This window comes from Halorutilus salinus (assembly GCF_026242195.1).
In the GTDB taxonomy this organism is placed as follows: Archaea; Halobacteriota; Halobacteria; order Halobacteriales; family Halorutilaceae; genus Halorutilus; species Halorutilus salinus.
Genome location: NZ_RKLV01000007.1, coordinates 1 through 54,371, shown reverse-complemented (window position 1 = coordinate 54,371; position 54,371 = coordinate 1). Strand labels below are relative to the sequence as shown.

Below are 54,371 nucleotides of genomic sequence, written 5' to 3'. Positions count from 1 at the left end.
TTACGAGTACCCGCCCGAACGTACCGATCCGTCGGAGCTTTCGTACGACGGCTTCGTCGACGAGATGGAGGACAGCGGCTCCGACCTCGTCCGTACGCTCGCGTCGGTTCTCGGCTTCGGAGGGACTTACGCCGAGGAACTCTGCGTCCGCGCGGGTGTCGAGAAGGAGCTCGGTATCGAAGACGCGGGGACGGAGGAGTACGAGGCGGTCTACGCCGAGGTAACCGACCTGTTCGACAGTCTCCAAAACGGCGACCTCGAACCGCGTGTCGTCTACGACGACGGCGCTCCCGTCGACGCGACGCCCCTACCCCTCGTCCGTTACGAGGAGAACGAGACGGAGGCGTACGAGACGTTCAACGAGGCGCTCGACGCCTACTTCGAGGCGCTCGAAGACCACGACGAGGACGAAGAAGGGGGCGACGAGGCTGTCGACAGACAGCGGCGTATAGTCGAACAGCAGGAGCGCGCGATCGAGGAACGTGAGGAGGAGGAGGAACGTCTGCGTGAGAAGGCGGAAGCTCTGTACGAAAGCTACGGCGTCGTCGACGAACTCCTCGGCGCTGTCGGCGACGCACGCGGTGACGGAGCTTCGTGGGACGAGGTGAGCGATACACTCGGAGAGGCGCGCGAGGAGGGCGTCGGTTCCGCGGAGATCGTGGAACGTATCGATCAGAACAACGACACCGTCTACGTCGAACTCGACGGCTACGAGATACCGCTTAGCCCGCGCGACGGCGTCGAGTCGAACGCGAGCGCGCTTTACGAGGAGGCGAAGGAGGTTGCGGAGAAACGCGAGGCGACGTACGAGGCTCTCGAAGACGCGCGCGAGGAGCTGGAACGTATGAAACGTGAGCGCGAGGAGGACGGTGGAGGGGAGGAAGAGACGACGACGCTCTCCGAACGCGGCGAGAACTGGTACGACCGTTTCCGGTGGTTCCGTACGTCCGACGGCTTCCTCGTAATCGGCGGGCGCGACGCCGATCAGAACGACGAGATCTACAAGAAGTACACCGACCCCGACGACGTGTTCTTCCATACGCAGGCACCCGGCGGTCCCGTCACGGTGCTCAAACGCACCGAACCCGACGAGCCTAAGGGCGATATAGAGGTTCCCGACCGTTCGCGCGAGGAGGCGGCGAGGTTCGCAGGTATCTACTCGTCGGTCTGGGATACGGGACAGGGCGCGGCGGAGGTCTACAGCGTACCCGCGTCGAACATATCCAAGACGCCCGAAAGCGGCGAGTACATAGAGAAAGGTAGCGTCGTCGTACGCGGCGAACGCACCTACTACACGGTAGAGATGGAGGCGTCGGTCGGTATGCGTCTCGACGACGAGGCGGGCGTCATCGGCGGTCCACCGTCCGCCGTAGAGCCACGGTGCGGTTTCTCAGTACGTCTCGAACCCGGCAGGTACTCACGTAACGACACCGCGAAACGCGTCTACCGGCGTTTCCGTGAGGAGCTTGACGAGAACGTCGTACGCCGGATCACGACCGTAGACGAGGTACGGCGTTTCCTCCCTTCCGGCGGTTCACGTATGATCGACTGACCGGACGTGTACATACCGACGTTCGAAGCTCCGTTCTTTGAGTGACACCGGCGGTACGTTTTTTACCGAGAACCACTAAGACGATCCCATGAGACGCGGAAGAGACACCGACGACGATGAGGAAGACAGCCCCCGTGGGGCGAGGAGCGTCAACCAGAACGCCGTCTACTTCGAGTGTGAGGTCTGCGGGCACCGTTTTCAGGACGAACCCAACAAGGACTTCCAGATGTGTCCACAGTGCGGCGAGGAAGACGACACGGTACGTATCTAACCGTCGTGGTTCGCCACGGTTTTAGCGGACGCGCCCCAAAACAGAACGAATGCGCATAGGCACAGCGGAGGCTCGTCGCGGCGGCGTAGCGAAGGGGTACATGGATCTCGTATCCTTCCCTACGGGCGGTACGGAGAAGGCTCCCGTAATGGTGGCGCGTGGCGACGAGGACGGACCAACGCTCTGGCTCACCGCGAACGTACACGGAAACGAGGTCGCGGGTATACCCGTCGTCCATAGAACCGTCACCGAGGAACTTGCCGAAAGGATACGCGGTACGGTCGTCGGTGTCGTGACGCTCAACCCCAGCGGTCTACGTAGCGCCGAAAGGACTTCGCATTACGACGCACGCGACCCCAACAGGCTGTTCCCTGACTTCCGCGGCGAGCGCGCGACCAAGTCGACGCAGGAGATTATCAACGGAAAGGTCTTTAGACATATCGACCGTACGGCGGACGCACTCATAGATCTCCACTGCTCCAACGTCGGTAGCGTGCCTTTCTCTATACTCGACCGTCTCCTCGTCGACGAGGAGGAGCGCGACGAGGACACGCGTTCGCTCGTCGAGAGACGTGACGCCCTCGCAGACGCCTTCGGCTTCGCACCCGTACACGGCTCAGGCGTCGAACGCACGGTCGAGGAGGAGCTACACAGGTCTCTTTCGGGCGCGTGTATGAACGCCGCACGTATACCCGCGTTCACCGCCGAACTCGGCTCCGACTACATCGTAGAGAGCGACGTAGTCGAGGGGGCGGTCGTCGGCGTCCGTAACATGATGCGCGAACTCGGTATGCTCGACGGTGAACACGAGAACGTGCCACACGTCGGCGAGGTACCCGACGGCTTCCCCGTCAGGCGTACGAGCCTCTGGTCGCCCGTCTCGGGTCTCCTGCGCCAACGCGTCGAACCCGGCGATGTCGTACGTGAGGGCGAGGCGGTCGCAGAGGTCACCGACTCGTTCGGAGAGACGAAGCACGTCGTCGAGGCGAACCGCGACGGCTGGGTAACCTCGTTCCAGCTCGGAATGGGCGTCGAAGAAGGCTCTCTCGTCTGTTACTACGCCGAACGCGCCGAGGACGACGCAGTAAACACGTACGGATGAGCCTAAACGACGACGCCGAGAGGTTTCTCGACGAAGCCGATAGCCTCACGGGTCTACCCAAACGCGAGCTTCAGAAACGCGTCTTCCGTCTCAAACGCGAACTCGGCGCGCGTTACGACTTCTCCGTCGAGGGGTTCGACGACGACTACGAGGCGCGTCTCGTACACCAAGACGGCGAAACCGAGGCGCGTTTCACCGTAGACAGAAGGCACGAGGAGACGGAGATAGACGTCTTCGTCCTTATCGACGGAGAGGCTGTCGTCAACGAGGTTAGGCGTCTCTGACACTCAGAACCACGATACGCCGCGTAAGCGAGCGGTGAACACGATCCTCGAAACGGTCGACGACCTCGAACCCCACGGAGCGCGCCGTTTCGTCGAGCCAGCCGTCGGAGACGGCGACGACACGCCCGGAGTCACGAACAACCCGACAAAGCTCACCGAGCACGCCGCGTGCGACCGACTCCGCCGAACCGCCCTCGACGTGCGACGCGCGACCGTAGGGCAGGTCAGTAACGGCGCAGTCGACCGAAGAGTCGTCGAGGGGTAACGAACGTCCGTCGCCGACGAAAAGCTCGCCCACACCGTCGCAGAACTCGCGCAGGTTCACGCGCGCGCCTTCGACCATCTCGCGCGACGCGTCGCCACCGACCGCGCGCCCACCGACGAGCGCGGACTCGACGAGGACGCCGCCCGTGCCGCACATAGGGTCAAGGAGCGTCGCGCCGTCGTAGCCCCCCGCGATGTTCGAGAGCGCGCGCGCGAGGGCGGGCGACATGCTCCCCGGCTTGAAGAAAGGCTTCTCGGTCGGCGCGCGCCCCTCGAAACCCTCCGTCTCACAGACCTCCAGACCCAAAAGGACACGCCCCTCGGAGACGACAACACGCACCACGTCGTCAGGGGAGTCGAGGTCGACGCGCGCCCTCTCAGCGAAGACACCGCCCACGCGCCGCTCCAACTCCGCCGAGGAGGGACCGTCGCCGTGGACGCGCGCGCGAACGGCGAAGCTACCGTCGAAGGAAACACCGAGTCCGCGCGCCGCCTCAACCGCCGCCCCGATCGTCTCCTCGACCGACCCTCCAGCCGACTCTCCGACCGCCCCCTCACCCGATCCCCCGACGCCCGCCCCCGATTCGCCGAGAAACCGTGAGACACGGTGCGATCCCGCGAGACGGCGCGTTACGTCGGGTTCACGGACGAGTGCATATCCGCGTCCCTCGTCGACGAGTTCGCCGACAGCGTCCGCCTCCGCAACCGCGAGCGCGTGGTTCGACCCCTTGAGTTCGAGGAGGTACACGCGACGAGATGACGACGAGGTTTAATGAACTTTTATATGCTCTTATATATACAGTTTAAGTAGATATGAGCGAGGCACAAGACCCCAAGGATACGATAGAGATAGAGAACGTCGTCGCGTCGACCGCGATCGGGCAGGAACTCGACCTCGAAAAGGTTACGTTGGACATGGAAGGCGCGGACTACGACCCGGAGCAGTTCCCCGGTCTCGTCTACCGTACGGAGGAGCCTAAGACCGCGGCTCTGATCTTCCGTTCGGGTAAGATCGTCTGTACGGGAGCGAAGAGTCCCGAGGACGTTGACAAGGGGCTGAAGATCGTCTTCGGTAAGCTCCGTGATCTGGGTATCGAGGTCGATGAGTCGCCCGAAATCAAGGTGCAGAACATCGTGGCGAGCGCCGACCTCGGCTACGACCTCAACCTCAACGCAATCGCTATCGGGCTGGGTCTCGAAAACATCGAGTACGAACCCGAACAGTTCCCCGGTCTCGTCTACAGGCTCGACGAGCCGGAGGTCGTCGTCCTTCTGTTCGGGAGCGGGAAGCTCGTCGTCACGGGTGGCGAGCGTCCCGAGGATGCGGACGAGGCGGTGGATAAGATAGTCGCACAGCTCAAGGATCTCGACCTCCTCGGCTGATGGGTGTAGGGAGCGGTATCGAACACCGGTGGTCGGGGTACCTCGGAAGGTACGTGCAGGTGGGTGTGGCGTCGAACAGCGCCGTCAGCGTCGCGTTTGTCGACGAACCCGACGCGGAGAGCGTGGAACGTGCGCAGGGTGAGGGTAGCGACGCCCTCCGCGCCGTCTTCGCGTACCTCGACGGCGAGGGTGCGACGCCCGACGTTCCGTACGCGCTCACGGTTTCAGGGGTGGAACGTAGGGCGCTCGAAAGGACGCGTGACGTACCTTACGGAACGACGACGACGTACGCCGAGTTCGGTTCGAGTATCGGTGAGGGCGGTGATGAGGAAGGTGTGGCGCGCGTACGTGAGGCGCTCCACGGTAACCCGGTGCCTATCGTCCTACCTTCGCACCGTATCGTTGCGGAGGACGGCATCGGCGGCTTTGTAGGACCGCGCGAGGTGAAGAGGAAGCTACTCGAACTGGAGGGTGTGTGAGTCCCGACAAAGGTGGGGGCGGTGTAGTCCCCGAAAGGGCAGTTATTATGCTCGCCGTCGTATGGGCGGGTCTCAAGATACTCGCGGTCGTGACCGGTGAAACCGCGTTCCGGCGGCTTGCCGACCAGATCATCCTGCCTATCGCGGTCGTCTTCGTCGTGCTCTGGTACTTCGGCTACATCGAAGGGTAAGCTTTTGTCGGACGCGACCAACCCGTCCGTATGTCGCTCGACGACTCGGCGCTCGTCCGTCTCATACTGATACTCGTAGCTATCTGGCTTGCGCTCAACGTCCTCGGCGAGGTGCTGAACCTACTCGCAAACTCGGTTATCGCCGCCGGTGTCGCTCTCGTCCTCATACTGTGGTATCTCGACTACCTGTAGGGGTTCGGCTTGGTTTACGTCCTTCTTCCGTCCACCGTACCACGCTTACTAACTGAACGTTTATTCAGCACCCTTTTAACACCGGAATACCGACGCAAGGACGAGGAAACAGATGTCAGGAACGACGAACACGTCCGTGTCATCTTCGACGGAGAAGGGGGACGGTGAAGGCAAGACCGCCGCGATACTGATAGAAGGGCTGAAGCTGACGTACAGCGACGGTACCGAAGCCGTGAAGGACGTGACGATGGAGGTACCTCAGGGCGAGTTCTTCGGGTTTTTAGGACCCAACGGAGCGGGAAAGACGACCACGATAAAGGTCTTGGTCACATTACTACAGCCGACGGGTGGGCGCGTCGAGGTTAACGGCTTCGACGTTAAGAGCAAGGCGCAGGAGGTGCGCGAGTCGATAGGCTACATGCCACAGGAGACAAGCGTTGACGAGGAACTGACGGCGCGCGAGAACATCAGGTTCGCGTGTAGGGCGTACGGCGTTCCGAGGGAGCGGCGCGCGGAACGTATCGATGAACTCCTCGAACTCGTTGACCTCGCGGATGTCGGGGATAAGAAGTCCGGGGGTTTCTCGGGTGGCATGAAGAAACGTCTCGACGCCGCGATGGCGCTCGTCCACAGACCGTCGCTTGTCTTCCTCGACGAACCGACGACGGGTCTCGACCCTAAGGCACGTAACGAACTCTGGGACTACTTCGAACGTATCAACGAAAGGGGTACGACGGTACTCCTAACGACACAGTACCTCGAAGAGGCTGACCATCTGTGTGAAAGGCTCGCCGTCATCCGTGACGGGGGTATCGTGGCACGCGGTTCGCCGTCCAAACTCAAACGGCGTGTCGGCGTTGAGTTTCTCGATGTGGATGTCGAGGGTGGACGGGACACGGCGCGGGAAGCGGCTGAGGTTCTGCGCGGTGAAGGTATCTTCGGAGGCGATGCGTCGGTCGAGGTAACCGACAGAGGGCTTAGCATCACAGCGAACGACGCGAGATCGCGCGGAAGCCGTCTCATGGTTGCGTTGGACGACGCGGGTATACAGGTGACCGGCTTCGATGTTCGTGAGCCTACGCTCGACGATGTCTTCCTCGCCGTTACCGACGACGAAACCGACGTCTCCGGCGGGGAGGACGCGGGAAGCCGACAGGGTGGTTCTGAGTGACGCCGGGGGCGGAGAGCGGCACCGACGGCGTCCGTCTGTCCCGGAACACGTTCGCGGGTGACTTCTGGGCGAACTTCAAGCGGTGGACGGTGAAGTCGACACGTAACCCCTTCTTCCTGTTCCTTTCGCTCATACAGCCTATCATCTTCCTCGTTCTCTTTACACAGGTCTTCGGTGGTGTCGCAACCGGTGCTATAAACAGCGGCGAGGCGTCGGTTAGCTACACGACCTACCTCGTCCCTGCGATAGCGATGCAGGTCGCGCTCGCCGCCGCGGCTTCGTCGGGTATCGGTCTCGTGAACGATATGGAGGAAGGCATGTTCGAAAAGGTGCTCGTTTCGCCTATGAACCGAACCGCCGTCTTCCTCGGAAAGACAGCCTCGGAGCTGTTGTTGATCCTCATACAGATAGGTATCATACTCGTCCTCGGTACGGTCTTAGGCGGCGAGATAGCCACGGGCTTCGCGGGCGCTATCGGTATCATGGCGGTCGGTTTCCTTTTCTCCGTATGGTTCGTCTCACTCTCGAACATACTCGCCGTCGTAAGCCGCGACCAAGAGACGACGGCTCTCGGTGCCAACATAATTCAGTTCCCTCTGCTCTTCATCTCGACGGCTTTCCTCCCCCTCGACGCACTCCCCGGATGGATACAGACCGTGGCTGGCTTCAACCCCGTCACGTACGGCGTCGATGCCGCAAGGGCGCTCGTCCTAGGAAGGGACGTGATGACGGTTATCGAACTCAACGCATTCGGTGGTATCTGGGACACCCTCGTCCCCGCCGTCTCCGTGCTACTCGTTCTCGACGTTGTCGTAGGCGGTGTCGCTGTCTACGTCCTCAAGAGCGCGACGAGTTCCTCCGTGAGGTGAGAGATGAACACGGGGTTTCGACAGCCCGACGGAAAGCGAGGGGGTGAGGCTGACGGTATGTCCTAGTAGTCGTCGGCGTCGAGGTCGCGTAGCCTTCTCACGCCGTCGACCTCGTCGACGACCTTCTCGACCTCGTCGGGTACGAGCGCGCGCCAGTCGCCGCCGTCGCGCATACGTTCACGTATCACGCGTCCGGAGAACCTGTCGCGCTCGAAAAGGACGCATTCGCGTACTTCGACGTCGTCCTCCTCGAACAGACGGACGATAAGAGGGTTGTTTGAGTAGACCGTCTCGAACGGCGGACACATAGAACGGACGTGTGTCGTCCAGACGGCGTTCCTGTTGAGATCCTCGACGGGGATGGCGTAGACGGTCTCGTCGCGGTCTTCGAGAGCCTTCGTGATCATACTGACGCGTTCGCCCGCCGTGAACGGGTTACGGAGCGTGTGCGACTTCTGTGCGCTACCCACGGCGACGACGACCTCGTCAACGTCGTCCATGATGTCGTCGACGACGCGTTCGTGCCCCTTGTGGAACGGCTGGAAACGTCCGACGTACAGTCCGCGCATGCGCAGGGTTCGGCGTCGCGCGGATTAAGCTTGGCGCTCGCGGACGGTGATCTACGGGAAAAAGAAGTTAAGCCACGAACCGTAGTTCCACGTATGGACAGACGCGGCTTCGTAACGGCGTTCGCAGTCGCGGTGTCGGGATGTCTCGGAGACGACGGACGGAACCGAACGGCGAACCGGACGGGGGACGCGACGGAGAACCGGAGCAACGACGGTGCGGACGACGGAGGTATGACGCGCCAAGAGGCGGTCGGAGGACTCCTGAGAGGAAGCTTCGTCCGTCTCGAAGCCGGATGGACGGTCTCCGCGTTTCCGCACGGCTATAACGTAGACGGCTACGATGGGCTGTATATCTACCACGGCTTCGTCGAAACCGAGGGCGCGGACGAACCGCCCAGGATACGTGTCATCGCCGAGAACGATACCGGATCCGAGGTCACCGTGGATACCGAGGCGATCGTACCGTACGGTGTCGGCTCCGCGACACACGACGGTACGACGGTCTACATCGTCCCTGCCGAAACGCCGGGTATCCAACCCCGAAACGGCGTCTGGCGCGTCGAGAACCTCCCCGAACCTCAGGACGGGGAACTCACCGTCGACGCGGGCGGGTTCGCCGTACGTGAGTACGTCCCCGTTCTCAAGCCCGACGGTGAGCTACGTGAAGGCGTCTACCGTTTCGGCGACGAGGACGAACTCGCCGTCTCCGTCTGGGAAACCGGAAGCCCCGGACCCCAAGAAGCCTCCGTCTTCGAGGGCGAAACGTACCCCGATATAGAGAACGACACGCGTTGGTACCACGAAGCCGACGAAACGACGCGTCTCTACCTCCAGCCGTCGGACGAACGTCTCGAACCGCCCGCGACAGCCGAGTTCACGCTCGTCAACAGGACGGAGGAACGTGTCTACCCCGGCGGAGCCGTCTACAAGCTCGTCGACGGTAGGTGGATACACGAAAACCCGTTCCACGGAACCGGATCCGAACCGCCCGTCGAGCCCGGCGGCGTCGAGAACACGCGGTTCGAGCTACATCCCGTCGACGAACCCCGCGAACACAACGCGCCACCCCTCGGAGGCGGTACGTACTGCACGGGGAAGGACGACTTCGCCGCAGTCTTCGAGGTGGACGCGTCCGCGCTCGAACTCAGACCGCCCGAAGAAGCCTCTGTGGAACGCCGCGACGGCTCCGTCTTCGTAGACGTCGGCTTGGACGCGGAGGTCGACGCAGTGGTCGAAAAGGTAGACAGGTACGGCGAAGAAGCCGAGCGCGTGATAGCCCAGAACGTCTACTGGATGGAAGTGTACGAAGACCGCGATACGGACGGACGTAGGTACGACCTGCTGAACTACTCCGTGCCTTTCGTCGACGGTACGACGGAACGCGTCGTCGTCCGCAACGCCGTCAGCGGCTCCTTCGATCCGAAGCTCTACGTCTACGACGGTGAGGCGTACAGTCTCTCGGCGCGCGAAGGGTGATAGATGGATCCGGCTGAGACGTGCCGTCTGACCGAGAGATCCCGTCCGACCGAGAGATCCCGTCCGACCGAGAGATCCCGTCCGACCGAGAGATGCCACCTGACCGAGAGACGCCGTCCGGACGTACCATGGCAGAAAGTATATGAGTCTTCCCGGCGTAAACGTAGTACGAGAAAACCTTTTGTGATTAAAAAATGAGCGACCCCCACGACGAGAACGGAGACGCTCAGGACGACGGTGAGGTGTCTGAGCGCGAAGTGAACGAAGTTCCCGAAGAGATCGACGGCAACGGCACCGGCACGGACGAGAACGTCGAAGCCGAAGCCGACGCCGTCGACGAGGTGGAGAAGGAGTCGACGAACGGCGAGGACGACGAGACGGAGCTTCTCGACAACCCCGAGGACGACGAACTCGGCGGTCTCGACATAGAGACGACGGCGGATATCAGCGTACCCGACGACCTGATCGATCAGGTAATCGGACAGGAGCACGCCGTCGACATCGTACGTAAGGCGGCGAAGCAGAAACGCCACGTCATGATGATAGGTTCGCCGGGTACGGGTAAGTCGATGCTTGCGAAGGCGATGGCTGAGATGCTCCCGCGCGAACAGCTTGAGGACACACTCGTCTACCACAACCCTGAGGACGGAAACAAGCCCAAGGTACGTACCGTACCCGCGGGCAAGGGCAAGGAGATCATAGATTCGCACAAGGAGGAGGTGCGTAAACGCGACCAGATGAGGACGATACTGATGTGGATAATCATCATCGGTATCGTCGCGTACTCGTTCCTCGTCCGTCGTTTCCTCCTCGGCATCATCGCCGCAGGTGTCATATTCATAGCCTTCCGGTACCTTCAGAACGACTCCGACGCCATGGTTCCGAACCTGCTTGTCGACAACTCCGACAAGGAGACCGCACCGTTCCGTGACGCCACAGGTGCTCACGCGGGCGCTCTCCTCGGCGACGTTCGGCACGACCCGTTCCAGTCGGGCGGTTTAGGAACGCCGTCACACGACCGCGTCGAGGCTGGTGCGATACACGAGGCGCACCGCGGCGTCCTGTTCATCGACGAGATGAACACGCTCGATATACGTAACCAGCAGAGCCTGATGACGGCGATACAGGAAGGCAGGTACTCCATCACGGGTCAGAGCGAACGTTCGTCGGGAGCGATGGTACAGACCGAGGACGTACCCTGCGACTTCGTCATGGTCGCCGCGGGCAACATGGACGCGATGGAGAACATGCACCCCGCGCTACGTTCACGTATCAAGGGGTACGGTTACGAGGTCAACATGAAGGACACGATCGAGGACACGCCTGAGGTTCGGCGCAGGTTCGCGCGTTTCGTCGCTCAGGAGGTCGACAAGGACGGTAACATACCCCATTTCGACCGCGACGCCGTCGCCGCCGTGATCAAGGCGGCACAGCGCAGAGCAGGGCGTAAGGATCACCTGACGCTCAAGCTACGCGACCTCGGCGGTCTCGTACGCGTGGCGGGCGACATAGCCGACGACGAGGGCGTCGACCTCGCAACCAAGGAGCACGTGCTTCAGGCGAAGAACCGCGCACGCTCGATCGAGCAACAGCTCATGGATCGACATATCGAGCGCAAGCAGGACTACGACATGACCGTGAGCCAAGGCGGTATGGTCGGACGCGTAAACGGACTCGCCGTCATGGGCGAGGACTCGGGACGCGTCCTGCCCATCATGGCGGAGGTCACCGAAGGAAAGGGCGAGGTCATCGCCACGGGCAAGCTACAGGAGATCGCGGAGGAGTCGGTCGACAACGTGAGCGCGATCATAAAGAAGATCACGGGCAAGGACGTTACGGAGATGGATGTCCACGTCCAGTACATACAGACGTACGAGGGCGTCGAAGGCGACTCGGCGAGTATAACGATGGCGACTGCGATAATCAGCGCCCTCGAAGATGTCGCCGTGGATCAGAGCGTGGCGATGACGGGTTCGCTCTCCGTACGCGGCGACGTCCTCCCCGTCGGAGGCGTGACGTACAAGATAGAGGCGGCGGCGAAGGCGGGTATGGACAAGGTCATCATACCCGCGGTCAACGAGCAGGATGTGATGATAGAGGACGAGTACAAGGAGGAGGTGGAGATAATACCCGTCAGCCATATCTCCGAGGTACTCGACCACGCACTCGTCGAACGCGACGGAAAGAAGGGCGTCCTCGACAAGATAAAGAACCTCGCAAGCGAACTCGACGTAGACACGCCGAAGGGACAGGGACAGCCGAGTCCTCAGTAGTTCGCGGCGTTACTCTTCGAGGCTGTCGAGTAGCCTGTCGAACACGAGAACCGCAACCTCGTTCGTGAAACGTTCGACTGTTTCGCCGTCGCCCGTGTCGACCGTGGCTTCGATATCCTCGCCTTCGGGGTTACGTAGACGGCACGTCGCGCCGTCGCGCTCTATCTCGTCCGTATGCTCGTCGACGAGATGGCTGTGAAGCGGCATACGCGCCGTCGAAACGTCGCAGTAGGGGCAGTCCATTACGAACGTTCTACGAGAGCGTCGAAGTGTTCGGGCGCTTCCTCGCTCAACGCGTACGTCAGCGCGAGACGGACGACGGCGTCACGGTCGTACTCCGGCGGTTGTTGGGCACCGACCGCACCGCGTACCGCCTCGCCGACTTCCTCTATCTCACCCGTGTCCTGTAGTGCGAGAAGGAAGGCGCTCAGACCGGGGTCGTCGGCGGAGACCGAACGAGGGTCGACGCCCGTCTTCGCGCGCTCCGAACGTTCCGCGAACGCCTCGGCGAACGCGTCCGACGGTGTCGGCTTTCCGCCCGCGTCCGTCTCGTCCGGCGTTTCTTCCGTCTCTGTCTTCCCGTCGCTCGTGTCTTCGTCGTCCTCTTCTTCCCCCTGTTCATCTTTCATTTCTTCCACGTCGCCCGCGTCCTCCCCCTTCTCTTCCTCCTTCTTTTCTTCCTCTCCTCCGTCAGCGCCTGAGCCGCCGTTCGTATCAGCCGAGATACGGTCCGCGCCCCGTGTCTGTTCCCTGAGTTCGTCGATCTCTTCGTCGTTGTCGGTCATAGACGTTCAAGAAGTTCCTCGGCGTTCTCCATAAACGCTTCGCGTGCGCGCTGAGCCGTCCCTGTCGACGCGTTCGACGCGAACAGCGTCTCGCCCCTGTTCGCTGAGTTCCGAACCGCCTGACTCCGCGGTACCTGCGTCGGCGCGACGACCTCAGGATACTCGTCCTCGTACTCCTCGGTAAACTCCTCCGAGAGACGCGTCCGTGAGTCCGTCTTGTTCAGAATCAGCATCGAAAGAGAGAGGTCGACGCCGAACGACTCGGAGATACGCCGCAGGTCGTCACGTAGCCGTCCAGCCTGACGCGCCTCAAAGGGTCCCGCCTCGACGGGGACGACGACGTTACGCGCCGACCAGAGACCGTTGTAGCTGACGTTGTTTGTCGAACCCGGAAGGTCGAAGAAGACGAAGTCGTAGTCCATGGGTTCGATATACTCGTTCACGAAGCTGTCGAGGCGCGAGTACCTGCGCTCCGTCTCCTCTATGTCGTTTAGCTCCGTATCCAGACCGTCGAGTCCCGGATGCGCGGGTATGAGATCGGGACCCTCGCCCGTCTCGAAGATCATGTTGCCGACAGCCTCCTCGTCGCCGAGCTTGCCCGCGATACGCCCCCACTGCTCGCGGAAGACGGTCGATATATTGGGCCAGTCGTCCTCCTCCTCGATACGCGCGCGGTACTCGTCCCAGACGCCGAAGTTCTTTGCGAGGTCAGCCTGCTTTCCCGCAAGGTCGATCAGAAGCACGTCGCGTCCGAGTCGATCGAGCGCGACGCCGAGATGTGCCACGGTCGTCGTCTTTCCCGTCCCGCCCTTGTCGAGGAACGTAGCCGCGCGTAGGGTTTCGCTCATGCCGAACCGTCGCGGCGCATACGTATAAAGCCTGATGGAAATTCGAGGTTTTATATGCCCGACTTACCAACGACGAACACGAATGTCAAGCAGACAGGTTTCGAAGTCGGGACGCGGAAAGGACTGGTACACCGTGCTCGCTTCGCAGGAGTTCGACCGCGCCGAACTCGGTGAGACGCCCGCAGACGAACCCGAGACGCTCCACGGACGTACCGTGGAGACGACGCTCGGCGAGATCACGGATGACTTCTCCGAGAACAACACAAAGGTCAAGTTTCAGGTAGAGGAGGTCGGCAAGGACGCCGTCTACACGCGTTTCGTGGGTCACGAACTCGCGCGCGACTACGTGCGTTCGCTCGTCCGCCGGGGTACGTCGAAGATAGGCGACGTTATCACCGTCCGAACCACCGACGACTACCGTGTACAGCTACAGCCCGTCGCGTTTACGGCGAAGAAGGCTGACGACTCGCAGGAGAAGAGTATCCGTCGGCGTATGAACGCGATGGTCAGGGAGAAGGGCGAGGATCTCACCTTCGAGGAACTCGTCGACGCCGTCGTCGAGGGACGCCTATCGAGCGCCGTCTACAACGAGGCTAAGGAGATCTACCCCGTCCGCAGGGTCGAGGTGCAGAAGACGAAGGTCGCCGCCACGCCCGAACAGGTTCACGAAGAGGAAGAGGTCGAGGCTTAGTCGCTGTTCTCGGATATATCCACGGTTCCGTCCTCGACGCGTTCTATACGCCACGTTCCGTCGCCGCTCATCTCGCTACCCGATACCGTCTTCCATGTACCCTCCGCTACCGAACCGTCCTGAGAGTACTCGCCCTCGAAGTTGAACTCGATCCCCGTGAGACCGAATGCGTTGACAGCGCCCGTGCCGTTCGTTTCGCCCGTCCGCGTTCCCACCTCGCCTTCGAGGTATCCCTCGGAGACGCTGTCCCCCTGAGCGGTCGCAACCACACGCCCCGTCCCAAAGTTGACCTCGGCGCGTATCTCACCTTCAACCGGGACGTTCGTCGGTCCCCCTCCTCCGGAGAACTGACCCACGTACCCGACGGTGTCGTTGCCCTCGATCGCGGGCGGTTCGAACTGACCTTCGGGCGTCGCGCCTACCGCGCTAAGCGCAACGCTCGTCGTGGTCTGGGGGTAGACGAGGTAAGCGCCCGAAACCGCGACGAGCGACAGAACCATGAGACCTATGACGGTCTTCTTTAGCCCCCCTTTGGTAACGAAGTCGAATATAGCCTCGAATATGTCCCCGAATGTAGGCATTACTCCCCCTTAGGGAGGGGTGTCAATTAAGCTTTTCCCGCGAAGATCCGTTGTTGGCTACCCTACGACGAGAGCCTGTCTAACCGAATAGCTCGCCGAGACCTTCCGAGGCGTCTTCCTCAGCCTCTTCCTCGTCAACCTCCTCGGCTTCTTCTTCGGCTTCGTCTTCCTCGGCTTCCTCCTCGGCACCGGCTTCGTCGGTCTCTCCGCCCTCCGGCGTGGCACCGCCGCCTCCGCCGCCCGCGCCTCCTGCGGGTGCGACAGCCGCCTGTTCGACGGCGTCGTCTATATCAACGTCTTCGAGCGCCGCGGCGAGCGCCTTGACACGGCTCTCGTCGACATCGACGCCTGCGGCTTCGAGAACGTCGGTTACGGTGTCTTCGGTGACCTCTTCTCCTGCGTTGTGCACTGTAAGTGCGGCGTATAGGTACTCCATCTTTTCTCCTTGTGTCGTTGTGTCTTGTCTGTGTTAAACAGTTTCCGGTTTTCTCAGAACAGGTTGCCCATGCCTTCGGAGACCTCCTCGTCGTCGTCCTCTCCGTCGGCTTCTTCGGCTTCGCCCTCGCCCGCGTCCTGTTCGTCGTCCCCATCCTCGGTCTCGTCGTCGGCTTCCACCTCTTCTTCGTCTTCCTCCGTTTCTCCGCGCGCGGGTGCCTCGACGCCCTTGAGTTCGTCGGGTAGTGCGTCGTCGTCGAGGTTAGACGCGAGAGCGCGTACGTCGGCGTCCGCCTCGGCGAGGAGGCTGTCGAGAACATCGGGTTCGTAGACGCCCGCCTCGATACCGACTGCGAGAGCGTCGGTGTACGCCTTGGAGATAAGCGCGTCGCGTGTCGTTTCGTTGACCACGCCCGCGTTGACACCGAGGTTGAACGCTCCACCGACAGCGGTTTCGAGGTCGGCGCGGTACTCGTCTATATCGATATCGAGCGTATCGGGTTGGAGTACGGTACCTTCGTCCTTCTCGACGAGCGCGCGCAGGTCGAGACCCACCTCAAGAGGCTCTATATCGAGCTTTGAGAGCGCCTCGGCTATCTCAGGCGTCGCCTCGTCGCCTTCTTCGAGTACGACGGAGTCCTCGGTGACCTTTATGGAGCCTTCCTCGATACGTGCGCTGATACCCGCCTGCTGTAGATCGCCCACGACGGGACCGGGGTCGAACCCCGTGTCTCCTTCGGGGACGACGACCTCGTCGGTCGCCTCCTGTCCGGCGCTTATGGGCGCGGAACTCTTTCCTTCCTCTATCTTTCTGTAGAGCGAGAACGGGTTGTCGTCGGTCAGAAGGAGACCCGTCTGTCCCTCGACGTACCCGACGAGTCCTTCGAGGCCTTTCTCCTCAAGCGCGCGGCGCATCAACGTGTTACGTCCGACGCGCACCTCCGCAGAACCGTGGAGGTTACGGCGTATCTGCTGGAACTGTTTCGAGGCGATACCCTCGACGTTTACGATACCGACGGCGTCGTGTTCGTCTATGAGACGCTCGAACTCGTCTATCTCGTCGCGTTTCCATTCGGGTATCTCCTCCGTAAGCTGTGGCGTCATGCTACCTCCATGGCGGGACCCATCGTTGTCTTGACGTAGACGGAGTCAAGGTTTAGCTCACCCTTTTCGAGGTCGGCGGTGAGCCTACGCAGAACAGCCTCTATGTTGTCGGCGAGCTCCTCCGTCGCCATCTCTTCCGTCCCTACGGTCGTATGGAACGTCCGGCGGTCTCCCGAACGGAGGGCGACAGTACCCTTGAGACGTTGAACCTCTTCCACTACATCGTCGTCTGGTTCGACGGGCGACGGCATCTTACCGCGCGGACCCAGTATGGTACCGAGGTAACGACCGATGTCCTGCATGTAATCCGTCTCGGCGATGAAGAAGCTCATCTCGTCTGCGAGATCCTTCGCCTCGTTCTCGTCGTCGGCGAGGTCTTCGAGTTCGTCGGGACGTATCACACGATCCGCAACGTCCTCGGCTCGAACCGCTGTCTCACCGTCGGCAATTACTGCGACACGTGTATCCTGTCCCGTTCCTTCGGGAAGGACGAGCTCCATGTCGACGCGGTTGTCTGGCTGACTCAGGTCGAGATCCCGCAGGTTGATAGCGAGGTCGACCGTCTCGTTAAAGTTCCTCTCCTCACGTTCGGAGAGGGCTTTCTCTACTGCTTCGTCTGTATCCATTGAAACACCTCCGTAGTGCGGCGTTCCGCCTTCTACGGACTTACGGATGGGAGATGGGCGACGGACAAAAACCCACCGAAAGCCGTCTGCGTCGGCGAAGGTTATATGTGACGACCGTTCGTAACCTATGTCATGAGATTCCCTGCTTCCGAACAGGTAAGTAGCCACGAGTCGAGCTTCGAGGCGGCTCACTCGGAGGTCCGCAAGAAGGGGTTCACCGGAACGCTCGTGCTCGACGCCGTCGACGGGAACGGTGTCGCCGTCTACCTCGACGGCTGGCTCGTCTACGCAAAGTACCGTGGTGCGTCGGAGGAGTGGGGTCAGGACGCGCTGGAGGCGATGAAGGACAGGTCGGGTGAGATCGACAGGCACGCGTCGCGCCGCGACCCCGTCGAGATGTTCCGTACCTACATGAGCTACATAGGACGCCAAGAAGGTCTCGTCTCCGTACACCACACCGACGAGGTAGAGGTTCCCAAACGTACCATACTCGTGACCGAAGGGGGGAGCCTCGAAAAGACTGAGGTACCGCCCGGAACCCGTATCGGATACTCGCCCGACGAGGAACTGACGCGTAGCTTCTTCTCTGAGAAAGGGATGTCGGGTTACGCGCTTTCGAACGATGAGATCGTGTTCTTCGACGACGGCGAGGAGACGAACCGCGAGAAGTTCAAGGACGACGAACTCTCCATACTCGTACGTATGGAGAGCGAGGAGGCGGGCGCGGCGCTCGAATGCGACTACCTCGACGTCTACACACAGGGTTCGTCCGGCGGTCAGGTCGACATCGAGTTTGATATCGAGGGATGGGAGGTGGTCGAAAGCACCGATGGCGACGGAGGCGGCGGTCTGCTTTCGGGTATACTCGGCGGATAGGCTCAGTCGACGAGTACATCGACTATCTTCGACTCTATCTTACGCAGATGTTCGGAAGCCGTCGAAGGTGCGCATCCGAGAGCATCGGCTACCTCGTCATGTGTCGCCGAACGCGGCACGTCGTAGTAGCCGAGACGCGCCGCGACACGTAGAACCTCGTGCTGTCTGTCGGTGAGGTTCGCAAGCACACGGTCGTCCTGAGGGCTGTACTCGCCCACACGCCGGACATCGACCTTGACGCCCTCAGGGAGGTCGTCAAGAGCCTCGCGCAGTGTTTCCTGTTCGCCTATGACGGTGGCGCGGACGCCCCCGTCGACGAACTCCATCGGCGTGTCTATCATGAGACGACGGTCGTCGACGATAGAGAGAAGACCCACGACGGGCTCCCCCTGTTCGACATGGACGTAGACGTGGTAGGTATCGCCGGATACGTCGATCACGTCGTAGCTCAGTATCTCGTCGCTGTCTTCGAGCGCGCGGTGTAGAACGTCGCCGTCGCCCTCTATCTCGTAAAGCGCCGCCACTGTGTCGTCGCTCAGGAGGTTTATGTGGTGGACGTGTCCGCGTCTTAGGTCGGGGTTGTCGGCTATCATCTCCTCGACAGGATGGAACGTGCCGTCCGAAGGCGAAAGAACCAGACTCAGGTATCTCATCGGTACCGGATACGCGGTGCGCCCGGATAAGAGCCGCGGACGGCGTTTCCCGAACGTACGTCCATCCTTTCTCCACGGTTCCTTCGTGCGTGGCGAAAAAGGATTGTTCTTCCGGCGTCTACGGTAAAGTATGCAACCCGTTGTATTCGTACACGGATTCCTCGACACTTGGTACGCGCCTTGGTGGGGACGGATGGCGAAGCACGTGGAGAACCTTGGTCTCGTACCCGATGAGATACACGCCGTCGACAAAGGTCTCGTACCCGGAACCACCGTACGGTCGCCGCGCGACTACGCCGAACTCGTCCGTGAGGAGGTCGAGAAGGCGTACGACAGACACGACGAACGCGTAAACCTCGTCGGACATTCGATGGGAGGACTCGACTCACGGTGGTACGTCGAGCAGTTGGACGGCGACGAACTCGTCGACACTGTCGTGACCCTCGGCACGCCCCACCACGGTACGCTACTTTCACGGTGGGCGTTCTTTACGCCCGGAGGGCGCGACATGACGATGTCGAGCGACCTGATACGTACGTTAAAGAACGACGGTGTCGCCGACGGCGTCGAGTACGTCGCGGGGTGGAGCACGTCGGACGAACTCGTAAAGCCCAAACGGAGCGCCAAACTGCCGTCTCAGAGGGAGAACGTCACCAACGTCAACCTCGGACCCATGAGCCATTTCGAGATACAGTGGAGACGGTCGGCGTTCGACAAGTTCGCCGGGTACCTGAGAAGCGAAGGTTGAAGCCGTCGGGCGCGCTTTTTCGCACATGGAGATACGCGGAGAACGCGAATGCCTCGACTGCGGCGAGACGTGGAGCTACTTCGAGACGCGCGAACCCGCGTGTCCCGAATGCGGAAGCCTACGTAGCCGCGCCGTGGAGGACGCCGACGAGGACACAGCGGGCGCTGTCGAGACGGCTGATCTTCTGACGCGTTTCGGAACCGACTTCGACGCGGCTCTCGAAGAGGTGGAGGAACGTTGCAGAGAGTACACGTCGCGCGCCGGGTTCGTCGAGGGCGGCGAACTCCTGCCGCCGTCGCCCGTCTACGTCATGGCGTGCGAGGTGAAGCACGTCTCCGCTGAGTTTGTGGGCGAGCGCGAGCCGACGGACGAGGAGCGCGAGTACGTCGTGGCTCTCGTCGAGGGCGTCGGGAAGGGTGAGCCACCGGGGACGGACGAACGTCCTGAGACACTCGAATCCGCGCACCGTCGTGCCGTCGCCGAGACGGTCGAGGAGTACGCCGTAGAGCTTTCACGTTACAGCCGTACGGTGGGCGAAACCGACGCGCGCGTGGAGGAGGCACGCGACCTCGCCAAACGTACACAGGCGACCGACGGCGACGCCGACGACGCCGTCGAGGGTCTACGTCTGCTCCGTGACGTGTACGACGATCTTACTGCGTCCGAGGCTTAGTCGTCCGCGCCACGGAGACGCGCCGCCTCGACGGTGTTCCGAAGAAGCGCCGCGACGGTCATAGGTCCGACACCGCCCGGTACGGGTGTGATAGCGTCCACCTTCTCGCTCACCTCGTCGTAGGCGACGTCGCCCACGAGTTCGTCGTCGACACGGTTTATGCCAACGTCGACGACGACGGCGTCTTCGCTCACCATGTCGGCGGTTACGAACCCCGGTACGCCAACCGCCGCGACGACGATATCCGCGGTGCGTGTATGCTCCGCAACGTCGTCGGTGCGCGAGTGACAGACCGTAACGGTTGCGTTCACGTCGCGCGAAACGAGCAGGGAGGCGAGCGGCTTTCCCACGATGTCGGAACGCCCGACGACGGTGACGTCCGCGCCTTCGAGTTCGACGCCGTGCTCGCGTAACATACGTACGACGCCCTTGGGCGTCGCGGGCACGAAACGCGGACGCCCTTCCATGAGGAGACCTTTGTTGTACGGATGGAAGCCGTCGACGTCCTTCTCCGGCGCGACGGTTCCGAGCGCGCGATCCTCGTCGACGCCGTCGGGAAGAGGTAGCTGGACGAGTATACCGTCGACATCTTCATTGTCGTTGAGTTCCTCGACGGTCGAAAGGAGTTCGTCCTGTCCTGCGTCGGGTTCTATACGTACTGTCTCGGAGTCGATACCCACCTCGTCCGCCGCCTGCCTCTTCATACGTACGTACGTCTCGCTCGCCGGGTCGTCGGTCATCAGCACCGCTACGAGCTTTGGCGTACGTACCATACGGTCGACCTCGTTCGTCACCTCGTCACGTACGCGCCCGGCGATTTCGTCGCCTTCTATTATATCCGTCATGGTGGATGGTTCGTCGGCGACGGATTGAACCTAACGGTAACGCGGCGACTCACGGACGAGTGAGGAATCAACCTCCTCGACGGACGTGCGCCCCGTCAGACCGAGCGTGAGGTCGATGTCGGCGCGCAGGTTCTTGACGACCTCGCGCACACCGTCCTCGCCCGCAAGCCCGAGTCCGTAGACGTACGGGCGTCCGAGCATAACGGCGTCGGCGCCGAGCGCGAGAGCCTTGAGGGCGTCCGCGCCCCGTCGAACGCCGCTGTCGAAAAGAACCGTCTCGTCTTTGAGCGCCTCGGCGACGCGCGGGAGGGCGTCAAGCGCACCCGTCGCGCCGTCGACCTGTCTCCCTCCGTGGTTGGAGACGACGACGCCCTCCGCACCCGCATCGATAGCCGCGATCGCGTCCTCCGGCGTCAACAGCCCCTTGACGACGACGGGTAGGTCGGTGGAGTCTACGGTACCCGCGAGCGTCTCAGGCGTGAAAGACGCGTCTGAGAAGATGTCGATGAAGTGCCGTATGGCGGCGAACTCGTTCTCCTCCGGCGTGTCGTCGAGTGAACCGCGGAAGACGGGGTCGTTGAAGTAGTTGGCGAGTCCCTCGGCGTCAAGAAACGGCAGGTAGGCGTTCTCGATGTCGCGCTCGCGCCATCCGAGAAGAGGCGTGTCGACGGTCACGACGACACCGGTGTACCCCGCCTCCTCGGCGCGGTGTAGAAGGCTTCGGTTGAGCGCCTCGTCGGTCGACGGGTAGAGCTGGAACCACCGCGGCGGTGCGTCACCCTCGGCGCTGTCATTGGCTTCTTCGGCGACCTCTTCGATCGTATGCGACGAGACGGTGCTCAGGACGAACGGAACGTCGAGCGACGACGAGGCTCTCGCAACCGCCGTCTCCGCGCCTTCGTGAACTATCGACAGGACGCCGACGGGTGCGAGAACGAAAGGGACATCGAGTTCGTCGCCGAGTACGGTCGTCGAGAGGGCGCGCTCGGAGACGTCGTTCATCAGGTTGGGGACGATACGCCACCGGCGGAACGCCTCGCGGTTCTCGCGCGCCGTGTCCTCCTCACCCGCGCCGCCCTCGACGTAGCCGTACGCCTTGTCGGTCATCTCCTCGCGAGCGGCTTCGCGTAGCTTCTCGTACGACGGCGGAACGTCGGGCGTCTCCCCCGCGGCTCCGGCGATGTAGACGTCGCGCTGTCTGTCGGTACCGTGGTCGGGCATGGATCTGTTTCGGGGGCGCGACGGAAATAGGTAAGCCTACTTCACACGTGTTCCCGGCTCCGACACGCCCGCGGTCGTCAGTAGGTCGGCGTCGTCGCCCGCCGCAAGGAGCATCGCCTCGCTGTCGTAGCCGAAGATCGTCGCGGTTTCGAGGTTGGTGACGACGATGACGCGTTCGCCGACGAGTTCGTCGGGCGCGTGCAGACCTTTCAGACCCGCGACGACCTGACGCGTCCCGTCGCCCACATCGACGTTCAGGAGGAGGAGCGAGTCGGAGTCCTCGACGGCTTCGGCGCTCTCTACCTGCGCGACACGTATATCGAGTTCGTCGAAACGGTCGAAAGGTATCTCGTCGCCACCGGTTTCTTCGGTCTCGTCTTCCTCGGCTTTCTCACCCTCTCTTTTCTCGTCCTCCTCGGCTTCCTCATCTCCCCCGGCTCCACCGTCTTCCTCAGCCTTTTCTTCCCCACCTTTCTCGTCCTCGTCTTCTCTTCCGTCTTCCTCGTCCCTTCCGTTTTCCTCATCCTCTTCCTCGTCGCCTATACGTTCCTGAAGACGTTCCTCTAGGGTCTCTATCTTCTCGTCCTCGACCTGTTCGAACAGATGTTCGGGTTCGTTCAGTCCGCCGTCGACGGCTTCGAAGGCTTCATCGACCGTCGCGGCGTGTACGTCACCTTCATCGAGCATCGCCCAGACGCGTTCGGCGGCGGAGGGCATCACGGGTTCGAGTAGGAGCGCCGACGCCTTTGCGACGGCGAGGCAGTTGTACAGGACATCGCCGGCGCGATCCTCGTCCTCGTCGAGTAGGTTCCACGGTTCGTTACGCTGTATGTACTCGTTCCCGAACCCCGCGAGCGCCATACCTGCCTCTGCAACCTCCTTGACGTTGTACGCCTCGACGCCGTCCTCGAAACGATCGACCGCCGTCCCTATCTCGTCACTTACCTCGTCCTCAAGCTCTCCGTCGGGAGCACCGTCGAAGCTGTCGTGGGCGAGAAGCGCCGAACGGTAGACGAAGTTGCCGAACGTATCGACGAGTTCGTTGTTGACACGTTCCTGAAACAGCGACCACGAGAAGTTTAGGTCGTTCTCGAAGCCCGTGTACGAGACGATGTAGTAACGTATGAGGTCGGCGGGGAAGCCCTCGTCGAGGTAGTCTTCGTCGAGCCAGACGGCGCGCCCGCGTGAGGTTGAGAAGGCGCTGTCGTTTATCTTGACGAGACCTGACGCCATCACAGCGTCGGGTGTCGAGTAGCCCGCGACGTGGAGCATCGCAGGCCAGAAGACGCAGTGGTGCTGTATGATGTCGCCCCCTATCACGTGGACTATCTCCGACGAACCGTCGCGCCAGTAACGTTCCCACTCGTCGCCGTCGCCCGTCCGTTCCGCCCAGTCCTCCGTCGACGCGATGTACTCGATCGGGGCGTCGACCCAGACGTACAGCACGAGGTCGGTGTCTCCGTCGTCGTCGGGGTACGGCACGCCCCAGTCGAGGTCGCGCGTGATACACCAGTCCTGCAATCCTTCTTCTATCCATCCTTTCGGCTGGTTACGTGCGTTCGAGGTTCCTTCGAGGTCGTCGACGAAGTCGCTCAGGAAGTCGCGGAGTTCGGAGAGCGCGAAGAACCTGTGCGTCTGTTCGACGTACTCGGCGGGCGCGCCGGTTATCTTAGAGACCGGATCCTCGATGTCGCCGGGTTCGAGATGCCGTCCGCATTCGTCGCATTCGTCGCCGCGCGCGCCTTCCTCACCGCAGTACGGACACGTGCCCTTGACGTACCTGTCGGGGAGTGTACGATCCGCTTCGGGGTCGTATGCCACCATCATCTCGTCCTCGTAGACGTAGCCGTTGTCTTCGAGAGCGCGGACTATCTCCTGCGTACGCCGGAAGTTCGTGTCGTCGTGCGTGTTGCCGTAGCTGTCGAACTCAACGTCGATACGTGGAAACGTCTCCTCGAAGTATTCGTGGTACTCGGTTGCGAGATCCTCGGGTTCACGCCCCTGTTCCTCGGCGTTTACGACGATAGGCGTACCGTGCATGTCGCTCCCTGATACAAACGTCACCTCGCGTCCCTGCTTACGTAGTGCGCGCGTGTACGTGTCGCCGGGTATGTAGGTTCGTAGATGTCCGAGATGCGCCTTCCCGTTCGCGTAAGGAAGAGCGCACGTTACGAGCGTGGGCGTGTCTTCGTCGTCTGTCATAGACACGACTGCGTGCCGACCCATAAAAAAGCCGCCGAAGGTTCGACAGAGACATGCGTGTGTGCCGAGTACCTCTTACCGATGAAAGGCGCTGTCGTGGACGTTGACGGAACCGTTCTGCGCGGCGAATCCGTCGTCGAAGGCGCGCGCGAAGGTCTCGACGCCTTACGTGACGCGGGCGTCCGTACGGTCTTCGTCTCCAACAACCCTACGGTGACGAGCCAAGGACTTGTCCGCCGTCTCGGACGCACGGGCGTCGAAACGGACGGGGGATCCGCGGTCACCTCGGCGACGCTGACGGCGCGGTACGTCGACGCCAACTGCGCCCCGCCCGTCCATGTCACGGGTGAGTCCGCCGTCGTGGAGGCGTTGAGAGACAGGGGTGTGGCGGTCACACGGAACCCCGACGAGGCAGAGACAGCGATCGTCTCCGTAGACCGCTCGTTGGATTACGACGACATACGTGATGCGTTCGAGGCGGCGCGTACAGCCGAGGAGTACGTCTGCACCGACCCCGACTCCGTGGTTCCGACCGGCGACGGGGAGATACCGGGTTCGGGCGCCGTGGAGGCGGCGGTTTCGCGCGCCGTAGGACGTGAACCGTTCGTCGTCGGCAAGCCGTCGGGTTACGCCGCGCGCGCCGTCCTCGGTACCGTCGGCACGTCGCCCGACGAAACCGTCTTCGTAGGCGACAGGCTCGATACGGATATAGCGTTGGGCGAGAACGTCGGCGCTGTCACGGCGCTCGTCCGTACGGGTGTGACGGAGGACGCCGACCTGCGCTCGTCGTCTCATACACCCGACCATGTGCTCGGAAAGCTCTCCGAGATCGGTGACCTGCTCTAACGAAACCGTTATGTTTCGCCTAAAGGTTTGTTAGACCGAGATGACAGAATCAGTCCTGTGGTTCGACGAGGTGGACAAGGACAACGTCGATTCCGTAGGCGGGAAGGGTGCGTCGCTCGGAGAGATGGCTAACAAGGACTTCCCGGTTCCCGGCGGGTTTATACTGACAGCACAGGCGTACCGTCGTCTCCTGCGCGACACGGGGATAGAGGAAGAAATCGAAGCCGCGCTCGATATCGATACGGAGGACTCCGACGAACTCGAAGAGGCACACGAACGCGCCGTGGAGCTGATACGCGGTGCGGGTATGCCCGACGAGATGCGTGACGAGATAGAGGCGGCTTACGAGGAACTCGGAGACGGAGAGTTCGTCGCCGTACGGTCGTCGGCGACCGCCGAGGATCTGCCCGACGCCTCGTTCGCGGGACAGCAGGAGACATACCTCAACGTCGAAGGCGTAGACGAACTCGTCGAACGCGTAAAGGACTGCTGGGCGTCGCTGTTCACCGAGCGCGCGATCTACTACCGTGTCGAGAAAGGCTTCTCGCACGAGGACGTAAACATCGCCGTCGTCGTTCAGCGCATGGTCGACGCCGACAAGAGCGGCGTCGTCTTCTCGTCCGACCCGTCGACGGGCGAAGGGCGCGCCACCGTGGAGGCGGCATGGGGTCTCGGCGAGTCGGTCGTAAGCGGCGGCGTGACGCCCGACAACTACGTCTTCGACCGTGAGACGCGCGAGGTCGTGACGGCTAACGTGGCGTCGAAGAAGCTCATGCATGTCAAGGATACGGCGACGGGTGAGACGGTCGAGAAGGAGGTTCCCGACGACCGGCGTAACAAACGCGTCCTAACCGACGACGAGATCGTACGTGTTGCGGAGGTCGCCGAACGTCTTGAGGAGCATTACGGCGCACCGCAGGATATAGAGTGGGCGATACACGACGACGAACTCTACGTTCTACAGTCGCGCCCTATAACCACCATACAGGAAAAGGAGGAGGACGGGGGGGTCGTCCTCGAAGGTCTAGGCGCGTCGCCGGGTCAGGCGAGCGGTAAGGTTCGTATCGTACGTAAGCTGGACGAGATAGACCGTATCGAGGAGGGCGACGTCATGGTGACTGAGCAGACGATGCCCGACATGGTACCCGCTATGAAACGGTCGGCGGCGATAGTCACCGACGAGGGCGGTCTTACGAGCCACGCCGCGATCGTCTCGCGCGAACTCGGTAAGACGGCTGTCGTGGGAACCGGAAACGCCACGACGGCGCTCGAAGACGGCGATACGGTCACCGTCGACGGCGACAGAGGCAGAGTGACCAAGGGGGCTGAGGAAGAGGCTGAGGACGACGCACCCGAGCCTTCGGAAGACGAGACGACAGCCGCGCCTCAGCCCGTGACGGCGACCGATGTCAAGGTCAACGTCTCCATACCCGACGCCGCGGGGCGCGCCTCGGAAACGGGTGCGGACGGCGTCGGTCTCCTGCGTATGGAGCATATGGTGCTCAACCTCGGTAAGACGCCCTCGAAGTACGTCGGCGACCACGGCGAGCGCGCGTACATCGACCGGATCGTCGAGGGCGTGCAGGAGGTCGCTGAGGAGTTCTACCCGCGTCCCGTACGTGTACGTACGCTCGACGCGCCGACCGACGAGTTCTGTAACCTCGAAGGCGGCGACGACGAACCCAAGGAGCACAACCCGATGCTCGGCTACCGGGGTATACGCCGTGCGCTCGACGAGCCGGATATATTCGAACTCGAACTCCGCGCCTTCAGAAAGCTGTACGAACTCGGCTACGACAACGTCGAGATCATGCTACCCCTCGTCAACGACGCCGACCAGACAGCCGAGGCGCGTAACCTCATGGAACGCGCAGGTCTCGACACCGACGAGATAACGTGGGGCGTCATGGTAGAGACCCCCGCGAGCGCCATGGTAGTAGAGGATATCGCGGACGAGGGCGTCGACTTCGTCTCTTTCGGCACCAACGACCTGACACAGTACACGCTTGCCGCCGACCGTAACAACGAGAACGTCTCCGATATCTACGACGAGACGCATCCGGGTGTTCTCGCTCTCATGTCGCGCGTAATCGATGTATGCGATGAACGCGACGTACGTACGAGTATCTGCGGTCAGGCGGGTAGTAACCCTGAGATGGTCGAGTTCCTCGTCGAGGAAGGTATCACAAGCGTCTCGGCGAACATAGACGCCGTCGCCGACGTACGGCGACGTGTCGCGCGCGTCGAAAAACGGCTTATGCTCGACCACGCACGCCGGAAAGAATAGACAGCCTCTTTTACCGCCCCGCCATACCGAACGCCGATGAAGAGGGAGATGTTCCACGCAAAGCTTCACCGCGCACGCGTGACGGGCGCGGATCTCGACTACGAGGGAAGCGTGACCGTGGGACCTGAACTCCTCCGGACTGCGGGGATAAAGGAGCACGAACGCGTCCAGATAGTCAACGTCTCCAACGGCGAACGTCTCGAAACCTATACCATAGAGGGCGACGAGGGGGAGCTATGTCTCAACGGCGCGGCGGCGCGTCTCGCGGAGGTCGGCGACACGGTTATTCTGATAGCGTACGCGACCTACGACGACGACGAGGAACCCGCGCCCACCGTCGTCCATCTCGACGAAGCGAACAACGTTGTTTCCGTCGACTGATATGGAACACGTCGTCTGTCGAGGAACGGAATGAACGTCCGTGGCGGAACCTCGTTTCACGCCGTCTATGTACCCGGATCCTTGTGAACGTTTGTCACGGCAAAAGGTTTTAATGTAAAGGCAACGTTTGTGACTATACACAGAGGACTAAACAATGCACAAGGACGAACTCATACACCTGCACTCGTTGCTCGTCGAGATAAAGAAGTACTTCGAGAACGAGGAAGACGTAGAGGGCGAAGCGTTCGAGGACTACGAGACGCTCGGCACCAGCCCCGTACATATACACAAGTCGAAGTCGGAGCACAAGCACGCGATCTTCGTGCTCGGTGAGGAACTCGCCGAAAAGATGTCGGAGGACGAATGGGACGAGACGGGGCGTGTCGGCGCGCGTATGGAAGAGTTAGCCGAAGAGAACGCCGACTGAGCGCGCTCAGAGTTCCTTTTCCATCAGATACGCGTCCTCGCCGTCGTCGTAGTAACACTCTTCTACACCGACGGGGAGAAAGCCGAGTCCGTCGTACAGCGACTGAGCCGCGGTGTTCGAGACACGTACCTCTAAGCTGACGGCGTCGAAGTCGCGTCCGCGGAGTACGTCGAAGGCTCCGCGCATGAGACGGGTTGCGACGCCCTGCCTCCTGTTTCCGGGGGCGACTGCGAGCGAAAGAACCCGCGCGTCCTCAGCCGACGACGGTGTAAAGAGGACGTAGCCGGCGATACAGTCGTCGGTCTCGGCGACGAGGAAGCCGTCGACCATACCGCAGACGTTCGCCAGAAGCGTGGGGTTGGGGTTGGTAAAACAGGCGCGCTCTATACCGACCACGCGTTCCGTGTCGTGCGGTCGGGCGTGCCGGACGGTCAGGCGTCTCATACGTCGCGCGAGCATCCCCGACACGGACGTTCGTACTTCTGATCGACCTCGCGCACTGTCGGCGAGAAGCTCATGACACACGTATCTTTGTCGCAGTGGCGCAGACCGAGCGTGTGACCGACCTCGTGGACGACCTCCTTACGGACGCGGTCGAAGAAGGTTTCGCCGTCGTCTTCCTCGTGCCCGCCGTCGGCTGTCATACGTAGACGGTTGGTGGAGACGACGCATCCTCTTCCGTCGAGGTAGGCGAGACCGAAGACGAAGTTACGCTGGCGGTAGAAGATATCGACATCCGTGACAGCGAGGTTCTTGTCGCCGTGTCCTACGCTCTCCGCCACGTCTATGATACGTTCGGCGTTGTACTGACCGCTCGACCGGTCGTAGGCTTGGTCGGGTACGGCGACGGACGAACGGGTTACAACCTCGACACCGTACCTTTCACGGAGAACCTCGCGTGAGGTACCGACGACCCCGTCTTCAAGCTCGCCGACGGGGACAAGGTCGATTCGCATAATAAACGTTTAGCCGTGGCGGATAATAAAGCCTGCGTGGAGACGGTCGCACGGTATATCGAAGACGTGTATCCGCGCGGTGCGCGTCTCGTCGAGGTCGGTGTCGGTGAACGCGACGAGACGGCGCGTAGACTTGCGGACGCGGGCTACGATGTCACCGCCTCCGATGTCCGCGACGTGGGCGACTCGGTCGGCGTCGACTTCGTCCGTGACAACGTACGTGAACCCGACGCTGGTGTCTACGAGGGAACCGCGCTCGTCTACTCGTTACGTCCGCCGTACGAGATACATGCTGATATCGAGGAGGTCGCGCGAACCGTCGGCGCGGATCTCCTTCTCGCCCCTCTGGGTGACGAAGGCGTTTCGCTCGACGCCCGGCTCGTCAGCCGTGGGGGACGCGGCTTCTTCGTCAACCGTTTCTGAGGCTCGTTCAGGCGTCCGCGCCCGTCAGGTAGCGTATGAGTTCGTCGGTGTCGTCCGTCTCGATACGTACACGGAGAGCGCCGAGTTCGTGACCGCCCACGTCGAGGTTGAGACGCCCGACGGTCGCGGGCTGTTTGCTGAGACGGAAGGCTACTGTGTTTCCGACGACAGAGTCGGTGAGTTCCTCCCTCAACGTCGGCTGAACCCCGTGCTGTTCTGCGAGTTCGCGGAGACCCGAAACGTCCTCCGAACGCGCGACGAGCGTTCCGTCGTCCTCCTCGAACCCCGCGTCAGGGAAGAGGTTGCGTACCGCGTTCTCGACCGAACCGCGTCTCTCGGTTGCGTGCAACGGCGTCCGTACGGTGACCTGTATACCATCCATCGGTCGGTCTTGTCCCTACAGCCTTTCTACCTTTTCGACCGAGTCCGTCTTTGGCGTTGTCGCGTCCGCGGTTCGCGGACGGCTCTTACCCGTTACGAACGTTGCGAGCGTTTTAATACACACCGGATGTTAGCCGTTCTCATGAAACGGGTGGTAGGTGCGTTCCTCGTCTTCGGTATACTGGCGACAGGTGCGTACCTCGCCACCGAACCCGGTGTCGACGTACAGGAGCGGATGGTCGTGAACGAGGGCGACGAAGCCGTCCTCAGCCTCTCCGTGAGGAACGTCGGTACCGTACACGCGACGGTCGTCGGAGGCGGAGGTGACAGAACGGTGCCGCGCGTACGTCTACCCGACGGAAGAGCCGCGTCCTCCGCAACAGCCGCGGTTCCTGCGTCGGGAGAGGTGGAGCCACGTCTGATCGTCGAGGCTCCTGAGGGTACTGAACCCGGCGAGTACAGTGTACGTCTGGAGGCGTGGCGTCTCCCCGACAGGATGGGTGACAGGACTGTGACGGAGGTCACCGTCGTCGTAGAGGGTTCGTGAGCTTACGGCGCGTCGTTCGTCCCCCAGTCGGCTACCAGCTTTCCGACGCATCCCTTTCCGGGACGGTAGAACGAGTAGTGGTCGGGTACGTAAGAGACACGGTGATCATGGTAGTTCGACGGCGTGTCACCCTCCGCGCCGGTTCCGCCGAGAGCGCCCGTTAGTTCGATAAGACGGTACTGCTGGTTGAGTATACCGTCGTGTCTTATCCAGTAGTTGTGAACCTCGCCGACTGCTTCACGTACGGGCTTTCCGTACCTGCCGTCGTGCGTCACGGAGTCGGAGTCCGCCGCCGCGCCCATCATGCTTACCGAACCGACGGCGTCGTGTACGTCCGAGAGGTACAGCGACCGTACGGCTTCGAGTACGACGCGCGCACCGAGCGAGTTGGAGATGAGACGTACGTCGCTCCCCGTGCGTTCGTGGTGGTCGTAGACGAACTGTGCGAGCTTAGGACCGTTCCTCTCTGCGATACGTCTCCCCAGCTTCCATCTGTGCGCCATCTCGTCGGAGTCCCACGTAAACCCCGTCATAGCGCCGTCGTAGCCGTTCTCACGCAGGCTGTGACGGAGCATCGACATCCTTCCGAGCGACGCGCGCTCGTTGGCGAGCCAGCCGTGTACGAAGACAGCCGTCTCGTCGGGTTCGTCGTCGGTCAGTGCGTCGAGGCTCTCCGTACGTTCGTAGCTCGTCGCCGTCTCTCCTTCTGCGAGGGTGACGTCGTAGATATCGTCGACCACGCGGAGGGGGAGGAGTGAACCCGCGTCGAGACGCGTCTCGTCGGTACGTCCGACGCCGAAATGCCCGCGTGTACTTGCGCGCGGGAACATCGCGGGCGTCTTCTCGTGTATATACTCCTCCACGCCTGCGGAGAAGACCGCCATACCCGCGAGATGCATGAGCGACTGGCGCGCGTCCATCATCTTTCTAACCGTCGAACGAGTCGCGTATAACGTCCTCGCTTTCGAAATCCGGGTCGAACATGACAGCCGACATAGGGTCAGGGTCGGAGCCTTCGACGACGTTGTATTCTGAGAAGTCCTCGACGCCTGCCTCGCGCAGAAGCTCCTCCGTGTAGAACGAGTTTCCGGAGCATTCGGCGGGGTCGCGTTTCAGAATTTCGAGTACGGCGTCGGCGACGATACGCGGTTCGCGCCAGTCGTCCTCGGTGCCGAGACCGAAGTAACGCGTGGCGCGTGTGTCTATGGCGGTTAGGGGCCAGAAGGTGTTGCATCCGATGTCGTGGCGCGCGAGTTCGCCGTCGAGTGAAAGTGTTACGAAAGACATACCCATCTTCGACCACGCGTAAGCCGCCTTTCCGGGCGAGCGGTCGGTGTTTACCGGCGGCGAGTTCGAAAGTATCCATCCGCCACCGATCTCCTTCAGATGGGGTAGGAAGGCGCGGTTTACGAGGTACGTGCCGCGGACGTTGACCTCGGTCATCAGATCGAAACGGTCGGCGGGTAGCTGTTTGACGTTGGCGATCTGTATCGCGCTCGCGTTGTTGATTACTGTATCGACCTCGCCGAACTCGTCTATCGCCTCCTCCACGGATGAATGTACGTTCTCAGGGTCGCGTACGTCCAACTGTATCGCGTGGGCTTCGACGCCTTTCTCGCGGCACGCCTCCGCCGTCTTGTGTATAGTGCCTTCAAGATCCGACTCGGAGTCGTCGACCGTCTTACCCGTCGAGACGATGTTACAGCCGTTCTCGGCGAGCGCAAGGGCTATCTCCTTGCCTATACCGCGTGTCGTTCCTGTTATGAAAGCCGTGCTACCTTCAAGATCGGGTTCTTCCATGCACCTACTGTGCGCTCCTCGTGTATATATCCATCTTCGACGTTCAACGTCGTACGAGCACAGCGACGGCGAGGGCGGTGAAGACGGCTACTGCGGTAAACCCGGGCATGCCTTCGCCGTCCGCGCCGTCGTCCGCGTCAGTCGTGTTGCCGCCGTCCGTGCCATCGTTCGCGCCTCCATTCTCGTCACCGTCCTCGACGGTTCCTGATGTACGTTCGCCTTCCGTTTCCGTGCCGTTATCCTCAACGTCGGGTATACTGACCGTCGTCGAGTCGGTCAGACCCGCGTCGTTGGTGACCGTGAGCGTCGCTTCGTTACCGCCGTCGACCTCGACGGTTTCTCCTTCATGCGTCTCTCCGTTGACCTCCCACGAGTAGCCGACGACCTCGCTGTACTCGTCTGTCGAGTCAGAAGCCGAAAGGACGACGGTATCTTCCTCGACCGTTGCCTCGGCGCGTGCGACGGGCGCGGAGGACGCAACGACAGCGAACTCGGAGAATCCCGGCGTGTCGGCGACGACCGTAACGCCGTCGTCGGTGTCTAAGACGGTGGTGTTGAGCGGCAGGGGCGGTACGCCGCCGGTCTTAACGACGAGGAGGGCGTCTTCCGAGACGCCCGTCTCGTTGAGCGTCCCGCCGTCGACGGTCACGCGCACAGTACCGGGTTCGTTGCGCGCCGCTTCGGGCACTGTCACGGAGAAACGTCTGAGGGGCGTACCGGGTCCGTCGCCCACGTCGACCGTCTCAACCGTAACGTCGCCCTCGACCTCCGCGCCGAGTTCGACAGCCTCTACGTACCCGTTCCCGAACGTCGCACGTGAGGTACCTTCGACGGAGTCGACCGAGGCGGTGAAGACCTCCTCAGAAGCTTCGTCCTCCGGCTCCTCTATGTATCCACCACCGCCGCCTCCGCCACCGCCGGACGCCTCGAATGCTTGGGGATGGAACGCACGCGCCATACGTTCAAGGGGTACGGTGACGCGCGGCGCATCCTGACTTATGTAGTTCGTGTTGACACGGAGTATCTGATCCTCCTGTACGGCGGTGGTTGAGTTGTACAGGTCGTTCCGTGGTACGGACGCGCCTTCGGTTATAACTATCCAGTCGGGATCCTCGTTGAGCGCGAGAACGGCTTGCTCGCCGCTTATACGTACCTCAAGCGAACCGCTCGCTCCCCCGCCGTCGACGCCTATCCTGTCGTAGACATTGTCGCCGCCTGCTGTCGTTATGATACCGTGTTTGAAGGTACCGTTACCGGGGACGAAGTTGTCGAACTGTCCGGGGTCGTCCGTCGGTGTTCCGTACATAACGACTGGCTTGTCGCGTCCCTGAACCGCGTTCTCGACACGGCTTACCGTGTTCTCCATCCCGTTCACGACCTCCTCCGCCGCCTCGCATTCGCCTATCGACCTACCGACGGTACGTACGTTTCTCTTTATGTCGTCGAAGCCTCCCGCCTGAGGAAGGAAGACGTAGTCTATCCCTGCGTCGTCGAGGCTGTTCTCCAACCCCGTGGGTTCGAAAAGGGCGTTTACAACGATGTCGGGGTTCTTGTCGATGACCTTCTCCTCATACCCTCCGGACAGCGTATTACCGAGGCTGTCGTACCCGTCGGTGTCTTCGAGGTAGAACGAGTTGGTTGTCAGACCGACTATCTCCTTCGCGTCGTTGTCGTTGATACCCATCTCCCAGAACGTCTGCGAAACGCTTGCGATACCGGGCGCGACGGTGTCAGGCTCCTCCTGTATCACCTCGCCGTTGGGTGTCTCGTACGGGAAGTCGCACGCATCCGAGTCCTGTGCCACCGCGGTTCCTGCGACAGCCGCTAACCCCACCACTACCAGCAACGCAACGATGAGCTTACGTCTCATAGAACAAGCCTGAGACCAATTCAACAAAACTTTAACTAAATCAAGTAAATTTGTCCCTATACGATGGCTGGTCACGAGACAACCGTAGGGTACGCGAAGGCTTCGGTCAGGTCGAGAACCTTCCTCTGGTGCGCGTCGCTCTCGGTCGCGCTCGTCGCCTCCGTGGTCACAGCCTCAACCGTCGGTGCCGTCGATATAAGCTACGCGTCGGTCGCTTCTATAGTCGCCGACGCCGTCGTCAACGCGGTTCCGTACTTGTCCTCGGATCTGTACACGGGACCCGAAGCCCACCGAACCATAATCATGAACGTCCGTCTACCACGTGTCGTCGTCGGTGCTGTCGTCGGCTTTGCGCTCTCCGCCGCGGGGGCTGTCATGCAGGGCTTCTTCCGTAACCCGATGGCGGATCCGTCGATCGTAGGCGTCTCTTCGGGCGCGGCGGTGGGTGCAGTCGCCGTAATCGTCTTCGCGCTCCCCGTCGGTGTCGGAACCGCGGCGTTCGTCGGCGCTCTCGCGACGGCGGCTACTGTCTACAGTATCGCAACCAAGAACGGACGTACGGGGGTCGCAACACTCCTTCTCGCGGGTGTCGCGGTTCAGACGTTTCTGAGCGCAGTGGTCTCGTACATGATGTACATCAGCGACGACCAAAGCCTGCGTTCCGCCGTCTACTGGATGATGGGGAACATGCTGTACAAGGGATGGTCTGATGTCGTCGCGCTCGTCCCTCCTGTGGCTGTCGGATTCGTGGTTCTGGTGTACTACGCGCGTGACCTCAACGTCCTTCTTCTCGGAGAGGAGGAGGCGCGTACGCTCGGCGTCGAACCACGGCGCACGAAGCTGGTTCTCCTCGCGGTTTCGAGCCTCGTGACCGCCGCCGCCGTCTCCGTCGCGGGCGTTATAGGCTTCGTGGGTCTGGTCGTCCCTCACGCCGTACGTCTCGTCGTCGGTCCCGACCACCGTATACTCGTACCGACGAGTTCGCTTGCGGGCGGTATCTTCCTCGTCTCCGCCGACGCCATCGCGCGGTCGACCGTAACCGGGGGCGAGCTACCCGTCGGCATCGTCACGGCGCTCGTCGGTGTTCCTTTCTTCCTCTACCTCCTACGTGACAGGAAGGTGCACGAGCTTTGACCCGTGTACGTGTCGACGGCGTGGGCGTCAAGCTTGCGGGCGAGTACGTTCTGGAAGACGTGACGGCGACCGCCCAAGACGGCTTCGTCGGTGTCGTGGGTCCCAACGGAGCGGGGAAGACGACGCTCCTGAGGACGATCAACGGCGTTCTCGATCCGGACGAGGGTACGGCGTACGTCGGGGGCGACGACGTTACGTCGCTCTCCTCGCGCGAGACGGCACGCCGTGTCGCCACACTGCCGCAGGAAACCGATGTCTCGTTCGACTTTACGGTTGAGGAGGTCGTACGTATGGGGCGTCATCCGCACGCCTCACGTTTCGGCGGCGACGCCGACGAGAAACGCGCGGTTCGTGAGTCTATGCAACGCGTCGATGTCGCGCGGTTCGCCGACCGCTCCGTGCATGAGATAAGCGGCGGCGAGCGCCAACGCGTCCTCCTCGCGCGGTGTCTCGCGCAGGACGCTCCGCTCCTACTCCTCGACGAACCGACGGCGAGCCTCGATGTTGCACGCGCGGTCGAGACGCTGTCGCTCGTACGTTCGCTCGTCGACGAAGGTCGTACCGTCGTCGCGGCTATACACGACCTCGACCTCGCGGCGCGTTTCTGCGACGAACTCGTCCTTCTCGACGACGGGGAAGCCGTCTCGTCGGGATCGCCGGAAGGGGTGCTAACGGAGACGAACGTCGAAGCCGTCTTCGGCGCACCCGTACGTGTCGATGAGCATCCCGTCACAGGCGCACCGCAGGTCACGGTTCTCGGTACGACCGCCGACGGCGGATCCCCAAACCGTGACGGTGATTAGGCGCGCCCGTACAGTACGCGTATGGAGATAGAAGCGGTCGTACGCGCTGTGCATTCGGTGTTTGCGACGTTCTGGGTAGGCGCAACCGTCTACGTCACGTACGCCGTACTCCCCGGTCTGCGCGACGGCAACGGGACAGCGTCCTTCGCCGACCGTCTTTCGTCGCGTTTCTCCGTCGTATCGATCGGGAGCGCCGTGGTTCTCTTCGTGACGGGCGGACATCTCGCCGGCACGTTGTACACGCCTGAGTCCCTGATCGGGACGGTGGGCGGGAACCTCGTCTTGGCTATGACGGCGCTCTGGCTCGTCCTCGCGGGTATACTACACGTCGGTACAAAGAGGCTCGACGACGGCGTTGGTGAAGGCAAGGTGCGCGAACCCGCCTCGGACGCCTACCCGTGGTTCGTTGTCGGCTCCGTCCTCGGCGTCGTTCTTCTCGTAATCGGCGTCGGCTTCGGCTACGTCTAAGCCTCGGCGTCGAGTATCTCGTACTCGATACCCTCGGCACCGAGTTTGTCGGTCAGTGAACCGACACGTCCCTCGACGGCGACGACTGTCGACGAAACGCCGTTCCGCGACGCCTCAACGACAGCCTCCGCGACGCCGTACCTGCGGTGGTCGGTATCCGCGCTCCGGAGTGCGACCACCGCCTCGGTTCCGACACCGTAGACGGGTTCCTCGACGACCTCGGTGAGCGCCTCCGGGTCGACCGAACGACCCCCGCCTTCCTCGACCGACGGTACGCGTACGACGGTCACCTCGCCCGGTTCGAACCCTATTATGCCGTCGAACTCCGCTACGCCGACATCCTCGCCCTCGGCGGCTTCGGTGACCGCACGCGCCTTTGGGGGTTCGGCTTCGTCGACGGGCGCGGCGTGCAGAAGACCGTCGTGCATACGTAACGAAACCTCGTCGCCCTCGCGCACCTCCCCTTCGGCAACTGCGGTGTCGACGAAGACACGCCCGACGACCTCGTCGGTCACGTGTTCGACGAACTCTTCGAGTTCCTCGGCGCGCGACAGAACGATGTCAGCGCCTTCCTTGGTTATACTGTACCTTCCACGCCCTCTTTTATCGACGAGACCCTCCTCGGAGAGGTTCGAGATATGCTCCGAAACCGCCTGCGGTGTCAGACCGATCGCCTCGGCTATCTCCGCCTGACTAACCGCGGGCTGGTTCTCGGCGACCTCAACGAGGACACGGAAACGCGTTATCTCGCGTTTGCTCGTGAGAAAGCTCATCGGTAGCATTTGGTGTCTTCTGAGTAAAAGGGTTCCGCGACGCGTACCGTACGGCTGACCCACGGTATACGAAAAAATCCGACACACTGAGATAAAAAAACTAAAATCGGAAGCCCGACAGTACCGATTAGGTATGTCGAAGGAAGAGAAACGGTACGAGGGTGACGAGCTAAACCCTCTCGAAAACATGATGTCTCAGTTGCGGAACGCGAGGGAGCATATAGATATAACAGACGATATCTTCGAACGTCTCCGGTATCCCGACCGCGTCGCCGAGTTCAACATCCCCGTACGTATGGATGACGAGAGCGTGGAGTCGTTCACGGCGTACCGTTGCCAGCACGACGACGCTCTCGGTCCGTACAAGGGCGGTATCCGTTACCATGGGAACGTTTCGCGCGACGAAGTCACCGCGCTCGCGGGATGGATGACTTGGAAGAACGCCGTCGTGGGTCTGCCTTTCGGGGGCGCTAAGGGCGGCGTCGTATGCAACCCGAAGGAGATGTCCGACCGCGAGGTAGAGGGTCTGACACGGCGTTATACAAAGGCGATGCGTAGCCTCATAGGTCCCGACAAGGATATCCCCGCGCCCGACGTTAACACGGGACCTCAGACGATGGCGTGGATAATGGACACCTACTCCATACACCATGACTACACGATTCCGGGTGTCGTAACCGGAAAGCCCGTCGAACTCGGCGGGAGCAAGGGACGTTCGACGGCGACGGGTACGGGCGTCTCGATGCTCGCGGACTCCGTCGCGGACTACTACGGTAAGTCGATATACGACGCAACGGTTGCGGTGCAGGGCTTCGGTAACGCGGGTAGCGTAGCGGCGCGTCTCCTCGACGAAAAGGGCGCTAACGTCGTCGCTGTCAACGACTCGGCGGGCGGTATACACGACCCCGACGGTCTGGATATCGCTGACGTCGAACGCCACAAGGCGGAGACGGGTCAGGTTACCGAGTACGGGGGCGCGACGGCGATAGACAACGACGAACTCCTGACGCTCGACGTGGATATACTCATACCCGCGGCGCTCGAAAACGCAATAGACGCCTCTCTCGCCGACGACGTGAAAGCCGACTACGTCCTCGAAGCCGCAAACGGACCGACGACCGACAAGGCGAACAGTATACTCGTCGAGCGCGGCGTACGTATACTACCCGACATACTCGCAAACGCGGGCGGTGTCATCGTCTCATACCTCGAATGGGTTCAGAACACACAGAGGTACTCATGGTCGGAGGAGAAGGTACACGAGAAGCTCGACGACAGGATGACGGAGTCTTTCGGACGCGTAATGGAGGCGCACGAGTCGATAGATACGGACTGTGTACGTACCGCCGCGTACACAGTCGCGCTTGAACGCGTCGCCAAGGCGCACGACACACGCGGTCTGTATCCGTAGAAGCTCGCCTAAACCGCCGCTGTAACGCGACTTCGACGGCGGCACGGTCACGCTCGTATCCGTAGGAACGTCACCGTAACCTTCACAGCCGAACCGCCAACAGGCTTATACGCCCCCATGCTAAACGTTAACACACATCGGAGGTAATAGAACATGATGAACGGTACACGGTGCCGGTCGTGTGGCACCTTCGTCTACGCACGCGACATATCGGGTCTCGTCAAGCCGAACGAGGTCGTCTGCGCGGCGTGCAGGGATTTCAACTGCGTCAACCCCGAACCGACGGTTCGTTAGACACACACCCGACTGCCTTTCGACCGACCCCCGACCTTTTGTCGCGCCGGAACGACCGTTCGGCATGAACTCCGGAGAGACGCGTCCGGGCGACGCCGACACCGTTGACGACGTTCTCGAACATCTTGAGTAGCTGAGCAGGACGGTTGACGGCGACGACGAACGTGCCGAGGTGAGGCAGGCGATGACGATGGTCGAGGATCTGTCGCTCCGCGGCGCGATCGAGGAGTACACCACGCGTGATATCGCACAGGAGTTTCGTCGGTAGCATCGTCTTCTCGATGCCGTTCCTCGTCGAAGACGGTGTCTACGAGATAGCGCGCCATTTCCTCGGTACGCCCGTCTTCTTAGTCGGTAACTTCTCGTTCGTCGTCGTGGTCGCCTCCGTGCTCCTCTACCGGTCGGATATACCCGATGTACGTGTTCACCGACCTATCTTTGGTCTCATACCTCGCCGTCTCGTAGGGGTTCTCATCGTCTCGTTCATCACCGCGGCTCTCACGATGACGGTGTGGGGACGTCTCGACGGCGTCTCCGCTCCGGTTGGTTTCGCGCGCGTCTCCGTCGTCTGGACTGCGGCATCCTTCGGCGCGGCGCTCGGTGACATACTACCCGGACAGAGCGGGGGTCAGGATGTTAACGATGTCGTCCGCGACCTGTTGAACGGTGACTGAGGACGGTCGTCGTACCCCCAAGTTCTATCATTATGATGCCACATAATAAAAATCTTTTTACGCGCACGGCATCTTTCTTTCCCTGTGAATAGTTACCACACCCCATACAACTATAATGACAGACTGTAACGGGGTCTGGTCTACCAGCGAGCAGGTGAACACGGAATGAGAAACGGAAAACAGGGCATAAACGCAAGAGAGAGGTCGAACTGTGGTGTCGGCGTACTGATGGATATGTCGGGTGAGAAGAGCCACGAGATAGTACAGGACAGCTTAGAGGCGTTGGAGAACCTCGATCACAGAGGGGCGCGCGGCGCTGAGGAGAACACGGGCGACGGAGCCGGTATACTGATACAGAAGCCGCATTCGTTCTTCGTCGACGAGGTCGACGCACTCTCGGAGGCGGGCTTAGGCTTCGACGGCTACGGTGTAGGACAGGTGTTCATGCCGAAGGATGACGGAGCGCGCGAGAAGATTGTTGACGCCGTGGAGGAAGCCGCGGGGGGCGAAGGCTTCGACGTCGTCGGCTGGCGCGACGTTCCGACGGACAACACAGAACTCGGTGAGTCGGCGTTAGCGACGGAGCCTGACGTATGGCAGTTCTTCGTGACGGGCGACGAAACGGGTGAGGAACTCGACTCGGCGCTGTACGTCCTACGGCGCGTCATAGAGGAGGAGGCTGGCGGTATACACGACCGTTTCTACGTCTGTTCTCTCGACAGAAGGAAGGTCGTCTACAAGGGTCTTCTGACGAACGCACAGGTACGTGAGTACTACCCGGATCTCAACGACGAACGCGTCGAGTCGTCGCTCGCGCTCGTCCATTCGCGTTTCTCGACCAACACTCTCGGCTCGTGGGAACTCGCACATCCGTTCAGGAACATCATACACAACGGCGAGATAAACACGCTTCGGGGCAACCTCAACTGGATGTCGGCGCGCGAGTCCGACCTCGAAACCGACGGCTTCGATGTCGAGAAGATCAAGCCCGTGACGAGCGAGGGTCAGAGCGACACGGCGGTCGTCGACAACGTTCTCGAACTCCTCGTCGAGAGCGGACGTGAACTTCCGCGCGCCCTCCGTATGCTCATACCCGAGGCGTGGAACAAGGACGGGACGATGGACGACGACCGGCGCGACTGGTACGACTACCATTCGACGCTTCTCGAACCGTGGGACGGACCCGCTCTCGTCGCCTTCACCGACGGGTACAGCGTCGGTGCCGTGCTCGACCGCAACGGTCTGCGTCCGTGCAGGTACTGCGTGACAGAGGACGACCGTCTCATAATGTCGAGCGAGACGGGTGTTCTGGAGACACCGCCCGACGAGGTGCGCGAGAAAGGACGTCTCCAGCCCGGACAGATGTTCTACGCCGACCCCGACGAGGGACGTATAGTGCCCGACGAGGAGGTCTTCGACGGGCTTACAGACGACAAGTACGGCGAATGGCTCGACGAGAACCGTGTACGTCTCGACGAGGTCGTGGCGCACGAACCCGAGGCTCCGGGCGACGTACGTGACGAACTCGACGACTACCACCGTGCGTTCGGGTACACGGAACAGAAGCTTGAGAAGATGTTCAAGCCGATGTCGGTCGAGGGTCACGACCCCGTGGGTTCGATGGGCGACGACACGCCTCTTTCGGCGCTCTCCGACAGGAACAAGACGCTGTTCTCGTACTTCAAACAGCTGTTTGCGCAGGTCTCGAACCCGCCAATCGACCATCTGAGGGAGGATCTGGTTACGTCGCTCGAAAGCCATCTCGGAAGACAACGTAACCTGCTCGACGAGACGCCGGAGCACTGCCGGCAGGTAAAGCTCGAATCGCCGGTGCTCTCGAACGACGAGCTTGACGCGATCGCGGGTATGGACGGCGACATACGCGCCAAGACGGTCGATATCACGTACGAAAAGGGTGAGAGAAGCCTGCGCGAAGCCGTCGAGGACGTGCGCCAAGAGGCGACGGAGGCGGTCGGGGACGGATACGAGGTAATCGTCCTCTCCGACCGCGGTACGGACGACGAACGCGTACCTATACCGTCGCTCCTCGCCGTCGGCGGCGTCCACCACCATCTGATACGTGAGGGAACGCGGACGGACACGGGTCTGGTGCTCGAATCGGGACAGCCGTTCCTCGTACACCAGTTCTGTACGCTCATCGGATACGGCGCGGATGCGGTCAATCCGTACCTCGCGTACGAGACGATCGAGAAGATGGGACGCGAGGGCGAGCTACGTCTCACCGAGTCGTGGCGCGAGGACGAGCCTACCGCGACGCCCGACGAGGCTGTCGTCCGTTACGTCGAGGCTGTCGAGGAAGGCGTACAGAAGGTGATGTCGAAGATGGGTATATCGACGCTCGAATCGTACAAGGGCGCGCAGATATTCGAGGCGGTCGGTCTCAAGAGCGACTTCGTAGAGGAGTATTTCTACGGCACGACCGCGCGTACCGAAGGCGTCGGTATCGAAGGTATCGAGGACGACCTTCTCGAACGCCACGACTTCGGCTTCGAGAACGAGGACGACGAACTCGACCCCGGCGGAGAGATAGAGTGGACACAGGGCGGCGAGTTCCACGCGTGGCGCTCCGGGACGGTAAGGAAGCTACAGGCGGCTGTCCGCGACGGCGACTACGAGACGTACAAGGAGTTCTCGCGCCAGATGAACCACCGTTCGGAGAACCTCCAGACGCTCCGCGGTCTGCTTGAACTCGACTCCGACCGTGGGTCGGTGCCCGTCGAAGAGGTCGAACCCGTCGACGACATCGTGCAGAGGTTCTTCACGGGTTCGATGTCGTTCGGCTCTCTTTCGAAGGAGGCGCACGAGACGCTCGCAAAGGCGATGAACCGTATAGGCGCTAAGTCGGGTTCGGGCGAGGGAGGCGAACCCGTCGAAAGGTTCGGTACCGACCGTAGGAGCAAGATAAAACAGGTTGCGAGCGGACGTTTCGGCGTCACCGTCTCGTACCTCAACGACGCCGAACATATAGAGATAAAGATGGCTCAGGGTTCGAAGCCCGGCGAGGGCGGACATCTCCCCGGTCACAAGGTCAACGAGACGATCGCGGAGACGCGCCACACGACGCCCGGCGTGGCGCTCATATCGCCGCCGCCACAGCACGACATATACTCGATCGAAGACCTTGCACAGCTAATACACGACCTCAAATGCGGCAACCCCGACGCCGACGTGCACGTAAAGCTCGTGGCGGAGGACGGTGTGGGAGTCATCGCCGCGGGTGTTTCGAAGGCGCGCGCCGACTCCGTCCTCATAAGCGGACACGCGGGCGGGACGGGCGCTTCGCCGCGTACGTCGATAAAGTCGGCGGGTCTTCCGTGGGAGCTCGGTATCGCCGAGGCTCATCAGGTTCTGATGGAGAACGACCTGCGTTCACGTATACGTGTACGTGTCGACGGGGGTATGAAGACGGGGCGCGATGTCGTCGTCGCGGCGCTTCTGGGAGCCGAGGAGTACGGCTTCGGCACGTCGGCGCTCGTCGCCGAGGGCTGTGTCATGGTACGTAAGTGCCATACAAACAAGTGCCCGACCGGCATCGCCACGCAGGACGAGGAGCGCCGCGAGCTTTTCCGCGGCGAGGTCGAACACGTCGTCAACTACATGCGTTTCATGGCGCGCGAGGTGCGCGAGTACATGGCGGAACTCGGCTTCCGGACGGTCGACGAGATGGTGGGTGCCGTCGACGCGCTCGGTCAGGCAGAGCTGGACGAGGAAGAGCACCCCAAGGCGTCGGGTCTCGACCTTTCGCGTCTGATGCGCAAGCCGGACTCCGACGACGATCCCGTCAAGACGCGTGAGCAGAACCACAGGCTCGACGACAAGATAGACCACGAACTCATAGGAGCGGCGCGGCGTGCTATCACAGACGGCGAACCCGTCGAGATCAGACGTGAGATACACAACCGCGACCGCACGACGGGCGCGATGCTGAGTAGCGAGATAGCCAAGGCGCACGGCGAGAACGGTCTTCCGGACGACACCGTACGTGTCGAACTCGAAGGCTCCGCGGGACAGTCGTTCGGCGCTTTCGTCGTCGACGGTATGACGATGCATCTCACGGGCGACGCCAACGACTACGTCGGCAAGGGGCTTTCGGGCGGTAAGCTCGTCGTCGAGACGCCCGACGAAGCCGCGTTTGAGGAGGGAGACAACATCATCATAGGCAACGTCGCGCTTTACGGCGCGACCGACGGCGAGGCGTACTTCAACGGCGTCGCGGGCGAACGTTTCGGCGTGCGCAACTCAGGCGTAAAGACGGTCGTCGAGGGCGTCGGCGACCACGGATGCGAGTACATGACGGGCGGCGTCGCGGTCGTACTCGGAGATACGGGGCGCAACTTCGGCGCGGGTATGTCGGGAGGTGAGGCGTACGTCCTCGACGAAGCGGGCGACTTCACAGACGTACGTCTCAACGACGACATGGTACACGTCGAACCCACCGACGAACGCGACGAACGCCTCGTGCGGCGTATGGTCGAGAACCATCTGGAGTACACCGACAGCGAGAAGGCGAAGGAGGTGCTCGAAAACTGGGATGAGTACTTCGACAGATTCGTAAAGGTAATGCCCGACCCGTACTCGCGCGTCGTCGAGGAACGTATGCAGGAGGGCGAGGACATACGCGTCACACCGCCGCCCGAACCGCCCGCGGAGACAGCTACGGACGGCGGCGACGTTGAGACGGCGGACGACTAAACGCGGCGCTACCCGTGCCCTGAGACATCGACGGCTTCGTACGGCTCCTCGATATACTCAATGTCGCTCTCCGACAGCGAAGCCTCGACCGCCTCAACCGCCTCTTCGAGGTGTTCGACGCTCGTCACCCCCACGATAGGCGCGTCTACGGCGTCGTTCGAAAGCACCCATGCTAAACCGACCTGCGCCATGCTCAGCCCTTCGTCCTCGGCGATCTTCTCGACGCGTTCGTTTATCTCGCGCCCGCCGCCGTCGCGGTACGGATGCTCGTAGATGTACTCCTCGTTCTCTCCGCGTTCGGTCGCGTCTATCTCGTCGTGTGGGCGTGTCAGAAAACCGCGCGCTAGAGGCGACCACGGAACGACCCCGACGCCCTCGCGTTCGCACAGTGGCATCATCTCGCGCTCCTCCTCGCGGTAGACGGCGTTGTAGTGGTTCTGCATCGTTGCGAAACGTTCGAGACCGAGTTCGTCGGACGTATGTAACGCCTCCGCGAACTGGTGCGCCCACATCGACGAAGCGCCGACGTAACGCGTCTTTCCTCGGCGTACGGCGTCGTCGAGGGCGCGTAACGTCTCCTCGACGGGCGTACCGTAGTCCCAACGGTGTATCTGGTACAGGTCGACCGTATCGGTGCCGAGACGTTCGAGCGAAGCGTCGAGTTCCTGTTCGATCGTCTTACGCGAAAGACCCGACGACATCCTGCGACCGTCGACCTCGAAGTAACACTTGGTTGCGACGAAGACGTCCTCCCACCGACCTTCGAGCGCCTCGCCGAGAACGCGTTCGCTCTCTCCGTCGGAGTACATATTTGCGGTGTCGAAGAAGTTGACGCCGAGGTCGAGTGCGCGTTCGATGATGGGTAACGCCTCGTCGTCTTCGAGAACCCACGGTCGCCAGTCGCTCGAACCGAAGCTCATACATCCGAGGCATATACGCGATACGTCTACGCCCGTCGAACCGAGTGTCGTGTACTCCATGTACCCCCTGTGTCCGCGGTCGATGTCAAACTAACGGCGAAGGAGCGAGGGCAAGATACGTATGTAAGCGTGACGTACCGCCCTCATGCGCCGTAGAAGACCCTCGACCGAGGCGGTTTCTTCGGATGTCGGTATGATTCTAATGGTCGTTATAGCCGTCATCCTTACAGCCTCGGTCGGGGCTATCGTCTTCGACCTCGGGGACAGGCTCGACGGTCCGGGTTCGACAGCCGGCGTCACGACCGACGCGGACGTATCCGAGGGCTTCTTTTCTGGGGACAACTACAAGATATCGCTCACACACGTAGCCGGCGACACCATCGACTCAGAGGAAGCCGAACTGATCGTAAGAGCCTCCGCCGGAACCGTCCGCGTGAGCTTCGCCGACTTCGAGGGCGAGGCGCGCCGGTTCCGCAAATCCAGCTCCAAGGTGACGGAGGTCACAGGTCCCGGAACGCCACCGGGCGACGACGTTATATACACCTTCTCCGGGAACAGGATGCCCGCAGAGCTGGGTCCGGGTGACCGTATAGAGGTGGTGGTTCGGAGGGATGCGATCGGAGAGAACGAGGATGTAGAGATCGTCCTCGTGGATACGGCTGATGAGAAGGTCATCTCCAGACACGTCGTAGGAAGCGACGAGTTTCCGGAGCCTTGAGGCGCGGGAACGTAACCCCGCGGAAGGTTTATTCAAGCGTGCATCTAATTACGGATATGGTGAACCGGACAGCCGGGGCGGTAGTTCTCTCCGTCCTCATCTTTCCGTTTCTCTTCTCCGTGACAGGGGAGGGGGTTCTTTCGATCGCCGTCGCACTATCAGTTTCTGTCACAGCCCTGCTCATGACCGAAGGTCGTGGTAACGACGTATGGGAAGCGGTGCCAAAGGAAGAGTACATAGGTCGGTACGCCGAACTCGGCGGTATAACGCGGAAGGAGCAGGATGAGGCTGTCGAGGAGGTACGCGATGGTGCCGAGAGGCAGGGCGACAGGTAGCCTTTTGCCCACGTCGCCCATCCTGACGGTATGGTGGTCGAAGCTAGTCGCGCCGCCGACTGTGGAACCGCCTCACCGTCGCAGTGCCCATCAGGCGACACCGGAGCCGTCTCTCAACTCGCTACCGCCTGATTAGCTTCGACAAATATATAAATTAGCCTAAGCTAAAACATACCGATGAGCCACCAAGATCGGGGCAAGGGATGACCGCAAGCTGGTTCGAGATATTCGTCATCGCTTTCACGGCGCAGTTAGCCGTACTGCCGGGCGAGAAGGTTCAGCTAATAATCGCGGGTCTGTCGACCAAGTACAACCCTCTCATCGTCGTCTCCGCGGCGGGGACGGCTTTCGCGGGATGGACTGCGGTCGAGATAGTCGTCGGCGAGGCGCTCACACGTCTACTGCCGGGTACGGTGCTCAACGGCTTCACCGCCGCGATGCTCGCCCTTTTCGCCGTACTCCTTTACAGGTCGATGCCCGACAAGGACGACGAGGGTAACATAGAGACGGTCGAGGGTGGACCCCAGGTATCCGTGCCGTTCGTGAACCGCGACGTACCCGACGTTCTGGGAGGTTTCCTGCCCATCTTCGCCATGATGGCTGTCGGCGAGTTCGGCGACAAGACACAGCTTATCACTATCACGCTCGCCGCTAACTACGGCGCGACCTCGGCGATATGGTTCGGCGAGATGGCGGCGATCATACCTGTCAGCCTCGTCAACGCTCTGTTCTTCTACAGGTTCTCGCACACGTTCGACCTGCGTAAGGCGCATATCTTCGGTGCTGTCGTCTTCGCCTTCTTCGCGCTTGACACGGTTCTCTCCATGGCAACCGGTTTCTCCGTCTGGGAAACCGTCGTCGGCTTCGTGAGCGGAGCGGTCGGCGGCGCGTTCTGACAGTCCTAAACCGGTAAAATCTTATTCCGCCTTCGACACTCTACCGTAGGTATGAGGATAAACGTAGAGGACGCAGACGACGAGGAGATGGCGCGCGCCGTCGTCGCCGCCGTCTCGCAACATCTCGGAAAGCCCGTCGAAATGGTCGGAGGCGACGGCTCTACCGTCGCGTCCGCAGGCGAGAAGGACGACTGGGACGACGAGGGCGTCGTCGTCACCGAACGTGAGGAACAGCTACGCGAGGAGATAGAGGAGATTATGAAGGGGCGGAAGGAGGACAAGCAGGAGAAGCTTGACGAACTCGACAAGCTGTTCGTACGTGAGCGTCTCGATCTTCTTTTCGACGAGATCGAGTTCGAGGACGGTACGTTCGCGGGGTTCTCCGACGACGACGAACTGCCTGCTGACGGCGTCATTACCGGTGTCGGGCGTATCGACGGACGCAAGGTCTGTTTCACCGCCAACGACTACACGGTCAAGGCGGGTACGCTCGGTAGCGACGGTGCGGAGAAGATAATCCGTATACAGGAGAAGGCTATGCGTCTCGGCGTGCCTCTCGTCCGTCTAATCGACTCGGCGGGCGCGCGTCTGAATCAGGAGGAGCGCGACCCCGGCGACACCCACGCCGACCGTTACACGGGCGGCAAGATGTTCTACAACCAGTGCAGAATGTCCGGAAAGGTTCCTCAGATAGGCGTCCTGTACGGTCCCGACATCGCGGGAAGCGCATACACGCCCGTCTTCTGCGACTACCTCATAATGGTCGAGGATATGGGTTCGATGGCGATAGCGAGCGCGCGTATCGTCGAGGCGATGATAGGCGAGAGCGTCGACATGCAGGAACTCGGCGGCGCGGACGTGCATTCGAAGCATTCGGGAAGCGCCGACATCGTCGTCGACGACGAGGAAGGCGCTGTCGAGAAGACGAGGCAGGTTCTCAACTACCTTCCCCAGAACTTCCGCGAGAAGCCCCCGCGCGCCGAACCCAAACAGCCCGAACTCAACCCCAAGGGTCTCGACGCTGTAATCCCGGAGGAGTCACAGAAGGACTACGACGTTAACGAGGTCATCAAACGTCTCATCGACCGCGGTTCGTGGCAGGAGATGAAGCCGGAGTACGGTAGCGAGATCACCACAGGTATCGGACGTATAGCGGGACGACCCGTCGGCGTCGTGGCTAACCAGCCCAACGTCAACGGCGGCGCTATCTTCCCCAATGCCGCGGACAAGGCTTCGGGGTTCGTCTGGACGTGCGACGCGTACAACATACCCCTCCTCTACCTCTGTGACACGCCCGGATTCATGGTCGGTACGAAGGTTGAGAAGGAGGGCGTTCTACGCCGCGGAAGGAAGTTTATCTACGCGACATCGAACGCACAGGTTCCCAAGATCTCCGTTCTCACACGGAAGGCGTACGGCGCGGGCATCTACGCGATGGCTGGACCCTCGTTCGGTCCCGACGAGGTTCTCGCACTACCGTCGACCGAGATCGCCGTCATGGGTCCCGAAGCGGCGGTTCACGCACTGTTCGGTGACAAGCTCAAGGAGATGGAGGGCGAGGCGCTCGAATCCACCAAGGAGATGTTCAAGCAGGAGTACGAGAAGTACATCGATATCAAGAAGCAGGCGAGCCAGATGGAGGTCGACGAACTCGTGCCGTCGGGCGACCTACGCGAACAGCTTGAGGCGCGTTTCCGTGTCTTCGAGGACAAGGAGCGCAACGAGATAGACCGCCACCACGGTACGGTTCTGTTCTGAGGGAGACTTCGCTACTATAGAGGCGACGGCGCGACGAGCTGACCGCCGTCGACCTGATAGTACGAGCCCGTGACGTACGCCGCGGCGTCGGAGGCGAGGAAGAGAACCGGGGGTACGCAGTCCTCCGGCTCCCCAAGACGGTCGCCTGCGAGGTAGTCGGTGACCTGCTCGCGGTAGTCGTCGGGCAGAATCTCGTCTATAGCGTCGGTGAGTATCACGCCGGGCGCGACTGTGTTACACCGTACGCCGTCGTCCGCCCATTCGGCGGCGAGTGACTGCATAAGGTTGTGTACGCCCGCCTTCCCAGCGCCGGAGTGGGCGTGGTACGGCGCACCCTCGACGGAGTTCGACGCACCCATGGAGACGATGCTCCCGCCGTCGTTCTCCATCATATGTTCGCCGACGCTGAACGAGCAGTACGCCGTGCCGTCGAGTACTGTACCGACGACGGCGCGCCAGCCGTTCTCCGACAGGCTCTCGGCGGGCGAGAGGAAGTTCGCGCCCGCGTTGTTTACGAGAACGTCGATACCTCCGAATTCGTCGACGACCGTCTCGGTCATCTCATCGACACGCTCGCGGTCACGTATGTCGACAGTCGTCGCGCACGATTCGACGCCCCGGCTCTCTATCTCGTCAGCGACGGGTTCGAGATGATCCATGTTTCTACTTGCGATTGCTACGTCCGCGCCGTGATCCGCGAACGCGAGCGCTATGTGCTCGCCTATACCTGTACCTCCGCCCGTTACGAGGACGCGTTCGCCTTCGAAAAGGTCGTCCGCGAATACCTCCGTCGTCGGTGGTGTCTCTCCGAGTGTCATACTTCGTGGTTGTCGGAGCGCGACAAATAGCTGTCGGCTGTCGCGGCGTCAGTCGAAGCTCTCGTCGAACTGTCGGCGCGTCTGGACGTACCCACCGTCGAGTTCGACGATTTCGGTCGTGCTTACAAACTCCTTGAGGTACCGTGCCGCGTCGTCGCGGTCTTTGCCTGTCGTTTCGGCGACTGAGTAGACGAGTTCGCGGTGAGCCTTGGAGTCGTCGCGGTGCTCACAGATTACGTCCAGTATCTCGCGTACGTCCATCTCCTCGTCGACGTACTCGGCGTAACGCCCCGGTTCGTCGTCTTCCACTGTCACACGCTACCTGTTAGGCTCGAACCCCATTATATCCGCCGCCTCGTCGGGCGTCGCGGGTTCGCGGCAGACGTCGCGCGCCATACGCGCCGCCTTCTCGACGAGTTCGGCGTTGCCCGCCTTGTCGCGGTCGTTGTTGATATAGTAGTTGTCCTCGACGCCGACGCGGACGTTACCGCCCATCGAGAGCGCCGCAGAGACAAGAGGCCACTGGTTGGGGTATCCGATACCGATCAACTGCCAGTTGGCGTCGTCGGGTAGCTGACGTACCTGATTCATCAGGTTGTTGACCGTCGGAGGGATACCTCCAACAATACCCATGATGATGGAGAAATGTAGCGGGTGCTCCAGAATACCCTGCTTGAGGAGGGGACGTATGCTACCGATATGTCCCGTGTCGAAGCATTCGAGTTCGGGCTTTACATCCGCCTCGTTCATCGCTTCGAGCATCTCCTCTATCTCGCTGAACGGGTTCTCGAACTGCATGTTGAAGGCGTAGTCCTCGTTGCTCTCGCTCCATTTGGCGTAGTTCATCGAACCCATGTTGAGCGCCGCGATGTCGGGCTGTACCTCCTTGACGTACTCTATACGCGATTCGAGAGGTTCGTGTATAGCGCCCGTCGAGAAGTTTATGATTATGTCGGTGTGGTCGCGCACCTCGTCGTACACCTCCTGATACGTATCGGCGTCGAACGTCGGGCTTCCGTTCTCCGTACGAGCGTGTATATGCGCGACGCTCGCGCCCGCCTCGCGCGCCTCCTGCGCCTGTTCGGCGATCTCCTGCGGCGTGTACGGCACCGACGGGCACCGGCTACGCATCGTCATCGCGCCCGTCATAGCGACGGATATGACGGCTTTGTCGGGGTCGTTTCCACGTACGGTACGCTGTGTCTTGACACCCATGTGGGTGCCTATCTCTGAGTCGTCTACCATTGTTATCTGATCTTCCAGTCGGGATCCTGATCCATCATGTTCGATTCCATGCCCTCGTGGGTGTCGTCGCTCATAGCGAGGAGCGAGAACATCTCCTTGAGGTAGTCCAACTGCTTGTCGAACTCCATGTCGAGATGGCTGTAGTACGCCTCCTTGCCCATCGAGATCATCGTCGGGCTTGAGTTGACGAGTTCATCGACGAGTTCGTCGAGTTCATCGTCGAAGTCGTCGGCGTCGTTGACCTGCGACACCATACCTATCTCCTCCGCCTCCTCGGCGTCGAGGCTCTCGCCCGTGAACATCATCAGCATACCCTTCTTCTCGTGGACGGTTCGCATGATCGGTGCCATCACCTGCATGGGGAAAAGACCGCTCTCCTTCTCAGGCGTTCCGAACGACGCGTCGTCCGCCGCGACTACGATGTCGGAGGCTGTTGCGAGACCCATGCCGCCGCCGCGGCAGTAGCCTTCGACCGCCGCAACGGTGAGCGCGTCGATCCCACGCATCTTGGACATGACGTTCGAGATACTCGGCAGGTAGTCGCGGTACTCCTGCGGCGACGCGTTTATGAGACGCGACATCTCGCTCAGGTCGCCTCCGGCGCAGAACTTGCCGTCGGCACCCCGCAGGACGTAGACGCGTGCGTCCGACTCATCCGCCGCATCGAGCGACGCGTGTAGCCCGTCCGTAACGTTCTCGTTTATCGTGTTCGCCTTGTCGGGGCGGTCTATCGTCGCGCGTACGACAGCGCCGTCCTCGCTCACCTCCACGGTGAAGTCTTCGTTGGATAGCTCGTCCTCGTCGAGTGGCATCACCGAACAGTTGCGAGAACCGTGTATAAATCGTTCTATGTATAACGTTCGTTAGCTTCTGTCCTAAGCCTCAGACGCCTGAGAGACTGACGAGTTCGTCTACGTCGGGTATCTCGGCGCTCGCGTCCGTAATCTGCTCCATACGTTCGCGGTGCTTCTCTGCGGCGAACTCCATCAGGCGTTCACGACCGATACCGGGCGCGTCCTCCTCCGTCGTGTCGACGAGTATACCGTTCGTGTATGTCATAAGGTCGTTCACGGTATCGTTCAGAACCGAGACATCGACGCCGTCCTCTATGATATGCTGTTTGATCTTCTGCATCCCGAAGCCGACGTGTCGACCCTCGTCGCTCCGTATGTTCGAGAAGCCTTCGACGAGTCCGGGTAGATGGGGGTAGTCTTCTATATCCTCGCTGAAGTTCTGGTGTATCGCGTAGTACGCCGTCTGTGCGAGTATACCCTCTATGGTGAGATGGTAGTTCGCGTGCGCCTTCACTCGGTTCTCCGGCGTGTCGTTGTCGAGGAGCCTTCCCATAGCCTCCTCGTTGCTCTCGAAGAGTTTGTCGTAGTTGTCAGGGAAGAAACGGTCGTCGGTGGGCGAGGTAACCTCGTATCCGCGTGTTTCCTCGACGGGGTTGACAACCTCGCGCCAGTAACGGTCGAAAAAGTCGGCGTGTTTCGCCTCCTCGTACATCTGGGTCGTAACGAACATCTGATCCTCGATACCCTCAACCGCGGTCGCAAGCGGTGAGAGATCCTCGGTCACCTCCTCCTCGCCAGCGCCGAACAGCGCGAGCGTCTGTCGGAAGTACTCGAACCCGTCCTCGCCTTCCTCGAAGTCGAAGGCGGCGAGCGTCTCGCGATCCTCCTCAAGCTCTATCTCGTGCGGATCCCAGTGGCGAGCGACGGCGTTCCTGTAGTATCTGTAACTGCTGTCCGACCTTTCGAGCCTGTTCTCTGTCTTAGGCATACGGTGACATGGGACGCACCAAACAAAAATCTGTTGTGACCAAGAAACTAACAGCTATACGAAACGGACGCCCGCGTCCTTGATACCGTTCTTTGCGCCGACGTTGATGAGAAGAGGCGTGAGGGCTTCGACCTGCGGCGCGACACCGAATCCGCCTACATCGAGAGGACGCGCGCCGACGGATTCGACGAGTTCGACGGCTGGTTCCTTCGCCTCGTCGTCGCCAAAGACGGCGATATCGGCGTCTATACCGGCGTCGAGGTTACGTAGCTTACCCGCGGCGAGACTGTGAAAGGCACCCGCAAGAGGTACGTCGTCGTCGAGCGCACCCCGAACCTCCTCCGCGAAGCTTCCCTCGTCGGGCGGCGTGTAGACGAAGTCACCGTCTTCGCGCGACATGCCGACGACGGGCGTGAGGACTGTACCGTCGAAGCCACCGAGCGTTTCGCGCGCCGTCTCCGCGGCGTACGCGGGCGGAACCGCGAGGACAGCGACATCCGCACCGTCGACGGCGTCGGCGTTCTCCGCACCCGATAGCCCCGTATCTGTCTTTTCGGCGTAGCTCTCGCACGCTTCGCGCGCCTCGCTGGCGCTCCTGCTTCCCACAGCCACGTCATGACCCGCGTCCGCGAGACGTAGAGCGAGTCCGCCGCCGAAGCTTCCTGTACCGCCTAAGACTGCGACCTTCATGATCAAAATGATGGGAGTAGACGCGTTATAGCTTGTGATACCGGCGAGCAAAGGAAACCCTTATGCCGGACTCCGTACACCTATCAGATACGCTCCGTTGTTCCGCGGAACGTAAGTGACGCGGAGCAGGGAGCGAACGCATGTGAAGCTCCGTTGTTCTGCGCGGAAGCGCAGGGCGCGGAGCGCGAGGCACGAGCGCTCCGTTGGTGTAGTCCGGCCAATCATTTCGGCCTTTCGAGCCGATGACCGGGGTTCAAATCCCCGACGGAGCAAAATTCTTGATTTTGCGCAGGAGCGGGATTTGAACAGTGAACGGAACGAAGCGGAGTGACCGTGTCAAATCCCCGACGGAGATCCTTCTGGCTATCCTGTGACTCCATAACCGGCGGTGTTCGGATAAGACGGCAACGGTAAGGCGACAGAGCAACGGTGGTGGTTCGGTAGACGACGTAGGTTTCTATCCCCTACACGAAGTAGTCGAACGTCGCGGGGTAGGTACGGTGAACCGACGGACTCCGTAACGTATACCTTACGCACGGGAGTACCGGAACGCATGGAACGCGGTGTGGGGTCGATCTACCGGAGCGAAAACGCCCGGACAGCTGTCGGGGTGGCTATCGGTCTGGTTCTTCTCGCTTTCTTCTCCGACTCGGTGAC

The 54,371-nt window shown here is 61.4% G+C and carries 60 protein-coding genes and 1 tRNA gene (1 of these 61 running past the window's edge); 34 read left to right on the top strand and 27 right to left on the bottom strand.

Annotation, left to right across the window (positions count from 1 at the left end):
• The 4 genes from rqcH to EGH25_RS08115 form a co-directional block, all read left to right on the top strand.
• A protein-coding gene (gene rqcH, locus EGH25_RS08130) for a ribosome rescue protein RqcH (RefSeq protein ID WP_266087482.1) crosses the window boundary here: on the top strand, positions 1 to 1,552 show its 3' portion. The gene continues 464 nt to the left of window position 1, outside the view; the window shows 1,552 of its 2,016 coding nt (coding positions 465-2,016); its start codon lies off the left edge, out of view; the stop codon is at positions 1,550 to 1,552.
• A gap of 88 nt (positions 1,553 to 1,640) precedes the next feature.
• The gene (locus EGH25_RS08125) at positions 1,641 to 1,823 is read left to right on the top strand and encodes a hypothetical protein (RefSeq protein WP_266087480.1); all 183 of its coding nucleotides are present in this window, start codon (positions 1,641 to 1,643) and stop codon (positions 1,821 to 1,823) included.
• A gap of 49 nt (positions 1,824 to 1,872) precedes the next feature.
• Entirely contained in the window at positions 1,873 to 2,925 is a 1,053-nt protein-coding gene (locus EGH25_RS08120; RefSeq protein ID WP_266087478.1) for a succinylglutamate desuccinylase/aspartoacylase family protein, read from the top strand.
• Positions 2,922 to 3,209 (top strand): hypothetical protein, encoded by a 288-nt coding sequence (locus EGH25_RS08115; RefSeq protein ID WP_266087476.1) that lies wholly within the window; start codon positions 2,922 to 2,924, stop codon positions 3,207 to 3,209. The genes EGH25_RS08120 and EGH25_RS08115 overlap by 4 nt, the downstream gene beginning before the upstream one ends.
• Here EGH25_RS08115 and EGH25_RS12130 read toward each other — a convergent pair.
• Positions 3,196 to 4,221, bottom strand: coding sequence for a methyltransferase domain-containing protein (locus tag EGH25_RS12130; protein ID WP_266087474.1), 1,026 nt, complete (start codon positions 4,219 to 4,221; stop codon positions 3,196 to 3,198). The genes EGH25_RS08115 and EGH25_RS12130 overlap by 14 nt on opposite strands.
• A 65-nt stretch (positions 4,222 to 4,286) precedes the next feature.
• Here EGH25_RS12130 and EGH25_RS08105 point away from each other — a divergent pair, with 65 nt between their 5' ends.
• The 6 genes from EGH25_RS08105 to EGH25_RS08080 all read left to right on the top strand — a co-directional run bounded on the left by EGH25_RS08105 (position 4,287) and on the right by EGH25_RS08080 (position 7,758).
• A complete protein-coding gene (locus EGH25_RS08105) occupies positions 4,287 to 4,856 on the top strand; it encodes a TATA-box-binding protein (RefSeq protein ID WP_266087472.1) in 570 nt (189 codons plus the stop codon).
• Entirely contained in the window at positions 4,856 to 5,335 is a 480-nt protein-coding gene (locus tag EGH25_RS08100; RefSeq protein WP_266087470.1) for a methylated-DNA--[protein]-cysteine S-methyltransferase, read from the top strand. The genes EGH25_RS08105 and EGH25_RS08100 overlap by 1 nt, the downstream gene beginning before the upstream one ends.
• Positions 5,332 to 5,526, top strand: coding sequence for a hypothetical protein (locus EGH25_RS08095; RefSeq protein ID WP_266087468.1), 195 nt, complete (start codon positions 5,332 to 5,334; stop codon positions 5,524 to 5,526). The genes EGH25_RS08100 and EGH25_RS08095 overlap by 4 nt, the downstream gene beginning before the upstream one ends.
• Positions 5,527 to 5,556: 30 nt before the next feature.
• Entirely contained in the window at positions 5,557 to 5,718 is a 162-nt protein-coding gene (locus EGH25_RS08090) for a DUF7554 family protein (RefSeq protein WP_266087466.1), read from the top strand.
• A gap of 112 nt (positions 5,719 to 5,830) precedes the next feature.
• Positions 5,831 to 6,889 (top strand): ABC transporter ATP-binding protein, encoded by a 1,059-nt coding sequence (locus EGH25_RS08085; protein ID WP_266087465.1) that lies wholly within the window; start codon positions 5,831 to 5,833, stop codon positions 6,887 to 6,889.
• A complete protein-coding gene (locus tag EGH25_RS08080; protein ID WP_266087463.1) occupies positions 6,886 to 7,758 on the top strand; it encodes an ABC transporter permease in 873 nt (290 codons plus the stop codon). Before EGH25_RS08085 ends, EGH25_RS08080 begins: the two co-directional genes overlap by 4 nt.
• 62 nt (positions 7,759 to 7,820) lie before the next feature.
• Here the strand turns inward: EGH25_RS08080 and EGH25_RS08075 are convergent, their stop codons facing one another.
• On the bottom strand, positions 7,821 to 8,327 hold the full coding sequence (locus EGH25_RS08075) for a nicotinamide-nucleotide adenylyltransferase (RefSeq protein ID WP_266087461.1): 507 nt from the start codon (positions 8,325 to 8,327) through the stop codon (positions 7,821 to 7,823).
• 93 nt (positions 8,328 to 8,420) lie between these two features.
• Here EGH25_RS08075 and EGH25_RS08070 point away from each other — a divergent pair, with 93 nt between their 5' ends.
• Together EGH25_RS08070 and lonB are read left to right on the top strand one after the other, a co-directional pair.
• Complete coding sequence (locus EGH25_RS08070; RefSeq protein WP_266087459.1) at positions 8,421 to 9,803, top strand: hypothetical protein; 1,383 nt, start codon at positions 8,421 to 8,423, stop codon at positions 9,801 to 9,803.
• Positions 9,804 to 9,997: 194 nt separating this feature from the next.
• Positions 9,998 to 12,076 carry an ATP-dependent protease LonB gene (lonB, locus tag EGH25_RS08065; protein ID WP_266087457.1) on the top strand — a complete coding sequence of 693 codons (2,079 nt, stop codon included), beginning with the start codon at positions 9,998 to 10,000 and terminating at the stop codon, positions 12,074 to 12,076.
• Positions 12,077 to 12,085: 9 nt separating this feature from the next.
• Here the strand turns inward: lonB and EGH25_RS08060 are convergent, their stop codons facing one another.
• From EGH25_RS08060 to EGH25_RS08050, 3 genes are read right to left on the bottom strand one after another with little or no spacing between them, the layout of a single operon-like run.
• Complete coding sequence (locus EGH25_RS08060) at positions 12,086 to 12,319, bottom strand: hypothetical protein (RefSeq protein ID WP_266087455.1); 234 nt, start codon at positions 12,317 to 12,319, stop codon at positions 12,086 to 12,088.
• Positions 12,319 to 12,861, bottom strand: a complete 543-nt coding sequence (locus EGH25_RS08055; RefSeq protein ID WP_266087453.1) for a DUF8115 family protein — start codon at positions 12,859 to 12,861, stop codon at positions 12,319 to 12,321. The genes EGH25_RS08060 and EGH25_RS08055 overlap by 1 nt, the downstream gene beginning before the upstream one ends.
• Positions 12,858 to 13,709 (bottom strand): ParA family protein, encoded by an 852-nt coding sequence (locus EGH25_RS08050; RefSeq protein WP_266087452.1) that lies wholly within the window; start codon positions 13,707 to 13,709, stop codon positions 12,858 to 12,860. The genes EGH25_RS08055 and EGH25_RS08050 overlap by 4 nt, the downstream gene beginning before the upstream one ends.
• Positions 13,710 to 13,791: 82 nt before the next feature.
• Here EGH25_RS08050 and EGH25_RS08045 point away from each other — a divergent pair, with 82 nt between their 5' ends.
• The gene (locus tag EGH25_RS08045; protein ID WP_266087451.1) at positions 13,792 to 14,400 is read left to right on the top strand and encodes a 30S ribosomal protein S3ae; all 609 of its coding nucleotides are present in this window, start codon (positions 13,792 to 13,794) and stop codon (positions 14,398 to 14,400) included.
• Here EGH25_RS08045 and EGH25_RS08040 read toward each other — a convergent pair.
• The 4 genes from EGH25_RS08040 to EGH25_RS08025 form a co-directional block, all read right to left on the bottom strand.
• Positions 14,397 to 14,981 carry a hypothetical protein gene (locus EGH25_RS08040; RefSeq protein ID WP_266087450.1) on the bottom strand — a complete coding sequence of 195 codons (585 nt, stop codon included), beginning with the start codon at positions 14,979 to 14,981 and terminating at the stop codon, positions 14,397 to 14,399. The genes EGH25_RS08045 and EGH25_RS08040 overlap by 4 nt on opposite strands.
• A 79-nt stretch (positions 14,982 to 15,060) precedes the next feature.
• On the bottom strand, positions 15,061 to 15,417 hold the full coding sequence (rpl12p, locus tag EGH25_RS08035) for a 50S ribosomal protein P1 (protein WP_266087448.1): 357 nt from the start codon (positions 15,415 to 15,417) through the stop codon (positions 15,061 to 15,063).
• 53 nt (positions 15,418 to 15,470) lie between these two features.
• Complete coding sequence (locus tag EGH25_RS08030; protein WP_266087446.1) at positions 15,471 to 16,520, bottom strand: 50S ribosomal protein L10; 1,050 nt, start codon at positions 16,518 to 16,520, stop codon at positions 15,471 to 15,473.
• Positions 16,517 to 17,146, bottom strand: a complete 630-nt coding sequence (locus tag EGH25_RS08025; RefSeq protein ID WP_266087444.1) for a 50S ribosomal protein L1 — start codon at positions 17,144 to 17,146, stop codon at positions 16,517 to 16,519. The genes EGH25_RS08030 and EGH25_RS08025 overlap by 4 nt, the downstream gene beginning before the upstream one ends.
• Before the next feature lie 132 nt (positions 17,147 to 17,278).
• On the opposite strand from EGH25_RS08025, the gene EGH25_RS08020 reads away from it, so the two are divergent.
• Entirely contained in the window at positions 17,279 to 18,022 is a 744-nt protein-coding gene (locus EGH25_RS08020; protein WP_266087442.1) for a hypothetical protein, read from the top strand.
• A gap of 2 nt (positions 18,023 to 18,024) precedes the next feature.
• Here EGH25_RS08020 and EGH25_RS08015 read toward each other — a convergent pair whose 3' ends face one another.
• Positions 18,025 to 18,675, bottom strand: a complete 651-nt coding sequence (locus tag EGH25_RS08015) for a helix-turn-helix domain-containing protein (protein WP_266087440.1) — start codon at positions 18,673 to 18,675, stop codon at positions 18,025 to 18,027.
• A gap of 130 nt (positions 18,676 to 18,805) precedes the next feature.
• On the opposite strand from EGH25_RS08015, the gene EGH25_RS08010 reads away from it, so the two are divergent.
• Entirely contained in the window at positions 18,806 to 19,423 is a 618-nt protein-coding gene (locus EGH25_RS08010; RefSeq protein WP_266087438.1) for an esterase/lipase family protein, read from the top strand.
• A gap of 25 nt (positions 19,424 to 19,448) precedes the next feature.
• Positions 19,449 to 20,096: a DUF7117 family protein gene (locus EGH25_RS08005; protein ID WP_266087436.1), complete on the top strand. Its 648-nt coding sequence runs from the start codon at positions 19,449 to 19,451 to the stop codon at positions 20,094 to 20,096.
• Here EGH25_RS08005 and EGH25_RS08000 read toward each other — a convergent pair.
• Genes EGH25_RS08000 through metG form a run of 3 tightly spaced genes read right to left on the bottom strand, consistent with a single transcriptional unit; the run spans position 20,093 to position 24,364 of the window.
• Entirely contained in the window at positions 20,093 to 20,941 is an 849-nt protein-coding gene (locus EGH25_RS08000; RefSeq protein WP_266087434.1) for a bifunctional 5,10-methylenetetrahydrofolate dehydrogenase/5,10-methenyltetrahydrofolate cyclohydrolase, read from the bottom strand. The genes EGH25_RS08005 and EGH25_RS08000 overlap by 4 nt on opposite strands.
• Positions 20,942 to 20,971: 30 nt before the next feature.
• Positions 20,972 to 22,162: an alpha-hydroxy-acid oxidizing protein gene (locus tag EGH25_RS07995; RefSeq protein ID WP_266087432.1), complete on the bottom strand. Its 1,191-nt coding sequence runs from the start codon at positions 22,160 to 22,162 to the stop codon at positions 20,972 to 20,974.
• A gap of 36 nt (positions 22,163 to 22,198) precedes the next feature.
• Positions 22,199 to 24,364 carry a methionine--tRNA ligase gene (metG, locus tag EGH25_RS07990; RefSeq protein WP_266087430.1) on the bottom strand — a complete coding sequence of 722 codons (2,166 nt, stop codon included), beginning with the start codon at positions 24,362 to 24,364 and terminating at the stop codon, positions 22,199 to 22,201.
• Positions 24,365 to 24,445: 81 nt separating this feature from the next.
• On the opposite strand from metG, the gene EGH25_RS07985 reads away from it, so the two are divergent.
• The 4 genes from EGH25_RS07985 (at position 24,446) to EGH25_RS07970 (ending at position 28,305) form a co-directional block, all read left to right on the top strand.
• The gene (locus EGH25_RS07985; RefSeq protein ID WP_266087428.1) at positions 24,446 to 25,210 is read left to right on the top strand and encodes an HAD-IIA family hydrolase; all 765 of its coding nucleotides are present in this window, start codon (positions 24,446 to 24,448) and stop codon (positions 25,208 to 25,210) included.
• A 40-nt stretch (positions 25,211 to 25,250) separates the two neighbouring features.
• A complete protein-coding gene (gene ppsA / locus EGH25_RS07980; RefSeq protein WP_266087426.1) occupies positions 25,251 to 27,497 on the top strand; it encodes a phosphoenolpyruvate synthase in 2,247 nt (748 codons plus the stop codon).
• Positions 27,498 to 27,533: 36 nt separating this feature from the next.
• Entirely contained in the window at positions 27,534 to 27,878 is a 345-nt protein-coding gene (panD, locus tag EGH25_RS07975; protein ID WP_266087424.1) for an aspartate 1-decarboxylase, read from the top strand.
• A gap of 154 nt (positions 27,879 to 28,032) precedes the next feature.
• Positions 28,033 to 28,305, top strand: coding sequence for a UPF0058 family protein (locus EGH25_RS07970; RefSeq protein ID WP_266087422.1), 273 nt, complete (start codon positions 28,033 to 28,035; stop codon positions 28,303 to 28,305).
• A 6-nt stretch (positions 28,306 to 28,311) separates the two neighbouring features.
• On the opposite strand, the gene rimI is transcribed toward EGH25_RS07970, so the two are convergent.
• Together rimI and EGH25_RS07960 are read right to left on the bottom strand one after the other, a co-directional pair.
• The gene (gene rimI / locus EGH25_RS07965; protein WP_266087420.1) at positions 28,312 to 28,749 is read right to left on the bottom strand and encodes a ribosomal protein S18-alanine N-acetyltransferase; all 438 of its coding nucleotides are present in this window, start codon (positions 28,747 to 28,749) and stop codon (positions 28,312 to 28,314) included.
• Positions 28,746 to 29,261 carry an archaemetzincin family Zn-dependent metalloprotease gene (locus tag EGH25_RS07960; protein ID WP_266087418.1) on the bottom strand — a complete coding sequence of 172 codons (516 nt, stop codon included), beginning with the start codon at positions 29,259 to 29,261 and terminating at the stop codon, positions 28,746 to 28,748. The genes rimI and EGH25_RS07960 overlap by 4 nt, the downstream gene beginning before the upstream one ends.
• 36 nt (positions 29,262 to 29,297) lie before the next feature.
• Here EGH25_RS07960 and EGH25_RS07955 point away from each other — a divergent pair, with 36 nt between their 5' ends.
• Positions 29,298 to 29,684, top strand: coding sequence for a UPF0146 family protein (locus EGH25_RS07955; RefSeq protein ID WP_266087416.1), 387 nt, complete (start codon positions 29,298 to 29,300; stop codon positions 29,682 to 29,684).
• A 7-nt stretch (positions 29,685 to 29,691) separates the two neighbouring features.
• Here the strand turns inward: EGH25_RS07955 and EGH25_RS07950 are convergent, their stop codons facing one another.
• Positions 29,692 to 30,066 (bottom strand): RNA-binding domain-containing protein, encoded by a 375-nt coding sequence (locus EGH25_RS07950; RefSeq protein ID WP_266087414.1) that lies wholly within the window; start codon positions 30,064 to 30,066, stop codon positions 29,692 to 29,694.
• A gap of 141 nt (positions 30,067 to 30,207) precedes the next feature.
• On the opposite strand from EGH25_RS07950, the gene EGH25_RS07945 reads away from it, so the two are divergent.
• A complete protein-coding gene (locus tag EGH25_RS07945) occupies positions 30,208 to 30,612 on the top strand; it encodes a hypothetical protein (protein ID WP_266087412.1) in 405 nt (134 codons plus the stop codon).
• A gap of 2 nt (positions 30,613 to 30,614) precedes the next feature.
• Here EGH25_RS07945 and EGH25_RS07940 read toward each other — a convergent pair whose 3' ends face one another.
• From EGH25_RS07940 to EGH25_RS07930, 3 genes are read right to left on the bottom strand one after another with little or no spacing between them, the layout of a single operon-like run.
• A complete protein-coding gene (locus tag EGH25_RS07940; protein WP_266087410.1) occupies positions 30,615 to 31,535 on the bottom strand; it encodes a DUF726 domain-containing protein in 921 nt (306 codons plus the stop codon).
• A gap of 4 nt (positions 31,536 to 31,539) precedes the next feature.
• Entirely contained in the window at positions 31,540 to 32,412 is an 873-nt protein-coding gene (locus EGH25_RS07935; protein ID WP_266087408.1) for an SDR family oxidoreductase, read from the bottom strand.
• A gap of 43 nt (positions 32,413 to 32,455) precedes the next feature.
• Complete coding sequence (locus EGH25_RS07930; protein WP_266087406.1) at positions 32,456 to 34,282, bottom strand: ABC transporter substrate-binding protein; 1,827 nt, start codon at positions 34,280 to 34,282, stop codon at positions 32,456 to 32,458.
• A gap of 63 nt (positions 34,283 to 34,345) precedes the next feature.
• Between EGH25_RS07930 and EGH25_RS07925 the strand changes: the two genes are divergently transcribed.
• Genes EGH25_RS07925 through EGH25_RS07915 form a run of 3 tightly spaced genes read left to right on the top strand, consistent with a single transcriptional unit; the run spans position 34,346 to position 36,687 of the window.
• Positions 34,346 to 35,416, top strand: coding sequence for an iron chelate uptake ABC transporter family permease subunit (locus EGH25_RS07925; protein WP_266087404.1), 1,071 nt, complete (start codon positions 34,346 to 34,348; stop codon positions 35,414 to 35,416).
• Positions 35,413 to 36,219, top strand: a complete 807-nt coding sequence (locus tag EGH25_RS07920) for an ABC transporter ATP-binding protein (RefSeq protein ID WP_338071887.1) — start codon at positions 35,413 to 35,415, stop codon at positions 36,217 to 36,219. Before EGH25_RS07925 ends, EGH25_RS07920 begins: the two co-directional genes overlap by 4 nt.
• Positions 36,220 to 36,240: 21 nt before the next feature.
• Positions 36,241 to 36,687 carry a CopD family protein gene (locus EGH25_RS07915; protein WP_266087402.1) on the top strand — a complete coding sequence of 149 codons (447 nt, stop codon included), beginning with the start codon at positions 36,241 to 36,243 and terminating at the stop codon, positions 36,685 to 36,687.
• Here the strand turns inward: EGH25_RS07915 and EGH25_RS07910 are convergent.
• Entirely contained in the window at positions 36,684 to 37,460 is a 777-nt protein-coding gene (locus tag EGH25_RS07910; RefSeq protein ID WP_266087400.1) for a DUF7839 domain-containing protein, read from the bottom strand. The genes EGH25_RS07915 and EGH25_RS07910 overlap by 4 nt on opposite strands.
• A 133-nt stretch (positions 37,461 to 37,593) precedes the next feature.
• On the opposite strand from EGH25_RS07910, the gene EGH25_RS07905 reads away from it, so the two are divergent.
• The 4 genes from EGH25_RS07905 (at position 37,594) to gltB (ending at position 44,552) form a co-directional block, all read left to right on the top strand.
• A complete protein-coding gene (locus EGH25_RS07905; RefSeq protein ID WP_276591951.1) occupies positions 37,594 to 38,871 on the top strand; it encodes a Glu/Leu/Phe/Val family dehydrogenase in 1,278 nt (425 codons plus the stop codon).
• 153 nt (positions 38,872 to 39,024) lie between these two features.
• Positions 39,025 to 39,165 (top strand): hypothetical protein, encoded by a 141-nt coding sequence (locus EGH25_RS07900; protein ID WP_266087399.1) that lies wholly within the window; start codon positions 39,025 to 39,027, stop codon positions 39,163 to 39,165.
• 239 nt (positions 39,166 to 39,404) lie between these two features.
• On the top strand, positions 39,405 to 39,839 hold the full coding sequence (locus tag EGH25_RS07895; RefSeq protein WP_266087397.1) for a hypothetical protein: 435 nt from the start codon (positions 39,405 to 39,407) through the stop codon (positions 39,837 to 39,839).
• A 165-nt stretch (positions 39,840 to 40,004) separates the two neighbouring features.
• Positions 40,005 to 44,552 carry a glutamate synthase large subunit gene (gltB, locus tag EGH25_RS07890; protein WP_266087395.1) on the top strand — a complete coding sequence of 1,516 codons (4,548 nt, stop codon included), beginning with the start codon at positions 40,005 to 40,007 and terminating at the stop codon, positions 44,550 to 44,552.
• 8 nt (positions 44,553 to 44,560) lie between these two features.
• On the opposite strand, the gene EGH25_RS07885 is transcribed toward gltB, so the two are convergent.
• On the bottom strand, positions 44,561 to 45,532 hold the full coding sequence (locus tag EGH25_RS07885) for an aldo/keto reductase (protein WP_266087393.1): 972 nt from the start codon (positions 45,530 to 45,532) through the stop codon (positions 44,561 to 44,563).
• Positions 45,533 to 45,617: 85 nt separating this feature from the next.
• Here EGH25_RS07885 and EGH25_RS07880 point away from each other — a divergent pair, with 85 nt between their 5' ends.
• The 4 genes from EGH25_RS07880 to EGH25_RS07865 all read left to right on the top strand — a co-directional run bounded on the left by EGH25_RS07880 (position 45,618) and on the right by EGH25_RS07865 (position 49,179).
• Positions 45,618 to 46,190, top strand: coding sequence for a type IV pilin N-terminal domain-containing protein (locus EGH25_RS07880; RefSeq protein WP_266087391.1), 573 nt, complete (start codon positions 45,618 to 45,620; stop codon positions 46,188 to 46,190).
• Between the two features lie 56 nt (positions 46,191 to 46,246).
• The gene (locus EGH25_RS07875) at positions 46,247 to 46,525 is read left to right on the top strand and encodes a hypothetical protein (RefSeq protein ID WP_266087389.1); all 279 of its coding nucleotides are present in this window, start codon (positions 46,247 to 46,249) and stop codon (positions 46,523 to 46,525) included.
• 203 nt (positions 46,526 to 46,728) lie between these two features.
• Entirely contained in the window at positions 46,729 to 47,421 is a 693-nt protein-coding gene (locus EGH25_RS07870) for a TMEM165/GDT1 family protein (protein WP_266087388.1), read from the top strand.
• Positions 47,422 to 47,472: 51 nt separating this feature from the next.
• Positions 47,473 to 49,179, top strand: coding sequence for an acyl-CoA carboxylase subunit beta (locus tag EGH25_RS07865; RefSeq protein WP_266087386.1), 1,707 nt, complete (start codon positions 47,473 to 47,475; stop codon positions 49,177 to 49,179).
• Positions 49,180 to 49,193: 14 nt separating this feature from the next.
• Here the strand turns inward: EGH25_RS07865 and EGH25_RS07860 are convergent, their stop codons facing one another.
• From EGH25_RS07860 to npdG, 6 genes are all read right to left on the bottom strand, one after another.
• Positions 49,194 to 49,997: an SDR family oxidoreductase gene (locus EGH25_RS07860; protein WP_266087384.1), complete on the bottom strand. Its 804-nt coding sequence runs from the start codon at positions 49,995 to 49,997 to the stop codon at positions 49,194 to 49,196.
• A 48-nt stretch (positions 49,998 to 50,045) separates the two neighbouring features.
• Positions 50,046 to 50,312, bottom strand: coding sequence for a hypothetical protein (locus EGH25_RS07855; protein WP_266087382.1), 267 nt, complete (start codon positions 50,310 to 50,312; stop codon positions 50,046 to 50,048).
• A gap of 3 nt (positions 50,313 to 50,315) precedes the next feature.
• On the bottom strand, positions 50,316 to 51,242 hold the full coding sequence (locus EGH25_RS07850; RefSeq protein WP_266087380.1) for a beta-keto acid cleavage family enzyme: 927 nt from the start codon (positions 51,240 to 51,242) through the stop codon (positions 50,316 to 50,318).
• 2 nt (positions 51,243 to 51,244) lie between these two features.
• Positions 51,245 to 52,054 carry an enoyl-CoA hydratase/isomerase family protein gene (locus EGH25_RS07845; RefSeq protein ID WP_266087378.1) on the bottom strand — a complete coding sequence of 270 codons (810 nt, stop codon included), beginning with the start codon at positions 52,052 to 52,054 and terminating at the stop codon, positions 51,245 to 51,247.
• 70 nt (positions 52,055 to 52,124) lie between these two features.
• Entirely contained in the window at positions 52,125 to 53,024 is a 900-nt protein-coding gene (locus EGH25_RS07840; RefSeq protein WP_266087376.1) for a ribonucleotide-diphosphate reductase subunit beta, read from the bottom strand.
• A gap of 54 nt (positions 53,025 to 53,078) precedes the next feature.
• Positions 53,079 to 53,714 (bottom strand): NADPH-dependent F420 reductase, encoded by a 636-nt coding sequence (gene npdG, locus EGH25_RS07835; RefSeq protein WP_266087375.1) that lies wholly within the window; start codon positions 53,712 to 53,714, stop codon positions 53,079 to 53,081.
• Between the two features lie 197 nt (positions 53,715 to 53,911).
• Here npdG and EGH25_RS07830 point away from each other — a divergent pair.
• Positions 53,912 to 53,986, top strand: a tRNA-Glu gene (locus EGH25_RS07830).
• The last annotated feature ends 385 nt before the right edge of the window (positions 53,987 to 54,371 follow it).

Bases quoted from the DNA above. Each gene is read 5' to 3' on its own strand.
- EGH25_RS08010 (WP_266087438.1), top strand. From the start codon at position 18,806: ATGCAACCCGTTGTATTCGTACACGGATTCCTCGACACTTGGTACGCG.
- EGH25_RS08120 (WP_266087478.1), top strand. From the start codon at position 1,873: ATGCGCATAGGCACAGCGGAGGCTCGTCGCGGCGGCGTAGCGAAGGGG.
- EGH25_RS08015 (WP_266087440.1), bottom strand. From the start codon at position 18,675: ATGAGATACCTGAGTCTGGTTCTTTCGCCTTCGGACGGCACGTTCCAT.
- EGH25_RS07880 (WP_266087391.1), top strand. From the start codon at position 45,618: ATGCGCCGTAGAAGACCCTCGACCGAGGCGGTTTCTTCGGATGTCGGT.
- EGH25_RS08125 (WP_266087480.1), top strand. From the start codon at position 1,641: ATGAGACGCGGAAGAGACACCGACGACGATGAGGAAGACAGCCCCCGT.
- EGH25_RS07985 (WP_266087428.1), top strand. From the start codon at position 24,446: ATGAAAGGCGCTGTCGTGGACGTTGACGGAACCGTTCTGCGCGGCGAA.
- EGH25_RS08060 (WP_266087455.1), bottom strand. From the start codon at position 12,319: ATGGACTGCCCCTACTGCGACGTTTCGACGGCGCGTATGCCGCTTCAC.
- EGH25_RS07850 (WP_266087380.1), bottom strand. From the start codon at position 51,242: ATGGTAGACGACTCAGAGATAGGCACCCACATGGGTGTCAAGACACAG.
- EGH25_RS07935 (WP_266087408.1), bottom strand. From the start codon at position 32,412: ATGGAAGAACCCGATCTTGAAGGTAGCACGGCTTTCATAACAGGAACG.
- EGH25_RS07905 (WP_276591951.1), top strand. From the start codon at position 37,594: ATGTCGAAGGAAGAGAAACGGTACGAGGGTGACGAGCTAAACCCTCTC.
- EGH25_RS08005 (WP_266087436.1), top strand. From the start codon at position 19,449: ATGGAGATACGCGGAGAACGCGAATGCCTCGACTGCGGCGAGACGTGG.
- metG (WP_266087430.1), bottom strand. From the start codon at position 24,364: ATGACAGACGACGAAGACACGCCCACGCTCGTAACGTGCGCTCTTCCT.
- EGH25_RS08050 (WP_266087452.1), bottom strand. From the start codon at position 13,709: ATGAGCGAAACCCTACGCGCGGCTACGTTCCTCGACAAGGGCGGGACG.
- EGH25_RS08030 (WP_266087446.1), bottom strand. From the start codon at position 16,520: ATGACGCCACAGCTTACGGAGGAGATACCCGAATGGAAACGCGACGAG.
- rpl12p (WP_266087448.1), bottom strand. From the start codon at position 15,417: ATGGAGTACCTATACGCCGCACTTACAGTGCACAACGCAGGAGAAGAG.
- EGH25_RS08040 (WP_266087450.1), bottom strand. From the start codon at position 14,981: ATGCCTACATTCGGGGACATATTCGAGGCTATATTCGACTTCGTTACC.
- rimI (WP_266087420.1), bottom strand. From the start codon at position 28,749: ATGAGACGCCTGACCGTCCGGCACGCCCGACCGCACGACACGGAACGC.
- EGH25_RS08045 (WP_266087451.1), top strand. From the start codon at position 13,792: ATGTCAAGCAGACAGGTTTCGAAGTCGGGACGCGGAAAGGACTGGTAC.
- EGH25_RS07970 (WP_266087422.1), top strand. From the start codon at position 28,033: ATGCACAAGGACGAACTCATACACCTGCACTCGTTGCTCGTCGAGATA.
- EGH25_RS07840 (WP_266087376.1), bottom strand. From the start codon at position 53,024: ATGCCTAAGACAGAGAACAGGCTCGAAAGGTCGGACAGCAGTTACAGA.
- EGH25_RS07960 (WP_266087418.1), bottom strand. From the start codon at position 29,261: ATGCGAATCGACCTTGTCCCCGTCGGCGAGCTTGAAGACGGGGTCGTC.
- EGH25_RS07875 (WP_266087389.1), top strand. From the start codon at position 46,247: ATGGTGAACCGGACAGCCGGGGCGGTAGTTCTCTCCGTCCTCATCTTT.
- EGH25_RS07845 (WP_266087378.1), bottom strand. From the start codon at position 52,054: ATGCCACTCGACGAGGACGAGCTATCCAACGAAGACTTCACCGTGGAG.
- ppsA (WP_266087426.1), top strand. From the start codon at position 25,251: ATGACAGAATCAGTCCTGTGGTTCGACGAGGTGGACAAGGACAACGTC.
- EGH25_RS08100 (WP_266087470.1), top strand. From the start codon at position 4,856: ATGGGTGTAGGGAGCGGTATCGAACACCGGTGGTCGGGGTACCTCGGA.
- EGH25_RS08070 (WP_266087459.1), top strand. From the start codon at position 8,421: ATGGACAGACGCGGCTTCGTAACGGCGTTCGCAGTCGCGGTGTCGGGA.
- EGH25_RS08055 (WP_266087453.1), bottom strand. From the start codon at position 12,861: ATGACCGACAACGACGAAGAGATCGACGAACTCAGGGAACAGACACGG.
- EGH25_RS07930 (WP_266087406.1), bottom strand. From the start codon at position 34,282: ATGAGACGTAAGCTCATCGTTGCGTTGCTGGTAGTGGTGGGGTTAGCG.
- npdG (WP_266087375.1), bottom strand. From the start codon at position 53,714: ATGAAGGTCGCAGTCTTAGGCGGTACAGGAAGCTTCGGCGGCGGACTC.
- EGH25_RS08085 (WP_266087465.1), top strand. From the start codon at position 5,831: ATGTCAGGAACGACGAACACGTCCGTGTCATCTTCGACGGAGAAGGGG.
- EGH25_RS07945 (WP_266087412.1), top strand. From the start codon at position 30,208: ATGAAACGGGTGGTAGGTGCGTTCCTCGTCTTCGGTATACTGGCGACA.
- EGH25_RS07900 (WP_266087399.1), top strand. From the start codon at position 39,025: ATGATGAACGGTACACGGTGCCGGTCGTGTGGCACCTTCGTCTACGCA.
- panD (WP_266087424.1), top strand. From the start codon at position 27,534: ATGAAGAGGGAGATGTTCCACGCAAAGCTTCACCGCGCACGCGTGACG.
- EGH25_RS08090 (WP_266087466.1), top strand. From the start codon at position 5,557: ATGTCGCTCGACGACTCGGCGCTCGTCCGTCTCATACTGATACTCGTA.
- EGH25_RS08020 (WP_266087442.1), top strand. From the start codon at position 17,279: ATGAGATTCCCTGCTTCCGAACAGGTAAGTAGCCACGAGTCGAGCTTC.
- EGH25_RS08000 (WP_266087434.1), bottom strand. From the start codon at position 20,941: ATGACGGATATAATAGAAGGCGACGAAATCGCCGGGCGCGTACGTGAC.
- EGH25_RS08025 (WP_266087444.1), bottom strand. From the start codon at position 17,146: ATGGATACAGACGAAGCAGTAGAGAAAGCCCTCTCCGAACGTGAGGAG.
- EGH25_RS07925 (WP_266087404.1), top strand. From the start codon at position 34,346: ATGGCTGGTCACGAGACAACCGTAGGGTACGCGAAGGCTTCGGTCAGG.
- EGH25_RS07860 (WP_266087384.1), bottom strand. From the start codon at position 49,997: ATGACACTCGGAGAGACACCACCGACGACGGAGGTATTCGCGGACGAC.
- EGH25_RS08075 (WP_266087461.1), bottom strand. From the start codon at position 8,327: ATGCGCGGACTGTACGTCGGACGTTTCCAGCCGTTCCACAAGGGGCAC.
- EGH25_RS07950 (WP_266087414.1), bottom strand. From the start codon at position 30,066: ATGGATGGTATACAGGTCACCGTACGGACGCCGTTGCACGCAACCGAG.
- EGH25_RS07910 (WP_266087400.1), bottom strand. From the start codon at position 37,460: ATGAGCTTTCTCACGAGCAAACGCGAGATAACGCGTTTCCGTGTCCTC.
- EGH25_RS08115 (WP_266087476.1), top strand. From the start codon at position 2,922: ATGAGCCTAAACGACGACGCCGAGAGGTTTCTCGACGAAGCCGATAGC.
- EGH25_RS07940 (WP_266087410.1), bottom strand. From the start codon at position 31,535: ATGATGGACGCGCGCCAGTCGCTCATGCATCTCGCGGGTATGGCGGTC.
- EGH25_RS07865 (WP_266087386.1), top strand. From the start codon at position 47,473: ATGAGGATAAACGTAGAGGACGCAGACGACGAGGAGATGGCGCGCGCC.
- EGH25_RS07995 (WP_266087432.1), bottom strand. From the start codon at position 22,162: ATGCCCGACCACGGTACCGACAGACAGCGCGACGTCTACATCGCCGGA.
- EGH25_RS07915 (WP_266087402.1), top strand. From the start codon at position 36,241: ATGGAGATAGAAGCGGTCGTACGCGCTGTGCATTCGGTGTTTGCGACG.
- EGH25_RS08105 (WP_266087472.1), top strand. From the start codon at position 4,287: ATGAGCGAGGCACAAGACCCCAAGGATACGATAGAGATAGAGAACGTC.
- EGH25_RS07885 (WP_266087393.1), bottom strand. From the start codon at position 45,532: ATGGAGTACACGACACTCGGTTCGACGGGCGTAGACGTATCGCGTATA.
- EGH25_RS07870 (WP_266087388.1), top strand. From the start codon at position 46,729: ATGACCGCAAGCTGGTTCGAGATATTCGTCATCGCTTTCACGGCGCAG.
- lonB (WP_266087457.1), top strand. From the start codon at position 9,998: ATGAGCGACCCCCACGACGAGAACGGAGACGCTCAGGACGACGGTGAG.
- gltB (WP_266087395.1), top strand. From the start codon at position 40,005: ATGAGAAACGGAAAACAGGGCATAAACGCAAGAGAGAGGTCGAACTGT.